This is a genomic window from Clostridium paraputrificum AGR2156 (assembly GCF_000424025.1).
In the GTDB taxonomy this organism is placed as follows: domain Bacteria; phylum Bacillota; class Clostridia; order Clostridiales; family Clostridiaceae; genus Clostridium; species Clostridium paraputrificum.
Genome location: NZ_AUJC01000007.1, coordinates 1 through 57671 on the forward strand (window position 1 = coordinate 1; position 57671 = coordinate 57671).

At 29.2% G+C, this 57671-nt stretch carries 60 protein-coding genes, 1 tRNA gene, 1 riboswitch and 1 other annotated feature (1 of these 63 running past the window's edge); of the genes, 14 read left to right on the plus strand and 47 right to left on the minus strand.

Annotated elements, in window-relative coordinates; translation table 11 throughout:
* Positions 1–497: 497 nt before the first annotated feature.
* The 10 genes from G594_RS0107910 to G594_RS0107955 all read right to left on the minus strand — a co-directional run bounded on the left by G594_RS0107910 (position 498) and on the right by G594_RS0107955 (position 7780).
* Positions 498–572: transfer RNA gene (locus G594_RS0107910), tRNA-Glu, on the minus strand.
* 126 nt (positions 573–698) lie between these two features.
* Entirely contained in the window at positions 699–1622 is a 924-nt protein-coding gene (locus G594_RS0107915; RefSeq protein ID WP_027098088.1) for an alpha/beta hydrolase, read from the minus strand.
* Positions 1623–1740: 118 nt separating this feature from the next.
* Complete coding sequence (locus G594_RS20100; protein WP_153246633.1) at positions 1741–1893, minus strand: hypothetical protein; 153 nt, start codon at positions 1891–1893, stop codon at positions 1741–1743.
* A gap of 164 nt (positions 1894–2057) precedes the next feature.
* Positions 2058–2912 (minus strand): NAD(P)/FAD-dependent oxidoreductase, encoded by an 855-nt coding sequence (locus tag G594_RS0107925; RefSeq protein WP_027098089.1) that lies wholly within the window; start codon positions 2910–2912, stop codon positions 2058–2060.
* 6 nt (positions 2913–2918) lie between these two features.
* Positions 2919–3233 carry a thioredoxin gene (gene trxA, locus G594_RS0107930; RefSeq protein WP_027098090.1) on the minus strand — a complete coding sequence of 105 codons (315 nt, stop codon included), beginning with the start codon at positions 3231–3233 and terminating at the stop codon, positions 2919–2921.
* Positions 3234–3321: 88 nt separating this feature from the next.
* A complete protein-coding gene (locus tag G594_RS0107935) occupies positions 3322–3540 on the minus strand; it encodes a hypothetical protein (RefSeq protein WP_027098091.1) in 219 nt (72 codons plus the stop codon).
* A 123-nt stretch (positions 3541–3663) separates the two neighbouring features.
* Entirely contained in the window at positions 3664–5370 is a 1707-nt protein-coding gene (locus G594_RS0107940) for an ABC transporter ATP-binding protein (protein ID WP_027098092.1), read from the minus strand.
* A gap of 25 nt (positions 5371–5395) precedes the next feature.
* Positions 5396–6067 (minus strand): ATP-binding cassette domain-containing protein, encoded by a 672-nt coding sequence (locus tag G594_RS0107945; RefSeq protein ID WP_034866196.1) that lies wholly within the window; start codon positions 6065–6067, stop codon positions 5396–5398.
* Positions 6068–6078: 11 nt separating this feature from the next.
* Positions 6079–6831: an ABC transporter permease gene (locus G594_RS0107950; RefSeq protein WP_027098094.1), complete on the minus strand. Its 753-nt coding sequence runs from the start codon at positions 6829–6831 to the stop codon at positions 6079–6081.
* Positions 6806–7780, minus strand: a complete 975-nt coding sequence (locus G594_RS0107955; RefSeq protein WP_027098095.1) for an ABC transporter substrate-binding protein — start codon at positions 7778–7780, stop codon at positions 6806–6808. The genes G594_RS0107950 and G594_RS0107955 overlap by 26 nt, the downstream gene beginning before the upstream one ends.
* Positions 7781–8101: 321 nt before the next feature.
* Here G594_RS0107955 and G594_RS0107960 point away from each other — a divergent pair, with 321 nt between their 5' ends.
* Entirely contained in the window at positions 8102–8401 is a 300-nt protein-coding gene (locus tag G594_RS0107960) for a hypothetical protein (RefSeq protein ID WP_027098096.1), read from the plus strand.
* A gap of 72 nt (positions 8402–8473) precedes the next feature.
* Here G594_RS0107960 and G594_RS0107965 read toward each other — a convergent pair whose 3' ends face one another.
* Positions 8474–8896 carry a YaaR family protein gene (locus tag G594_RS0107965; RefSeq protein ID WP_027098097.1) on the minus strand — a complete coding sequence of 141 codons (423 nt, stop codon included), beginning with the start codon at positions 8894–8896 and terminating at the stop codon, positions 8474–8476.
* Between the two features lie 143 nt (positions 8897–9039).
* On the opposite strand from G594_RS0107965, the gene G594_RS0107970 reads away from it, so the two are divergent.
* Positions 9040–10173 (plus strand): DEAD/DEAH box helicase, encoded by a 1134-nt coding sequence (locus G594_RS0107970; protein WP_034866199.1) that lies wholly within the window; start codon positions 9040–9042, stop codon positions 10171–10173.
* 335 nt (positions 10174–10508) lie between these two features.
* Entirely contained in the window at positions 10509–13127 is a 2619-nt protein-coding gene (locus G594_RS0107975) for a calcium-translocating P-type ATPase, PMCA-type (protein WP_027098099.1), read from the plus strand.
* A gap of 41 nt (positions 13128–13168) precedes the next feature.
* Here the strand turns inward: G594_RS0107975 and G594_RS0107980 are convergent, their stop codons facing one another.
* Positions 13169–13702, minus strand: coding sequence for a GNAT family N-acetyltransferase (locus tag G594_RS0107980; protein WP_027098100.1), 534 nt, complete (start codon positions 13700–13702; stop codon positions 13169–13171).
* A 118-nt stretch (positions 13703–13820) separates the two neighbouring features.
* Between G594_RS0107980 and msrA the strand changes: the two genes are divergently transcribed.
* The gene (msrA, locus tag G594_RS0107985; protein WP_027098101.1) at positions 13821–14294 is read left to right on the plus strand and encodes a peptide-methionine (S)-S-oxide reductase MsrA; all 474 of its coding nucleotides are present in this window, start codon (positions 13821–13823) and stop codon (positions 14292–14294) included.
* A 127-nt stretch (positions 14295–14421) separates the two neighbouring features.
* Here the strand turns inward: msrA and G594_RS0107990 are convergent, their stop codons facing one another.
* The 7 genes from G594_RS0107990 to G594_RS0108020 form a co-directional block, all read right to left on the minus strand.
* Positions 14422–14928, minus strand: coding sequence for a hypothetical protein (locus G594_RS0107990; protein ID WP_027098102.1), 507 nt, complete (start codon positions 14926–14928; stop codon positions 14422–14424).
* A 51-nt stretch (positions 14929–14979) separates the two neighbouring features.
* Positions 14980–16872: an FUSC family protein gene (locus tag G594_RS0107995; protein WP_034866204.1), complete on the minus strand. Its 1893-nt coding sequence runs from the start codon at positions 16870–16872 to the stop codon at positions 14980–14982.
* Positions 16873–17046: 174 nt separating this feature from the next.
* The gene (locus tag G594_RS0108000; RefSeq protein ID WP_373207770.1) at positions 17047–18030 is read right to left on the minus strand and encodes a M42 family metallopeptidase; all 984 of its coding nucleotides are present in this window, start codon (positions 18028–18030) and stop codon (positions 17047–17049) included.
* A gap of 128 nt (positions 18031–18158) precedes the next feature.
* On the minus strand, positions 18159–20036 hold the full coding sequence (gene htpG / locus G594_RS0108005) for a molecular chaperone HtpG (protein ID WP_027098105.1): 1878 nt from the start codon (positions 20034–20036) through the stop codon (positions 18159–18161).
* Positions 20037–20134: 98 nt separating this feature from the next.
* Entirely contained in the window at positions 20135–20746 is a 612-nt protein-coding gene (locus G594_RS0108010) for a hypothetical protein (RefSeq protein ID WP_051195940.1), read from the minus strand.
* A 42-nt stretch (positions 20747–20788) separates the two neighbouring features.
* Entirely contained in the window at positions 20789–21289 is a 501-nt protein-coding gene (locus G594_RS18600; RefSeq protein WP_051195941.1) for a hypothetical protein, read from the minus strand.
* 9 nt (positions 21290–21298) lie between these two features.
* Positions 21299–21847 (minus strand): ImmA/IrrE family metallo-endopeptidase, encoded by a 549-nt coding sequence (locus G594_RS0108020; RefSeq protein ID WP_051195942.1) that lies wholly within the window; start codon positions 21845–21847, stop codon positions 21299–21301.
* 237 nt (positions 21848–22084) lie between these two features.
* Between G594_RS0108020 and G594_RS0108025 the strand changes: the two genes are divergently transcribed.
* Positions 22085–22420 carry a PadR family transcriptional regulator gene (locus tag G594_RS0108025; RefSeq protein ID WP_034866211.1) on the plus strand — a complete coding sequence of 112 codons (336 nt, stop codon included), beginning with the start codon at positions 22085–22087 and terminating at the stop codon, positions 22418–22420.
* Positions 22408–23100 carry a permease prefix domain 1-containing protein gene (locus G594_RS0108030; protein ID WP_027098109.1) on the plus strand — a complete coding sequence of 231 codons (693 nt, stop codon included), beginning with the start codon at positions 22408–22410 and terminating at the stop codon, positions 23098–23100. Before G594_RS0108025 ends, G594_RS0108030 begins: the two co-directional genes overlap by 13 nt.
* Positions 23101–23186: 86 nt before the next feature.
* Here G594_RS0108030 and G594_RS0108035 read toward each other — a convergent pair whose 3' ends face one another.
* The 7 genes from G594_RS0108035 to G594_RS0108065 form a co-directional block, all read right to left on the minus strand.
* Positions 23187–24137, minus strand: coding sequence for a polysaccharide deacetylase family protein (locus tag G594_RS0108035; RefSeq protein WP_027098110.1), 951 nt, complete (start codon positions 24135–24137; stop codon positions 23187–23189).
* A gap of 103 nt (positions 24138–24240) precedes the next feature.
* The gene (locus tag G594_RS0108040; protein WP_027098111.1) at positions 24241–24546 is read right to left on the minus strand and encodes a hypothetical protein; all 306 of its coding nucleotides are present in this window, start codon (positions 24544–24546) and stop codon (positions 24241–24243) included.
* 10 nt (positions 24547–24556) lie between these two features.
* Positions 24557–25759 (minus strand): alanyl-tRNA editing protein, encoded by a 1203-nt coding sequence (locus G594_RS0108045; protein ID WP_027098112.1) that lies wholly within the window; start codon positions 25757–25759, stop codon positions 24557–24559.
* On the minus strand, positions 25752–27230 hold the full coding sequence (locus G594_RS0108050; RefSeq protein ID WP_027098113.1) for an aminotransferase-like domain-containing protein: 1479 nt from the start codon (positions 27228–27230) through the stop codon (positions 25752–25754). The genes G594_RS0108045 and G594_RS0108050 overlap by 8 nt, the downstream gene beginning before the upstream one ends.
* A 368-nt stretch (positions 27231–27598) precedes the next feature.
* A complete protein-coding gene (locus tag G594_RS0108055) occupies positions 27599–28006 on the minus strand; it encodes a DUF1284 domain-containing protein (RefSeq protein WP_027098114.1) in 408 nt (135 codons plus the stop codon).
* The gene (locus G594_RS0108060; RefSeq protein WP_027098115.1) at positions 27999–28535 is read right to left on the minus strand and encodes a biotin transporter BioY; all 537 of its coding nucleotides are present in this window, start codon (positions 28533–28535) and stop codon (positions 27999–28001) included. Before G594_RS0108060 ends, G594_RS0108055 begins: the two co-directional genes overlap by 8 nt.
* Before the next feature lie 131 nt (positions 28536–28666).
* Positions 28667–29830, minus strand: coding sequence for an iron-containing alcohol dehydrogenase (locus G594_RS0108065; protein WP_027098116.1), 1164 nt, complete (start codon positions 29828–29830; stop codon positions 28667–28669).
* 259 nt (positions 29831–30089) lie between these two features.
* On the opposite strand from G594_RS0108065, the gene G594_RS0108070 reads away from it, so the two are divergent.
* A complete protein-coding gene (locus tag G594_RS0108070; RefSeq protein ID WP_027098117.1) occupies positions 30090–30650 on the plus strand; it encodes a hypothetical protein in 561 nt (186 codons plus the stop codon).
* Between the two features lie 55 nt (positions 30651–30705).
* Here G594_RS0108070 and G594_RS0108075 read toward each other — a convergent pair whose 3' ends face one another.
* The 16 genes from G594_RS0108075 to G594_RS0108150 all read right to left on the minus strand — a co-directional run bounded on the left by G594_RS0108075 (position 30706) and on the right by G594_RS0108150 (position 47234).
* Positions 30706–32898, minus strand: coding sequence for a transglutaminase-like domain-containing protein (locus tag G594_RS0108075; protein WP_027098118.1), 2193 nt, complete (start codon positions 32896–32898; stop codon positions 30706–30708).
* 1 nt (position 32899) lies between these two features.
* A complete protein-coding gene (locus tag G594_RS0108080; protein ID WP_167539556.1) occupies positions 32900–33940 on the minus strand; it encodes a DUF58 domain-containing protein in 1041 nt (346 codons plus the stop codon).
* A gap of 85 nt (positions 33941–34025) precedes the next feature.
* Positions 34026–34967: an AAA family ATPase gene (locus tag G594_RS0108085; RefSeq protein ID WP_027098120.1), complete on the minus strand. Its 942-nt coding sequence runs from the start codon at positions 34965–34967 to the stop codon at positions 34026–34028.
* Positions 34968–35062: 95 nt separating this feature from the next.
* A complete protein-coding gene (locus G594_RS0108090) occupies positions 35063–35368 on the minus strand; it encodes a hypothetical protein (RefSeq protein ID WP_027098121.1) in 306 nt (101 codons plus the stop codon).
* A 213-nt stretch (positions 35369–35581) separates the two neighbouring features.
* Positions 35582–37042: a glycoside hydrolase family 32 protein gene (locus tag G594_RS0108095; protein WP_027098122.1), complete on the minus strand. Its 1461-nt coding sequence runs from the start codon at positions 37040–37042 to the stop codon at positions 35582–35584.
* A gap of 199 nt (positions 37043–37241) precedes the next feature.
* Positions 37242–37640 (minus strand): VOC family protein, encoded by a 399-nt coding sequence (locus G594_RS0108100; protein ID WP_027098123.1) that lies wholly within the window; start codon positions 37638–37640, stop codon positions 37242–37244.
* Positions 37641–37698: 58 nt separating this feature from the next.
* Positions 37699–38154, minus strand: a complete 456-nt coding sequence (locus G594_RS0108105; RefSeq protein WP_027098124.1) for a methylated-DNA--[protein]-cysteine S-methyltransferase — start codon at positions 38152–38154, stop codon at positions 37699–37701.
* 41 nt (positions 38155–38195) lie between these two features.
* Positions 38196–38972 carry a tryptophan synthase subunit alpha gene (trpA, locus tag G594_RS0108110; protein WP_027098125.1) on the minus strand — a complete coding sequence of 259 codons (777 nt, stop codon included), beginning with the start codon at positions 38970–38972 and terminating at the stop codon, positions 38196–38198.
* The gene (trpB, locus tag G594_RS0108115; protein ID WP_027098126.1) at positions 38965–40143 is read right to left on the minus strand and encodes a tryptophan synthase subunit beta; all 1179 of its coding nucleotides are present in this window, start codon (positions 40141–40143) and stop codon (positions 38965–38967) included. Before trpB ends, trpA begins: the two co-directional genes overlap by 8 nt.
* Positions 40127–40756 (minus strand): phosphoribosylanthranilate isomerase, encoded by a 630-nt coding sequence (locus G594_RS0108120; protein WP_034866265.1) that lies wholly within the window; start codon positions 40754–40756, stop codon positions 40127–40129. The genes trpB and G594_RS0108120 overlap by 17 nt, the downstream gene beginning before the upstream one ends.
* The gene (trpC, locus tag G594_RS0108125) at positions 40746–41540 is read right to left on the minus strand and encodes an indole-3-glycerol phosphate synthase TrpC (RefSeq protein WP_027098128.1); all 795 of its coding nucleotides are present in this window, start codon (positions 41538–41540) and stop codon (positions 40746–40748) included. The genes G594_RS0108120 and trpC overlap by 11 nt, the downstream gene beginning before the upstream one ends.
* Before the next feature lie 15 nt (positions 41541–41555).
* Complete coding sequence (trpD, locus tag G594_RS0108130; protein WP_027098129.1) at positions 41556–42563, minus strand: anthranilate phosphoribosyltransferase; 1008 nt, start codon at positions 42561–42563, stop codon at positions 41556–41558.
* Complete coding sequence (locus G594_RS0108135; RefSeq protein ID WP_027098130.1) at positions 42553–43128, minus strand: anthranilate synthase component II; 576 nt, start codon at positions 43126–43128, stop codon at positions 42553–42555. The genes trpD and G594_RS0108135 overlap by 11 nt, the downstream gene beginning before the upstream one ends.
* Positions 43125–44516, minus strand: a complete 1392-nt coding sequence (gene trpE / locus G594_RS0108140; RefSeq protein ID WP_027098131.1) for an anthranilate synthase component I — start codon at positions 44514–44516, stop codon at positions 43125–43127. Before trpE ends, G594_RS0108135 begins: the two co-directional genes overlap by 4 nt.
* Positions 44517–44689: 173 nt before the next feature.
* Positions 44690–45005, minus strand: a binding site (T-box leader).
* Positions 45006–45110: 105 nt separating this feature from the next.
* Positions 45111–45980 carry a 4-hydroxy-tetrahydrodipicolinate synthase gene (gene dapA, locus G594_RS0108145; RefSeq protein ID WP_027098132.1) on the minus strand — a complete coding sequence of 290 codons (870 nt, stop codon included), beginning with the start codon at positions 45978–45980 and terminating at the stop codon, positions 45111–45113.
* Between the two features lie 114 nt (positions 45981–46094).
* Positions 46095–46258: riboswitch (Lysine riboswitch) on the minus strand.
* A gap of 142 nt (positions 46259–46400) precedes the next feature.
* Complete coding sequence (locus G594_RS0108150) at positions 46401–47234, minus strand: CvfB family protein (protein ID WP_027098133.1); 834 nt, start codon at positions 47232–47234, stop codon at positions 46401–46403.
* 126 nt (positions 47235–47360) lie between these two features.
* Here G594_RS0108150 and G594_RS0108155 point away from each other — a divergent pair, with 126 nt between their 5' ends.
* Entirely contained in the window at positions 47361–48353 is a 993-nt protein-coding gene (locus G594_RS0108155; RefSeq protein WP_027098134.1) for a CehA/McbA family metallohydrolase, read from the plus strand.
* An 83-nt stretch (positions 48354–48436) separates the two neighbouring features.
* Here the strand turns inward: G594_RS0108155 and G594_RS0108160 are convergent, their stop codons facing one another.
* Positions 48437–48769, minus strand: coding sequence for a hypothetical protein (locus G594_RS0108160; RefSeq protein WP_034866218.1), 333 nt, complete (start codon positions 48767–48769; stop codon positions 48437–48439).
* 248 nt (positions 48770–49017) lie between these two features.
* Between G594_RS0108160 and G594_RS0108165 the strand changes: the two genes are divergently transcribed.
* From G594_RS0108165 to G594_RS18605, 3 genes are all read left to right on the plus strand, one after another.
* Entirely contained in the window at positions 49018–49485 is a 468-nt protein-coding gene (locus G594_RS0108165; protein ID WP_027098136.1) for an Lrp/AsnC ligand binding domain-containing protein, read from the plus strand.
* A gap of 110 nt (positions 49486–49595) precedes the next feature.
* Positions 49596–49802, plus strand: a complete 207-nt coding sequence (locus G594_RS0108170) for a DUF378 domain-containing protein (protein ID WP_027098137.1) — start codon at positions 49596–49598, stop codon at positions 49800–49802.
* 317 nt (positions 49803–50119) lie between these two features.
* Complete coding sequence (locus G594_RS18605; RefSeq protein WP_051195944.1) at positions 50120–50710, plus strand: putative ABC transporter permease; 591 nt, start codon at positions 50120–50122, stop codon at positions 50708–50710.
* A gap of 48 nt (positions 50711–50758) precedes the next feature.
* Here G594_RS18605 and G594_RS0108180 read toward each other — a convergent pair whose 3' ends face one another.
* Both G594_RS0108180 and G594_RS0108185 read right to left on the minus strand, forming a co-directional pair.
* Entirely contained in the window at positions 50759–52510 is a 1752-nt protein-coding gene (locus tag G594_RS0108180; protein WP_027098138.1) for a phosphoenolpyruvate carboxykinase (ATP), read from the minus strand.
* Between the two features lie 151 nt (positions 52511–52661).
* Entirely contained in the window at positions 52662–53372 is a 711-nt protein-coding gene (locus G594_RS0108185; protein WP_027098139.1) for a lysophospholipid acyltransferase family protein, read from the minus strand.
* A 134-nt stretch (positions 53373–53506) separates the two neighbouring features.
* Between G594_RS0108185 and G594_RS0108190 the strand changes: the two genes are divergently transcribed.
* Positions 53507–54376, plus strand: coding sequence for a ComEC/Rec2 family competence protein (locus tag G594_RS0108190; RefSeq protein WP_027098140.1), 870 nt, complete (start codon positions 53507–53509; stop codon positions 54374–54376).
* Between the two features lie 9 nt (positions 54377–54385).
* Here G594_RS0108190 and G594_RS0108195 read toward each other — a convergent pair whose 3' ends face one another.
* Positions 54386–55183 carry a ribonuclease H-like domain-containing protein gene (locus G594_RS0108195; RefSeq protein ID WP_027098141.1) on the minus strand — a complete coding sequence of 266 codons (798 nt, stop codon included), beginning with the start codon at positions 55181–55183 and terminating at the stop codon, positions 54386–54388.
* A gap of 14 nt (positions 55184–55197) precedes the next feature.
* Entirely contained in the window at positions 55198–55926 is a 729-nt protein-coding gene (locus tag G594_RS0108200) for an HAD-IB family hydrolase (protein WP_027098142.1), read from the minus strand.
* Between the two features lie 173 nt (positions 55927–56099).
* Here G594_RS0108200 and G594_RS0108205 point away from each other — a divergent pair, with 173 nt between their 5' ends.
* Together G594_RS0108205 and feoB are read left to right on the plus strand one after the other, a co-directional pair.
* Positions 56100–56321, plus strand: coding sequence for a FeoA family protein (locus G594_RS0108205; RefSeq protein WP_027098143.1), 222 nt, complete (start codon positions 56100–56102; stop codon positions 56319–56321).
* Between the two features lie 11 nt (positions 56322–56332).
* Positions 56333–57671, plus strand: partial view of a ferrous iron transport protein B gene (gene feoB, locus G594_RS0108210; RefSeq protein WP_027098144.1) — the 5' portion only. 425 nt of this gene lie beyond the right edge of the window; only the first 1339 of its 1764 coding nucleotides appear in the window; its start codon is at positions 56333–56335; its stop codon lies off the right edge, out of view.

Genomic DNA, 57671 nt, shown 5'->3' on the forward strand with positions numbered 1-57671 from the left:
GTCCTGAGCCAGGATCAAACTCTCAATAAAAAGTTTAATCTTGCTACTTGATTTCTCAAGTTTACTCGTAAAAAAGAATTGCTGGTTTTTAACTTTATATTCTGTTCAATTTTCAAAGACCAATTTGTGTGTCGCACTCAAGCGACTTGCTTATCTTAACACCCTCATCGAAACTTGTCAACAACTTTTTTATCTTTTGTTGCGACCTCTTGTGCTGAGGAACGAGACTTATAATATCATCTATATTCTTATCATTAGTATATTAAAATGTAAATATAACAATTTTATCTTTAAATCTCTTTATATATTGCAATAATACTCTATATTTCTTATGTAGACACACTAGGGTTAGTTTCTAATATATTATAAAAAAACTAATTCTACAAAAACCCAATAAAACCCTACACATCTAAAAATTAGTCTTACTAAAATTTTATGATTTCCTAGACATTAAAAAAAGCCATACCAAAACTTTTAAAGCATTGGTATAGCTTGAATGGTAGTCCCTAGGGGAATCGAACCCCTGATTCCACCGTGAGAGGGTGGCGTCTTAACCTCTTGACCAAGGGACCAAAGACATTTGTTATTATATCACACTTTTCCCAAAATTATAATTTACTTTCCAAACAAATCCATTCATTTTTTTAGTTTTTTATGTAATTTACTCCTTTTTCCTTTATTTCTCTTTATCTTATGATTTAATTTTCACCATTTACCTTGCTAATGAATTTTCTCACTACCTCTTCATACTTTTCTCTATTTGCTCCATAGCATTCCATATGATCTGCATCTTCAACCAAATATAATATATCTTCCTTATTAGCTCTTTTATTATACATATCTTCTGCCATAGTATATGGAACTAACTTATCCTCTTTTCCATGGATAAATAAAATTGGCTTATTAGAATTCTGTATTTCTTTTAATGGATTAACTTCATCCATATCAAAATTACATCTACATTTAATCTTTTTTCTTAGTAACCAATATACAGGTTTAAAAGGAATGTATCTTTGTTTATCAAACTCGTGCTTTATTTCTTCTTTTCCATTAGAAAAACCACAGTCATCAATGATGAATTTTACTTTATTATTATTAACTCCACACATTAATACAGTTGCTCCTCCTAATGACTGACCATGAAGACCTATATATATATCTTCTCCATTCTTCCCTTCTAAATACTTAATCCACCCATCTATATCATTCTTTTCATAATATCCATAGGTAGTATACTTTCCTTCACTTCCGCCATGTGCTCTTTGATCTACTAAAAGAACATTAAACCCTTCATTTAAAAACAATCTAGCAAAAGGCATATGAATATGATAATTAGCACTATACCCATGAACAAGTATCATATATTTATTATTCTTATATTTTTCAATAAGGTACCCCCTTAAGGTATATCCCTCTGAAGATTTAATTTTTACATTAAAAATATCTTCCTCATTATAAATTTCCTCATCTAAAATTCCTTTATCTTTTAAATATAGAAATGCCTCTTCTTTATTCTTCTTATGTTTTAAAAATATCCTTTTAAAGGCTAATTCTGAAGAATAGTGTAAAAATATAACTCCAAAGATAAGTATCAAAATAATTAAGCTAACAATTGCCAACATACTTTTACCTCCCTATCCTTTACTTTTATAAATTATACTAAAAATAAAAAAGAGTAGCTATAACTTTTCTTGCTACTCTCTCTTATTTAATAGATGAACACATTTTTTCCCCTTCCAATTAACCTTGTAATTTTTCTGCTAAAAGCTTTAATTCTTCAAGTGTTAATTTCGCTAAGTAAGGTCTAGATATTTCATTCCCCTCTTGAATCTCACCTCTTCCAAGTTTAAGAATTGTACTTATATACATTTCTCTATAATCCCTCACTGCCATAAAGATTCACCCCCTTTTATCAACTGTTTCTCATTATATTTTATATACTATGCTATACCCCAATAATGATTACAGCTTTTGGATGTATAATATTTTTATATTATATCACAATAATGTAAATTTTCAAAATATTAGGTCAAAAAAATAAGAGAGGTATCCCTCTCTTATTTTCCATCTAAATATGAAACTGCACTTAATGAAGCAATATTTCCTTCACCAGCAGCTTTTATATACTGATAGGGCTTACCAACACAATCTCCAGCTGCAAAGCATCCTTTAAGATTTGTTTTCATAAGTCTATCAACCTTTATATGACCTTCCTCTTCTTGAAGTCCTGGTACTAATTGCGATGGAGATATGGCATCCTTTAATAAGAATACCCCATCTGCTTCTATCTCTCTTGATTTAAATAAAAGCTTAGAAACCTTACTTTCTCCAACAATCTCAGTTGGTTTATCTTCAACTAACTCTATTGAGTCATTTAATTTATAGTTACCTTTATATAATGGAATATAATAAACTTTACTTGCAAGTTCACTTACATAGTTAGCTTCATGTTCCCCTTCTTCATTAGAAGATATTATACATACGGTTTTTCCTTTATATAAAGGAGCGTCACAAGTTGCACAATACCCCACACCTTTACCTAGGAATTCTAACTCTCCTTTTAAAGGCTTCGAGAACTCTACTCCTGTTGCTAAAATTATTGATTTAGCTTCGTACATTTTATCATTTGCCATTAAAGTGAAGTATTCACCCATAGAATAAACATTATTTATTCTTTCTTCAGTAATTTCTATTCCCATAGAGCTTATATGCTCTCTAAAAGCTTCTCCAAGCTTACTTCCTGTAGAATTAGGGAATCCTAAATAGTTATTTATTTTTGGTGCTCTTTGTACCTTTGAACTAAGATTTCTCGTACCAAATAATATAAATGATTTATTTCTTATCTTAGCATTAAGGGCCGCTGATAATCCAGCAGGCCCACTACCTATAATAGCTATATCATATCTATCCATTAGAAATTAAAGAACCTCTTCTATAGCTTCCTTTAATATATCCTTTGGCATAAATCCTACTTTTGTTTCTACTTCAGCACCATCTTTGAATATCTTTATTGTAGGTATACTTTGAACGCCATACTTTGTAGCTGTTTCTGGACTTTCATCCACATCAATCTTTAACACCTTAACTTCTCCCATTTCTGAAGCAACCTCTTCTAAAACAGGTGCTAACATCTTACAAGGTGCACACCAAGTTGCAAAGAAATCAACAACTACTACTCCTTTCGCATTAAGTACTTCTTCATTAAAATTACTATCATTAATATGGTTTACCATTTTATTACCTCCTTATACCCCTTAGGGGTATGTTTCATTTTCTTTATTGTATCTCAATTTATGTCCTATGTCAACCATAAGCCTATATTTATTCTGCTGTATTTACATTATTTTTATTCTTTCTATCTAATTTATTTAATTCTCTACATTCAAAACAAATACACCATTCCTCTCCTGTACTATCATTCCTTTGAAAAAAGAAATCTTTCCCTTCCTCATCTTTTCTCATGCGAAATCCCATGCCGCAGAAACTACATGAAAGGGGTAAAAAATTATTTAACTCTCCTGATGAAATATCACTAATCAAAACTTCCACCTTCTCCAATATAAATTTCTTTATATTAAATTCTATTTTACTGTGCCTTTATTATTACAAAAATTAAAGAGGATATATAAAGTAATAATCACTTAATATATCCTCTTAATGAACTTAATTATGCACAAACTTATTTAATTTTTTATATATACCTTCTATATTCATTAACTCTTCATGAGTTCCTCTCTCTTCGATACCTTTATCTGTAAGAACTATAATTTCATCTGCATTTCTAATTGTAGAAAGCCTATGAGCAACTACTATAGTTGTCCTTCCTTTAGCTAATTCATCAAGAGACTTCTTAATATAATACTCTGTAGTATTATCTAGTGCAGATGTTGCTTCATCTAAAATAAGTATTGGAGGATTTTTCAAGAATACTCTTGCAATAGATATTCTTTGTTTTTGTCCCCCTGAAAGCTTAACTCCTCTTTCTCCAATATAAGTATCATAGCCATCTTCTAAACTCATAATGAAATCATGCATATTAGCTTTTCTTGCAGCTTCATATACCTCTTCATCACTAGCTTCCATATTACCATATCTTATATTATCCTTTATTGTACCAGTAAATAAGAATACTTCTTGTTGAACTATACCAATATTTTCTCTTAAAGAACTTAAAGTAACATCATAAATACTCTTATCATCTATTAGGATATCACCTTTATCTATATCATAAAACCTTGGAATAAGATTACAGAAGGTTGTCTTACCTCCACCTGAAGGACCAACAAGAGCTAGAGTTTTTCCAGCTTCTATCTCTATTGATAATCCATTTAAAATTTGATTATCTTCATAACTAAAGTATGTGTCCTTAAAGGTTATCTTACCTTTTACATCCTTTAATTCAATTGCATCTTTCTTTTCCTTTTCTCTATCCTCTGCAAGTATCTCAACATATCTTTGGAATCCTGTCATACCACTTTGGAATTGCTCCATAAAGTTAATAAGCTTCTTAATTGGGTCCATAAACACCTTAATATATAAAAGATACGCTGTAAAATCTCCTACAGTAATACTGCCGTTAAAAGTATATATTCCCCCGGCAATTAAAACTACATAATTAAGAATATCTAATGAAAAGTTAGCTCCTGAGAAGTATTGAGCCATTATTTTATATGCACCTTCTCTTGCATTCATAAAGCTCTTATTTCCCTCTTCAAACTTTTCTTCCTCATAATCATGTGTTACAAAGGCTTTTGATACCCTTATACCACTAATGCTATTTTCAAGTCCTGCATTTACCTTACCAGTTTCTACTCTAGTTTTTAAGAAAGCTTTATTCATTCTCTTTCTTTGATACATTGTAAATATAACTATTATAGGAATAAAGGCAAATATAATTAAGGTTAAAGTTAAATTTATACTGCTTAAAACTATAAATGAACCAATTAACATTACTATTGATATAAACAAATCTTCAGGACCATGGTGTGCAAGCTCTGAAATATCTTGTAGGTCATTTATAATTCTTGACATAATGTCACCAGTTTTTGTGTTATCAAAGTAGGTATTAGGTAATTTTTGAAGATGATTAAATACCTTTCTTCTCATATCTCCTTGCATTCTTACACCTACAACATGTCCTTGATACTGCATAAAGTATCCACATCCTGCTTTAATTAAAAATAAAATAATTAAAGTCACTGCAAATACTCCAATTACTCTTAGTTCTCCATGATTTGTAGCATTGTCCACTATTTCTCTTGTCATCATTGGATAAACTAAATCTATTGCAGCCGCTAATGATGCTGCCAATAAATCTAATATAAACAGCTTTTTATATGGCTTATAAAATCTAATAAACTTTTTAAACATTTTTCCTCCTTAGTTTCAACAATTACTATATTAATTTTATTATTTCCTGCTTACTCTCTAATAAATTCTTTTTAAATATTCCCTTTATATTAAATGGCTTTCCACCTAACACATAAATTACACCATTCATAAAAATAGCTTCGTCCACATCATGTGTAACAAATATAACTAATCTGTTTTCTTTATTGAATATTTCTTTAAGTTCGCTCATTATTGAATATTTAGTTTTATAATCAAGGGACTTAAAAGGCTCATCCATTAAAATTACTTTTGAAGGCTTTAAAAGAGCCCTTGCTATATTAACTCTTTGCTTCATACCGCCACTTATTTTTTCAGGATAATCATCTTCAATACCTGAAATATGTAATAAGCTAAATATTTCCTTTAATCTCTTTTCTCCCTCTTCCTTAGTAAAATAGTTATAAAGAAACAACTCCATATTTTTCTTTATAGTAAGCCAAGATATAAGTCTATCCTCTTGAAATATATAACTTATATCTTCATTATTTACTCCAATTATTTCTCCACTATCTTTAGAAGACAAACCTGCGATAATATTTAAAAGTGTACTTTTACCTCCACCGGAAGCTCCAATAATACAATTTATCTTATCTTTACTAAATTCAATATTAAAGTTTTCATATATCTCATTTTCATCAAAGCTTTTGCACAAGTTTTTAATAATTAAATCGCTCATATTTTTTCCTCTCACTTCCACTTATTAACCTTAGATATGAGTACCTTATTAGCCCATTCAAAAATCACTGAAATTATTGCTATTAGAACAATCCAAGCAAAAATTGATGTTGTATCAAAATTCATTTTTGACAATTGAATAGCTGAACCTATACCATATTTAGGTTGTCCGTGTACTTCTCCTGCAACCACAACCTTAAATGCTAAAGAAAAAGATGATATTAAGATATTCATTATATAAAACACTATTATTGGAATATATATTTTTTTAATTTTTTCTATAGTAGAAACTCTATATATTTTGCACATATCCACTATTTTATTGTCTATTCCATTTAATGAATTAATTATGCCTTCATATAAGATAGGAAATACTATAGCAAACCCTACTACAAATGGTGCTTTATCCTTGTTAAACCAAATCAAAGCTAATACTACTAAAACCATTGTTGGAATAGTCTTACCTATTGCATTTAAAGGACTTAAAAAATTTCTAAAGAAGGGGTACTGTTTTGAAAGCACCCCTAAGATAATAGCTAATACTAAAGCTATTGAAAAACTAATTAAAGTTCTATATAAACTACTTATTACATTCTGGAAAAAATCAGCACTCCATATTATATCCCCCATAGAAACTAATACTTCCTCAATTCTTGGAAGATATATGTTATTATTAATTTTTACAGCTATTATTTCCCATAGAATTAATAGCACAAAACAAGCCAATAACCTTTGCCTTCTATTTTTCCATGAATACTCCTTCATCTGGAACCTTTCCTCCTATTGTCTTAGGATCAAATTCGTTTAGTTTATTAAAATAATTTATATACTCTTCAGATGTACCTTTTATTTTTGCAAATTTTATATTCCCCTTTTCTACAGCCTTAGGGATAATTGCTTTATTTGCTGAAACTCCAATTTCTTCGCAATATGCTGCCAAAGTTTCACCATCTTCATTTGCAAAATTACAACTATTTTCAACTTCCTTTAAGAACTTTTCCACAAATTTATTATCATTATCTATAAGTTCTTTTTTAACTATAATTGTAGCTTGCGGAAAACCATATTCTGAATTATTAAGAGTTTTCCATTCTTTATTAAAATCCATTATTACATTAATATCAGACTTCTTTGATAAGACTTGGGAAAGTGCTGGTTCTGGAATCACTGCATATTTTGTCTTTCCAGCCAGTATAGTTGGTGCCAATTCTGTAACTCCATTTACATATGAAAAATTAAAATCTTTATCCGGATCGTATCCCTTATCCTTCAAAACTGTTCTTGTAACAATATCAGGTGTTAAACCCTTTCCTATATTGTAAATTTCTTGTCCCTTAAGTTGGTCTAAAGTTTTCTCTCCATCTGCTGATATTAAATAGAATGATCCCCATCCTGTAGTACCCACAATTTGGTATCCTGCATTTTTATTATATTGAGTGGCTGCTACATTTGAAGGTACAACAGCTATATCAGCTTCCCCCTTAAGAACAGATGTAACTATATTTTCAGAAGTTTTTTCAATTGTGTAATTAATATTATACCCTTTCATAACTTCTGGTTTTTCTTTAATCATTTTAGCTAAGGCCATACTTGGTAAGCCATCAGGAATAACAACTTTAACTTCCTTAGTTCCCTTAGGCTCTGACCCTAAGCATCCAGCAAACAATCCTAAAGAAAATAATGCTACTATAATTACTGCTAATTTCTTTTTCATTCTTTATTCCCCCTTTTTTATTTCTCTCATTTTATATTACTACAATATGCAAAAAATTCCTACCTACTTTCCATATTTATTAATAATGATTATCCATTAAATTTAAATTGTTAACTTTACTAAACTTATACTTTTATCTCTTTTTTTCAATAGAAATTTCATTTCACATTAAAGTTATTTACCATAATTGTACAGTGAAATCATTTAAAGTATCACTTTGATTATTGAGTCCAGTCTCCTTAGATTATAGCTATGTACTTTAGAGTAAATAAAGAAATATAATATAAGTGTAAAGAATTTCATTGTAGGAGGAGAAGTCTAATGATATTTTTATTAAAAGTACTTGCTTTTTCTTTTATTATTACAGGATTTATTGCAATGTTTTCTAATCTTTATTTAGGAAGATCTGAACTAGTTAGTCTATATAAATCACTACAAGATAATGTAAATATAAAAAGATTATCACAATATGAAGGAAGTTTTGGCATTATATTCGGTACATTATTATTATTACTATTATATAGCTCATATAATATGAGAATTTTATTCTTTATTCCTTTATGTTTGCTAACATTAATCTATATTCCACTTAGAACTAAACTTATGGCAGATAATAGATAAAAAAATGAGATAGATATTTATTCCCTTAGTACTAAAGGTAAGAAAAAAAGGAATCAATTTTGATTCCTTTTTTCATCTATAAATATCTACAATTAATCCTTGAATTTCATCTATTGTAGCAGCTATACTCATATTTTCCTTTTCTTCACCTAATACAGCTTGAGTTAACTCCTCTAATTTTTCATCTACAGTATCTACTGTAATAAAATATTGAGTTTGCCAAAAGCTAATATCCTTTTGGGTATCATACATAAATTGAAGAACAGATTCTAGGTATTCTTTAATCATTTTTTTATAAAGTCTAACATCGGCATAAGTTTTAGTAATAACCAACCTATTACCCTTTTTCTTTATATCATCTACCATCTTCTTTAATTGCTCTTCTGATTTTCTTTCCTTAGCTTGATTAAAGCTTTGAGAAAAATCCTTTCTATTTGAAACAGTCTTTCTTTCTTCTCTATTAATTGTGCCTCGTGTAACTCTTCCTATTTCCATGTTATCATCCTTCCTGTGACTAATTATATCAAAAAAATACATAAGCTACCACCATTCATGTTATAATATAACTCGCACTTTTTGATTAAAATGTATATAATAAAACTTATGCTAAATAAAACTATTATTAAAAGGAGATTATAATGAAATCATTTAAAGAATTAGGACTAAATGAAAATATAATAAATGGATTAAATAAACAAGGAATTGAAACCCCAACTGAAATTCAATCCCTATCCATTTCAGATATATTAGATGGAATGGACGTTATAGGTGAAGCTCATACAGGAAGTGGTAAAACACTAGCCTTTCTTGCTCCAATTTTTCAAAAAATTGATGAAACTAAAAGAGAAATGCAAGTACTTATTCTAGCTCCAACTCATGAACTAGTAATGCAAATTAATAATCAAATAAAATTACTTAGTACAAATTCAGAAAAAGCTGTTACTTCTCTAAATATTATTGGTGATGTTAATATAGATAAACAAATCAAGAAACTAAAAGAAGTAAAACCACATATAATAGTAGGTACTCCTGGTAGAGTATTGGACTTAATGAATAAAAAGAAAATTGCATCTCATCAAATTAAAACCATTGTTATTGATGAAGGAGATAACCTTTTAGATAACACTAGCTCAAACTTTGTTAAAGACATAGTTAAGAAAACAATGAGAGATAGACAACTTCTTATTTTTTCAGCTACTATTAGCAATAAGACCTTAAGTACTGCAAAGGAACTTATGAAGGATCCTATTATCTATAAAAACAAACAACAAGTTTCCTTAAATCCAAATATAGAACATTACTATATAGAAGTTGATCAAAGAGAAAAGGTTGAAGTACTAAGAAAGTTATTATCTGCAGTAAACCCTGAGAAGGCATTAGTCTTTGTTAATAAGTCTTTTGATATTAACATAGTTAAGGATAAATTAAATTATCATAATAAATCAGCTTTTGCTATGCATAACAGATTAACAAAAGAAGAAAGGCAAAATGCTTTAGAAAGTTTTAGAAATGGTAAGATAAATATTTTAATTTCTTCTGATATGACTGCAAGAGGTTTAGATATTGATAATATAACTCATATTATCAACCTAGACTTTCCTAAAAATTCAGAAGAGTACTTACATAGAGCTGGTAGAACAGCTAGAGGAAATAATTCTGGAATAACTATTTCTTTAGTAACTCCAAAGGAAAAAGGTGCTATAAGAATATACGAAAGAGATTTCAAAATTAAAATTCAAAAGAGAAATCTATCTTATGGAAAACTAATTTAATTAATGATAAGAGGCTGTGATTTATTTGCAGCCTTTTATTTTTTTAATATATATTTATATAAATATATGTTCTTATATTTATGACTCCCTCTAAGAACTTTTATAATAAAAGAATTTTTAAAAGATATATTATTAATATTATTTTTCTTATTAATATAACTAATCATCCGACTTCATTCTAATTTTCTTCTTCTATTTTTTCCCTTTTATTTCTTTTACTGTTATAATAATCTTATTCGTCTTATCTATTAGTTTCCATCTATTATAAAGGATAAATTATTTATCTTAACTATATACTAATAGTATTGATAGAAAATATTATTGAGGTGATATATATGTGGTTTAATACAGATTCTACTGATGTAATTAAAGAATTAAATTCAGATTCTTTAAATGGACTAACCTCTGAAGAAGCAAAAATAAGATTACAAAAGAATGGTGAAAACAAATTAGCTAGCAAGAAAAAGAAAACTATGGTTCAATTATTCCTAGCGCAATTAAATGATGCTATGATTTATATTTTAATTGCTGCCGCAGTTATCTCTGGAATAATGGGTGAAATAAGTGATTCTATTATAATCCTTATAGTTATTTTTATTAATGCTACAATTGGAGTCGTACAAGAATCAAAGGCTGAGAAAGCTCTTGAAGCCCTGAAACAACTAAGTACACCTAAAGCATTGGTAAAAAGAAATGGTGAGTTAATAGAAATACCATCTGAAGAAGTTGTAACTGGTGATATTGTAATAATTGATGCTGGAAGATACATTCCTGCTGATTTAAGATTAATAGAAGCAGCCAATCTTCAAATTGAAGAATCAGCCTTTACAGGTGAATCTGTTCCAGCAGAAAAAGATGCAAAAATAGTACTTGAGGATGAAAAAGCCCCTGTAGGAGATAGGGTTAATATGGCATATATGTCCACCTTAGCTACCTATGGACGTGGTACTGGTATTGTAGTTGCAACAGGAATGGATACTGAAATAGGAAAAATTGCAAAAATGTTAGATGATGAAGAAGAATCTACTCCTCTTCAAAAGCGTTTAGCACAACTCGGTAAAATTCTAGGTTTTGCAGCCATTGGAATATGTGTAATCATCTTTATTTTATCTATGTTCCAAGGAAGAGATTGGTTTGAAATGCTATTAACTGCAATTTCATTAGCAGTAGCCGCAATTCCTGAAGGGCTTCCTGCAATAGTAGCTATAGTTTTAGCTCTTGGTGTACAAAGAATGATTAAACACAATGCTATAGTAAAAAAACTACCTGCTGTTGAAACTCTAGGATCAGTAAGTATTATATGCTCTGATAAAACAGGAACTCTTACAATAAATCAAATGACTGTTAAAAAGATATATATAAATGATTCTCTTGTACCTATAAATAACATAGATATTAAAGATAATTCAACAGAACTTTTAGTTGAAGCGATGGTTTTATGTAATGATGCTACTTCTAACGAAACTTCTAAAACTGGAGATCCTACTGAAATAGCATTACTTGATGTAGGTAATAAAGTTAATCTATTTAAAGACTCATTAAACGAGGAGCATAAAAGAGTTGATGAGATACCTTTTGATTCTGATAGAAAGTTAATGACCACTGTAAATGCTTATGAAAATAAGTTTAAAGTATATACAAAAGGCGCTATAGACTCCCTATTTAAAATATGTAATAAAGTTCTTATAAATGGTGAAATAGTACCTCTTACAGAAGAAAAGAAAAAAGAGCTTTTAGATGCATCAAACTCTATGAGTGATACAGCATTAAGAGTTTTAGGTGCTTCTTATAAAGAAATTGATAATAAAAATGTACCTATAGACAGCCTAGAAAAAGACCAAATCTTTATAGGTCTTATGGGTATGATAGACCCACCAAGAGAAGAAGTAAAAGCTTCTATAGTTGAATGTAAAAAAGCAGGTATAATCCCAATTATGATTACAGGAGACCATAAAAACACAGCTTTTGCAATTGGTAACGAATTAGGAATGGCAGATAATATAAATCAATGTATGTCTGGTAGCGAAATTGATAATTATAGCCAAGAGGAATTTAATAAAATAGTAAATAACTATAGAATTTTTGCTAGGGTTTCTCCAGAGCATAAAGTAAAAATCGTAAAAGCCTTTAAGTCTCACGGAAATATAGTTTCAATGACTGGAGATGGGGTAAATGATGCTCCTTCACTAAAAGCGGCAGATATAGGTGTGGCTATGGGAATTACAGGTACAGATGTTGCTAAAGGTGCTGCAGATATGATACTAACTGATGATAACTTCTCTACTATTGTAAACGCAGTGGAAGAAGGCAGAAACATCTACAACAATATCAAAAAAGCTATTATATTCTTACTTTCTTGTAACTTAGGTGAAATAGTTGCCTTGTTTGTTGCTATATTACTTAATTGGAATACTCCACTTTTACCTATTCATATTCTATGGGTAAACTTAATTACAGATAGTTTTCCCGCTCTATCATTAGGAGTAGACCCTAAAGACTCTTCTGTTATGGAAGAACAGCCAAGAAGTCCTAAAGAAAGTCTATTTGCTGGCCATATGGGAATATACCTAGCAGTCAATGGGCTATTAATTGGTATTCTAACACTTTTTGCATTTAAACTTGGAGAAAGAATTTATCCAAATTCATTAATGCATGCTCAAACAATGGCTTTTGTAGTGCTTAGTGTATCTCAATTATTTTTCTCTTTAAATATGAGAAGTACTAAAAAATCAATTTTTTCAGTAGGTTTATTTACTAATAAGTATTTAATTGCATCTATAGTCTTTGGTATATTAGTACAATTTGCTGTAATAACAATACCTTTCTTAGCAAGTGTATTTAAAGTTTATGCATTAACATTAAATGATTGGATTCTAGTAATATTAATTTCACTAGTTCCATTAGTAATTAATGAAATATTAAAGATATTCCTAAGAATGAAAAAGGATAAATAATAAAAAATGCTGTATCAAACTAATGTTGATACAGCATTTTTTTAAAAATCTTTAAAAGCTTCAGCATATTCTACTGTTCCTTTTACATTATCAAAATATCCTTTTTTAATGTCCTTAACCATGTAGTTATCCTCCGGTACATCAAAGGGTGCTTTTACATCATAAATCCAAGCTGGTTTAAATCCATACTTTTCAAAAATACTTTTATATCCTAGAACAACTATTCCTTTATAACCAAGCTTACTAGCCTTAGTAAATGCCCTTTTTATCATTTTACTTCCTATTTTTTTATTTCTGTACTCTGGTAATACTGCAAATGGTGCTATTGCTAAGGCTTTATTAGTATCTTCCCCATTTATTATATTAACTTCTGTACATAAAATATATCCAACAATCTTATTATCTACTTTTGCTACTATAGATAGTTCTGGAATATAATTTTCTGATTCTCTTAAAGCCTCTACTAACTCATGCTCTTTTTTATCACTATATTCGATATCTTCAAAAGCTTTAATTAACATTTCTATAATCTCTGTTCCATCCCCTATTTTTTCTTTGCCAATACTTAAAGTCATTATTTCCTCTCCCTAATTAACATTTCCTTTACTTTTCGACTTTTTTATTTAATACTAAACATGTTTTTAAAATTTTTACAAACAATAAATATAATTTATTAAGAAAGGAGTATTGTTTATGAAAGAAATTGTATTTGCAGGGGGATGTTTTTGGGGCGTTGAAGAGTTCTTTTCTAGAATAAATGGAGTAACAAAAACAGAAGTTGGTTATGCAAATGGTAATATAAAAAATCCTACCTATGAACTTGTTTGTAGAACAGATACAGGATTTGCTGAAGCAGTATATATTCTATATGATGAATCTAAGGTTAAATTAGATTATCTAATTGATAAATACTTTTCTATAATTGACCCTACTTCCTTAAATAAACAAGGTAATGATAAAGGAAAACAATATAGGACTGGAATATATTATTTAGATAAAGATGATTTAAACTTAATAGATAGTAAAATTTTAGAAGAAGCAAAAAAATATGATAAAAAAATAGTAGTGGAAGTAGAACCTTTAAAAAACTACTATCCTGCTGAGGAATATCACCAAAAGTATTTAAAGAAAAATCCCTTTGGTTATTGCCACATAAAACTGGATTAAAAACGGAGAAATAGATATTTATTAATATAAAATTGTATTTCTCACTTTGATTTATAACAAATTAATTTTTATAACTGGTCTAGATATTAAAAAATCACCATACTACTCTGTATGGTGACTTTTTAATTTATTTCTGTTTTAATTTTTGTTTAAACTCTATTACATCCTCTTCACTCTTAAACGCATTAATAGGAACTATTAAACTAATCTCATCCTTATTCTTAAACTCAATAAATAAGCATTCCGATATTTCTGTAACATCTGCTACATCCTTAATACTTATTGTTCTACTCTTTTCTTCTATATCTACAATAATATTTTCTCCATTTAAAACGAGTTTAACATCTCCATTAGGTAGCAAATCTCTTTTATTAGCCATTCTCTTAAAAGCTCTCCTAGTCATTTTTTCAAGTAATGCTGGATAGAAGAAATAAAATACTATCCCTAATAATCCAAATATAATTGAAACTGGTATTTGACCTGATAATATTGTAAATACAAAAATAACTGCACAAGCTGAAGTTAAAAATATTCTTGGTCTATCTAACTTCTTCTCATCCCTTGATTTTTTAGATGCAAAACTAGCACATTCAATCCATTGTTCTACTGTATTTCTATAAATAATTTCTATCATACACCTTTTCCCCCATGTTTTATCTATAAAATACATTATACATTATTTTTACTATATTTTTATATCAATATTTCTTATTTTTGAAAAACCATCTAAAACTTCTATGGTGCTAATAAATAAAAGTTTATCTTTATTAAAACTAGAATTTCCTATTTCATTTTGAATTGATAACATTTTTTCTTCAGTAAATATTTCCTTGTTGTTTTTAATATATTCTATAGATTTCAATACTTTATCTTTACTTATTTCATCTTTTCTAATCCATCTATATAAGTCATATATATTCATAACTAATAAATGTTGCTCTGTAAGATATCTTGATAATTTATCATAATTATCACTTGAATTAATACTAGTCAACCTCTCTTCTATTAATCCTGAATATAATATAAGGTTCTTCATCTCTTCATCCATAGTTACCTCATTAATATAATCAGATACATTTTTAATCATTTTTTCTACTATATGATTATATGTATTAATTAAATTTATTGTTGAATCTTTAATGCTAAATGGAAATATAAATTTATTTATTAACATTGCAATTATTACTCCAATAATTACATATAAAATTCTAACTCCACCAAGCTCTCCTACATTTCCTATTAAAGATGCAGCTCCTACTGCAGATACAGTTGTACAAATCATTTTATATTTATATTGAACAAGATAGCTTGATACATATCCAGTTGCCATAATTATTATCCCTCTAATGCTAGTATCTTTAAATACTGAAAAGAGTATTGTAATTATAATCACTCCAATAAATGTTCCTAAAATTCTATCCAAACTCTTCTTCTTAGACATCTCATACTGTGGTTGATTTATGGAATTTACAGTGAAATATATCCACCTTCCATCTACAAGCCCCAAAAATTCCACTATAAATGCACTAAATGCTATTCCAATCCCTAATCTAAACCCATATGTAAATCTTAATGAGTCTCTTGATATTTCACGTCTGCATCTCCATGCCCTTTTATAGCTTTCTGGAATTTCGCCCCTTCTTTTAACCAAATTATAGTCTTTCTTTTCTAATTTAATTAAACTATATAAATCATCTTCTATTAATTCAATAATATTTATTATCTTTAATGATATATAGTCTGTTATTTCCTCTTCTATAATTATCTCATTAAAAAGAGAATCTAAGTTTTCTAAATTTTTCTTGTCTTCTAAGCAAACTTTAATATTTTCAATAAGAGGAATAACCTTCTTTTCTAGTATATCTATCTTTTCACTATTTTTCACCTCATTTAATATAAGGTTTATTCTTGATAGTGCAACTAATATATCTAGTTTAATTCTACTTTCCTCAGGTAAGTAGAACTCTCTTTCTCTTTTATCATATATAACCTTTCTAAACTTACTAATTTCATCTTTTATTCTACTGTCTATCACTTCTGTATTCTCTTTTCTTTCAAGTAACCTTATTTTTTCATTTAAATTAACGCATATACTTGTTAGCAACTTATCTCCAGCTTTTGAAACCTTATCCCTATTTATTATAAGTTGAGCTCCCATAATTACTAAGGCTCCAAATATAAGTGAACCAATTCTATTTGGTAACTTCTCTAAAGATATAGGTGATGATAACATAAAAATATATTGAAGCGAAAAGGGAAGATAAGTAGGAGATTTTAAGTTATGACATAAAGTAAACCCAATGATAAACATTACTGCAAAGTTAATTAAAACTCCTAAATACATATTGCTAGTAGCTAAATATGACATTATTCCTAAAAATACATTAAATCCAATAAGAACTAATGCATTTCTTGCAGCATTTAAAGTTAAATCATTCTCTAAAAACATTAAGGCCCCTGTTACCGTTGTTACTGCTATTAGTGTATTTTCCTCCCCAAATATTTTTATAAATGTTGTTATAAATAGTATTATAAATATAAATAGAACTGTTTTTGATAATATAGTTTTTTTATTCATAATTAAGTCCTCCCTAAAAAACGTACAAAAGCAATCTTATAATAGTATTTTCATTATTTCAACAACGTATTAAATTTAAATTTTCTGTAAAGAATGATCATATATTTATTTTACTCATACTATTTTTAAATAAACAAAAAATACTCCAGCACAAATATACTGGAGTATTCTTTATTACTTTGTTATATATAAACAAACTAATTTAACAGTATTTTCCAAAGCACTATAATGTGTTCTTTCCATACCATGTGAAGCATGAACCCCTGGCCCAATTAAAGCTCCTCTTATGTTATTTCCACCTCTAAGAGCTGCTCCTACATCTGATCCATATTGAGGGTATATATCTACCACATAATCTAAATTATTTTCCTTTGCAAGGTTAACAAGGTCAGTTACCATATTATAATCATATGGTCCACCAGAATCCTTAGCACAGATAGATACATCATATTCTGTACAGCTTAAATCATCCCCAATACATCCCATATCAACAGCTAACATTTCTGTTATATCGTGTGGAATATAAGATGCTCCATGACCAACCTCCTCATATACAGTAATCATTATCTTTGTTTTATATTTAGGCCTTTTTCCCTCTCTATGTAATAATTCTAAAAGAGCTAATAAGGCAGCTACACTTCCCTTGTCATCAATAAACCTTGATTTTAAGAAGCCACTTTCTGTAACTGTAGTTTTAGGATCTATAAAAATATAATCTCCTGGAAATATTCCTAAAGCATTAACATCTTCTTTAGACTTAACTACCTCGTCAATCCTTATTTCCATATTTTCTGCATCTCTAGATTTTGAAGATGCATCCTTATAAACATGAGTTGAAGGACTAGTGCTTAAAAAGGTTCCTGTATATATTTTTCCTTCTCTTGTTCTTATTTTGCAATACTCACTATCTAAAGTAGGTACAGTTGGTCCTCCAACTACAGTAAACTTTAATGCACCAGAACTAGTTACAGATCTAACCATAGCTCCTAAAGTATCTACATGGGCTGATAACCCTATAGTTTTCTCATCACTTTCTCCTTCTATAGTTATAACTCCACAACCCTTATTAGTATATTCAAATTTATATCCAAATCCTTCTGCAATATTTTTTACTTTTTCCATAACTTCATAGCAAAAACCACTTGGACTATCGCACATTAATATTTCTTTTGCTGTATCTAATAAAAATTTCTTATTTACTTTTATATCCACTTCATTCATCTCCTTCTATATTTTTATAACTTTATTATAAAGAAATAGGAGCTGCTATACCAGCTCCTACTTAATTAAATATCCATAACTTGAAGCATTAAATCGTTACTTCTATTAATAAATTCATCAAGTTCATCTGAATTTAATGACTTATTAGATATTAACGCTAAATCAACAATTTGCTTACAAATCATATTAACCTTATCTTTTTTACTTTCATCATCAGAAATAGATACAAGTTTCTTTATAATTGGATTATTTCCATTTATAACAAGACTCTTTTCTTCTGGAATGTTCATTCCCATTCCTCCAAATTGAGCTTGCATTTCTGCCATTCTTCTAGAGTATTCAGAAAGAAGTACCATAGCTGGAGTCTTTTCATTTTTTAATGACTCTACCTTATATTCCTTCATCTTATCTCCAATTACTGATTTAAATAATTCAATAATCTTTTCATTATTTTCTTTATTTTCTTCAGCATCCTTATCCTTTAATACATCTGAAAGATCAGAGTCTACTCTTGTAAACTTAACATTACCATCCTTATATTCAAGGAATGATATAAAGTTATTATCTATTGGACTACTTAATATAACTGCATCTAATCCATATTCCTTAAATAGTTTTATATATTGAGATTGCTCTTCCTCATTACTTACATAGAACACCTTATTCTCATGCTTTTCTTTAGCATTGTCTAAGTAATCTTTTAAAGTGATATGCTTACCTTCTATGTTCTTAAATACTATTATATCTTTTATCTTTTCATAGAAGCTTTCATCCTTTAAGCATCCAAACTTAATAAATAGATGAATATCATCCCAGAACTCATCAAACTTATCTCTATCATTATTAAATATTGAATTTAACTTATCCGCTACCTTTTTAACAATATGTTTAGAAATTCTACTTACATCCCTATCGTTTTGTAGGAAACTTCTTGAAACATTTAAAGGTAAATCTGGACAATCTATTGCTCCCTTAAGTAATAATAAGAATTCAGGGATAACTTCCTTTATGTTATCTGCTACGAATACTTGATTATTATATAACTTAACCTTACCTTCTATAAGCTCAAACTCATTCTTAAGCTTAGGGAAATATAAAATTCCTTTAAGGTTAAATGGATAATCAACATTTAAATGAATCCAGAATAATGGATCTTCATATTCATTAAATACTTGTTTGTAAAATTCTTTGTACTCTTCATCTGTACATTCACTTGGCTTCTTAAGCCATAAAGGATTTGTATCATTTAGAGGAGTTGGTTCTCCATCCTTATCCTTATCTTCTTCTGACTTTTTCTTTTCTTCATCTACATTGATTAAGAATATTTCTGTTGGTAAGAATGAACAATACTTTTCAATAATTCCTCTTACCTTATAATATTCTAAGAATTCTTTGCTTTCATCATCAAGGAATAGAGTTATTGTTGTCCCCCTAGTTTCTCTAGAATCAGAATCTCCCATTTCATATTCTGTTCCACCTTCACATATCCACCTTACAGGGGTAGCCTCTTTCTTATATGATAAAGTATCTATTTGTACCTTTTTAGCTACCATGAAAGCTGAATAAAAACCTAATCCAAAATGACCAATTATGTCATTTCCTTCACCCATTTTATCTTTATACTTTTGTATAAAATCCTCTGCACCTGAAAATGCAACTTGTGTAATATATTTTTTTACCTCTTCATCTGTCATCCCTATACCGTTATCGCTGAAAGTTAATGTACCTTCTTCTTTGTTTACAGAAACAACAACCTTAAACTTTTCGTCATCGATTCCCTCTGCTTCTCCTAGGGATACAAGCCTCTTATATTTGCTAACAGCATCACATCCGTTACTAATAAGCTCTCTAATGAAGATATCTTTGTCTGAATATAACCACTTCTTAATTATTGGAAATATATTTTCTGTGTGAATTGAAATATTACCTTTTTCTATACTCATTTTTATCCCTCCCTAAAAGATAATTTTAGTCACATTAAATAGTATTGTCAATTATGTCCATGTAAAAAAATAGTGAATTATATAATTCACCATACTAGCTATTTAAGATAAACTAATGCTCCATAGCTGCTATGTTTATATACCTTTTCTAAATCTAAAGTTCTTTTCTCTCCCCAAGTTGATACATTTATAGATATCTTGTTCCCTGCTCTAAAATACTTTGTTATTGTCATCCAATGCCAATCAAATTCCTTTAAAGCTGTATTCCTTAACATTAATATTGCAACAGGCTTATTGTCACTTAAAGCTTTTTTTATAAAAGAACAAAATTCATAATAACTAGTGTTAAAATACTTCACTTCAAAATCAAGTTTTATTCCCTTACTTTCTCCAAAGTTATATAATCCTTTTATAAAATCTCTTGGCTTTAATATACCAATCTTTTCTATAGGCCTTGTCCACTTTATAACTTCATTCATATACTTTAAGAAGTTCTCTTTAGAAAAATCCTCATATTGATATAATTCTTTTATGCCTTCATTAATACTTTTGTAAGCTAATAAATTAGCTGCTGCTACTGCAGCACATCCATATTTTCTATTAATCTCATCTTTAAACCACTCTTGGTTTCCACCATAACAAAAGTTTTTCCCATCATTAATATTTAAGAAATTAATATAGCTCTTTATCTCTACACATTTAAAAGGCATAATCATCCCCACTTTCACATTAAATTAATACATAATGTATATTTAGTCGCCTTTATCTTCATGTATAACATTCTTATTTTCTTCAGTACTATTATTATTTCTCTTATTAAAATAGAAAGTATTAATAAAATCCATAAAATCCTTATTACCACTCTTAGGAAAAAGATTATTTATTACTATTTTAACAAGTGCAACTATTTCTGCAAATATCCCTGTAATAAATAATCTTATAGTCCATTCATCAAAATCCATTTCTCCCTTTCCAATTTTCCATACTATAACATTTATAAATATAACTTGTATAACAAGAATTATACTAATACCTAAAGATAATCCTTGTTTCATCCTTTGTTCTGTTTTCTTTTCATCCTTCCAAATAGTAAGAACCTGAATTCTATCATCTGTTTCTTTATATTCTTGCTTTTCCTTTTCAGATATTGTTCTTGTAATTGGAGTCTCATAATCAAAATTTATTAAATCATCTAGCCCTAATTCTTCTGGATCATTATAATCAAAACCATCATTATACTTCTCTTCACCCATCCCATTCACCTACTTCAAATTTAATCTTTTAAGTCTTACATTCATAGCTGATTGAGAAACTTTAAATATTCTTGATAATTCCATTTCAATCATGCCTGTCCCAAAATTAAGTTTTCTTAATTGATCAAATTTTTCTACCAGTTTCTTTTCTGGCATAAGTAAACATCCTGCAAACTCATTTGCCTCTTGTTCTTCTTTTGACTTAACAGCTAGTACATCTCTATGAAGATCTACAAATTCTCCTTTATTATTAATATGATTTAAAAAATAATGTCCTAACTCATGTGCAATTGTAAATCGCTTTCTTGCCATACTGTCATTTGCATTAATATATATGCTTATATTTTCCTTATTCTTTTTAATCCCACCTAAAACAACTGACCCTTTTACAGATTTAAAATTAACTTGTGATATAGGTATTCCAACCTTTTTAGCAATAACTACAGGGTCTATAGGCAAACTTCCATCTGTATATTCTTCTATGATGCTATCAACTTGAAATTTAATATTATCCATGTTAATCTCCACCCTTTCATTGATAAATATAACTTTCCCCATAACTACTCCTCCATCACTTGTAATTACAGAAGATTATACATATCCTTATATACATATAAATCTTCCTTTTTATTTATTCCTAGTTGTTAATATTTTTATCCTTAATACTTATGATATGTATATATATGCAATCCGCCCCTTACTTCCTAATAATTAATTAATTTAACATATTACGGTTGACATACATAGAATCTCGATGTATTATATACCTAGAAGTTCTAAGTAGGAGGAATTAAAATGATATCTAAAGACTTAATAGCTGCTTCATCAAAACCTTTAATACTTTCTTTTTTATCTAAACGAGAAAGTTATGGCTATGAAATTATAAAAAACATACAAGAACTTTCTAACAACAATATTGTTTGGAAGGAAGGTACTCTCTACCCCGTACTAAAAAAACTTACTGAAAATGGATTAATAGAATCTGAGTGGAAAACTATAGACGGAAGAAAAAGAAAATATTATAGAATCACAAATGCTGGTTTAGCCTCTCTTGAAAAAGAAAAGGCTCAATGGAAAATCGTAAATAATACACTAAATGGTATTTGGGATGAAAGAATATGTTTAACTTAGATGAATCTATTAAAACCTGGAGAAATGATCTTAACAAAAATGATGTTTTATCCCTAGATGATTTAGATGAACTAGAATCTCACTTAATGGATGAAATTACTGTGCTTAAAGAAAAAGACTTATCAGAAGAAGAAGCTTTTTTAATTGCCAAAAGCAGAATTGGTCAAAATGATATTATTGAAGAAGAATATAAGAAAGTAAATAGAAATGAAATATGGTTCCATAAACTATTCACCTTATTTATTGGCTTTATTTCCTTTCAATTTATATTAATCTTAATTCGTTTTATTGGACTAATAGTAACAGTTTCAGTTTTCTCAAAATACCCATTACCTAATTCTCCAATATCAAGTTTTTCTTTTGGTATTCAGTTAAGTATATTACTTGCTATATTTACTTTCATATTTTCACCACTATTTCCTAAAGTTTTATCTAATTTTTCTGCACTAAATATTAATGTAAAATCAATTATTATGCTGCTTATACTATTTTTCAACTTCTACGCTATGCCAATATTATCTTCTAATGTAATTACAGACCTGGACAACGAATATCTCTTAAATTATCTAAACACTTATAATTTCGCATCAAATCGTATAGAAACTCTTTTTATTCCTATATTCTTAATGCTTTTCTTAATAGTTAAGAAAGTTAAAAAATACACATTCGCTAAAGCCTAAAATAAAAAAACTCAAGCCCAGCTTGAGTTTTTTCCTTCTCTCTCTTACCCTAATTCTCCTGATTATCTCTATTATCTCTATTAACTTTATTTCATTGTTCTAAATTCAAATCCCTTACCTTGTAAATATTCAATTATTTGTGGTAATGCTTTTACTGTCTCTTCTTTACCGTAAGTATCATGCATTAATATTACAACACTATCTGCATTAGGTCCTAATTCCTCCACGCTACTCTTTAATTTTCCAAATAATCCTGTAGCATCCTTTTTCTTTCCTTCTGCATCACCATTTAAAGCATTCCAATCAATATTACAATAACCTTTTTCAATCATTTTATCTTTCATTGGTTGTCTGCCATTCCAAGACCAGTAACCACCTGGGAACCTAATTGTTTTAGTATCAAAATCTTTACCTAATATCTCTTTAAGTAAAGCATTATTCTTTTCTATATCATTAGTTATATTTTCAACGTTCATTACTCTATTAGGATATAAATATTTATAATCATGACTGTATGTGTGGTTTGCTATAGCATGTCCACTTCCAGCTATTGTTTTTAATATCTCTTGTGCTTGTGTATTATCCTTAAGAGAAGTTCCTAACACAAAGAAGGTTCCTTTTATATTATACTTGTCCAGTACCTTTAATACTTCTGGTGTATTAGTTGTTGATGGACCATCATCAAAAGTTAAATATGCAACTTTTTTGCCATCTGTTCTAACTGGATAAGTTTTAGTTCCTGTTAATAAGCCATTAGTATTTTCTGAAACCATTTGAGCACTATCTGCATTTTCATCTTCTTCTAAATTTAAGTACCCACTATTATCTAGTTTTGGTTTTTCAGGCTCTTTTTGAATATTTTCCTCTTCTTGCTCTGGTTGTGCTGAAACTATCTGATTTTCACCCTTTACTCTATAATCAATATATATAAAAGTAGGTATCATTAATAATACTAGTGTAAAGCACACTACTAATACCACTTTCATTTTTTTTGAATTTCTTTTTTTACTTAATCTAGCTCTTCTATACTTGTCCATTTTTACTACCTCCACTACTTCCTTCACTAATATTATAGTTCTTAAAGGTATGAATAGTAGTTACAAATTAATTACTATTTATTAAAATATAAACTACAAAAAACTACAAAATTATATCATTAATTGTAGTAATTAATTTTTCATCACCACACTTATCAATATATATGTTAATTAGCAATTGTATATTCATTGATTTATAACCTCTAATTCCCTCTGAATATATAGCATAAATTAAATCCTTATATCCCTCTTTATTTTCTTTAATTAAATTTATTATTCTATTCTCCTCTACCTCTACCAAATCATCTATAATTTTATCCTTTAATTTTTCTGAAAAGACATTTACATACTGCTTCTCCTCTTCACTCATACCTTCTAAATCATTGTTTAATATTTTCATAATATCCATATGTATCACCTTAAATATTTTCTTTTAATCTTCTAATAGCATAATCTATAGCACATTCTAAATTTAAAATATTTTTCCCTCCACCTTGTGCTAATAAAGGGCTTCCTCCACCTTTACCATCCACAAGAGTTATAGAATCTTTTAAAAGTGCTCCCATATTTAATCCCTTCATATTCTTTGAACATGCAAATAACAAGTTACATTTTTCTTTATCTCTAGTTCCAAATAAAACTATTCTATTTTCATCTTCACATATAGCAGTTGCTAATTTATTAAGATTTTTCATTTCTTCATTGTCAAAAATATTATTTATTAAAACAACATTCTTTATAGATTCTCCATTAGAAACTAATTCTTTTATTTCGTATTCCCCTAGCTTTGCCCTTACTTTGCTATAATCACCTTTTAATGAATTATAGTTATCTACAAGTTTACTTAAACTACTAACTACATCATCTGTTCCAGAGCTTAAACTTAAACATATATTATCTAAAACAAAATCTCTATGTAAATAATCTTTTATAGCCCTACTACCTGTAAGATATGTTATTCTTGTATTTCCTTTATGCTTTTCGAAGCCTTTTATCTTAATTAATTGAAGGTCTAAAGTATTATTTGGATGAATTCCACAACATGCATTAATATCAATATCATCAATTTTAACTATTCTAATCTCATCATCTTTAGTAGCTAAATCTCTTCTAAGTCCCATCTTTTTTGCTTCTTTTCTATTAGTCATTAAAAACTCAACTTTATGATTTTCACAAATAACTCTATTTGCCATCTTTTCAGCTTCTCTTATCTTTTCTTCTTCTATTGTTCCTACAATATCCACAGTACTTATTTCATTACCAATATGTATTCCACATGTATTTGCATTAAATAATGTATAAAAACATCCTGATAATAAATGTTGTCCTAAATGTTGTTGCATTCCATCAAATCTTCTACTCCAATCAATGGTACACTTTATATTTTCTGTCCTTTTAGGCTCACTCTCTAAAATATGATAAATCTTATTTTTATCTTCTATTACATTTAAAACTCTTATTTCATCAATGTATCCTAAGTCGCACCATTGCCCTCCTCCACCTGGGAAAAATGCAGTTCTATCCAATACCACAGAATGTTTATTATCCTCTTTTTTATATTCTATTATATTTGCTGTAAATTCCTTCAAATATCTATCTTTATAATATAACTTTTCAGTCACCTAATTCACCTTCATAACCTTTCTGCTTCATTAATCTCTCTATATTCTTACCTATTATTTCTATTCCAATTCTTATATCATCATCACTTACTCTTCCAAAACCTAACCTCAAAGAAGACTCCCCTTTAGCATTATTATAGAATAAATCTCCTGGCATAAATAATACTCCATCTTCATAACAAAGATTCAGTAACTCTCTAGAGCTAATATTGTTTTTAAGCTTAATAAATACGTATAATCCACCTTCTCCTGTAACATATTCATATAGAATATGTTTATTAACCATCTCCATTATTAAATTGTATTTACTTCTATAATATTTTCTAATATTCTTTATATATCTAGTAAAAGCTCCACTCTTCAAATAGTAGTAGAAGGCACTTTGATCTAGAAATGATGAATGTATAGTTCTTCCTCTTTTCACACTTTCTAAGATATCAATAAGCTTCTTATCTCCCATTATCCAACCAATTCTTAACCCAGGAAATAAAACCTTTGATAAACTTCCTATATAAACCACACCATTTCCCCTTCCACTTAAAGCTGCTAAAGGCTCTAAAGGAGAACTTGAATACAATAATTCCTCGTTAAACCCATTTTCTATTATTGGAACGGAATGTTCCCTAAAAATCTTATATATTTCTTTCCTTCTTTCAGAATTCATTACTATCCCTGTTGGATTATTATATGAAGGAATTAAATATGCTAATTTAGGTGTATATAACTGTAATGTCTTCTTTAAATCTTCTATTACCATTCCATCCTTATCCATTGAAACTCCAACAACTTTCAATCCATAAGCTTCCATAACTTTAAGTGCTGTATTATTAGTTGGTTCTTCGCATAAAATAACATCCCCTGGAGAAGTTAATGATGCTAATATAATATCAAATCCTTCTGTAAAACCATTGGTTATTAATATATCCTTATTCTCTTTACTAACACCCTTTTCTCTCATATATTCAAACAAATAATCAATTAAAGGTTGATACCCTTTCGCATATCCATAATTTAATAAGTGCACCTCTTCATAAGTCCACGAATCCATTAAAGCTCTTTTAAAATCTTCTAAATTGAAAAGTTCACCTTCCGGTGCAATAGATTTAAATGATATCATGCCTCTTCTAAATTTAGGTTCACTTTTAATAATATCTTTATCTCTTAATACTTTTCCATATTTATTTACCAGGTTATCCCACTCAACATTATATTCATATACCTGTTTTTCTCCTTCAACAGCTATAAAGGTTCCCTTTCCTCTCTTAGTTAGAATATACCCTTTACTTTCTAGATTTTCATATGCAGATATTACTGAATTTCTACTTATTTTTAGATACTTACTTACTTCTCTTGTTGATGGTAACTTACTATCCTTTTTTAAGTCACCTTTTTTTATTCCACCTATTATATGTCTTTCTAATTGAATATATATTGGATCACTATCATTAATTTTAAGTGTAGAAAAAATCACTAATATCACCTCTTTCTCCATTCTAACCAACAAATTCATTATAGCAACTCTTTCATCTACTTTACAAATAATTCACTAAAAAAGATTGGGTGGATATTTATTTCCTTCGTACTTAATGTAAGGAAAAAAGAAGAGTACATTTAAAAAATAATTTTTTCAAAAGTACTCTTCCTTTTTAGAATAAAAATAATTCTTTGTGGAATTATAATTATATAAGTAATTTAAAAGTTTTAAATTTGACTACTCATTTAGAAGGTAATCAACATAACTTTTATGCAATACCGGCCAAGATAGTAGTTTTTCCATAACGAAGAAGTAGCCGGGTTAAAATTACTTATATGGGGCATACATTATTTAATGTATGCCTTTTATTTTATCCAATATCTTTTATGCTCTTCTATAATTTCCTTCTTGCATATTCCCTTTTTAAACCATTCACATTCACTACATATGGTATATAAATTACTTTCAGTATATATACTATAAATATTTTCTATGAAATCTGAAAAGTTATATTCTTTCAATTCCAATCCAAACTCCTTAAGGGTTTTATTATCTAACCCTATTACTTTATTCTCCGTAACACATTTCCCCTCATCTCTATTAGGACAGGATACACAGATATCATCACACCCATTTACTATTAAAACTCTACATCTTGGATCTAACTTTATTTTTTTATGAATTTCACTCATCTTATCTACAAATTCTTTGCTATATCCATTTCCTCTATAAAAGAATAAACAATTAATATGATGAGGCCTAAGCTTAAGCATTTAACTTTATCACTCCAACAACTCTAATTCTTATAGATATTGCTACCATTATTCCTAAAGCTGTTAAAATTAAATCCTTAATTATAAATGGATATAATCCAGCTACTAATGCCCCTTCTAAAGTGAGTCCCATTAACAGCTTAAGCTGAATCACTCCAAATATATAATCAACAGCTAATCCAAGATATGCACCTATAAATGCTAAAGCCTTTTTATCTTTTTCTATAAAATATCCAATAATAAAAGCCATAAATACAAATCCTATTATATATCCTCCTGTAGCTCCAGTTATTATGTTTAATCCACCAGTAAAACCAGCAAATACAGGTAGCCCTATAGCACCTAACAACATAAATACAATAATAGACAAGGTCCCTAATTTCTTTCCTAATATAACAGATATAATTACAACTCCAAAGACCTGTAAAGTTAGTGGTACTGATGGTAATGGTATTGATAATTGAGAAAATACAGCCATTAATGCTGCTCCAACTCCAACCATTATCATTTCTCTAACAGATAACCTCATTTTTCTCCCCCTAAAACTTTTTTGTTAAGTATAATATTAAAATATAGCATTGTCAACTTATTTTATTTTATAAGTTGACAATTTAATTATAATTTTATGGGAGAAACTGCAAAACAATTTCTCCCATAAAATTATAAGGCTCTTTTATAAATATAATAAACATCTTCCCAATCTAAAGGCATAAATCCTTTATCTAGGTTAAACCTAACTGCCTGTTTAGCCATTATTTCTAGCTTTTCTTCACCAATTCCTAACTCACTTAGAGATGATGGTATTCCTAATTCATTAAAGAAATCTCTTGTTTTTTCTATTGCCATATGAGCAATATCATTTTTATCAAGACTTGAATTTATTCCCCAAACATTAACGCCATAATCAACAAACTTATCTAATGTTTTATCATTAATTACATATTCCATCCAATGTGGAGTAAGTATAGCTAATCCAACTCCATGAGTTATATCATAGAAAGCACTTAATTCATGCTCCATAGGATGAACACTCCATTCTCCACCTCTACCATATGTTAATAACCCATTTATAGCCCAGCTTGATGTCCACATAAGGTTAGCTCTAGCCTCATAATTTTTAGGATCCTCAATTGCTATTTTCCCATACTTAATACAGGTCTTTAATAATCCTTCACATAATCTATCTTGCATGAATGTACCTTCAGTTGTATTAAAATACACCTCAAATATGTGACTCATTATATCTGCTGTACCTGCTGCTGTTTGGTTCTTTGGAACAGAGTATGTGTATTCTGGATCAAGTATTGATACTCTTGGCTTCATTTTTTCATGTCCAAGTCCTATTTTATTATTACTTTGGGTATCTGAAATTACGGCAAAGGCATCCATTTCTGAACCTGTTGCTGACAATGTAAGAATACTTAATATAGGTAATACTTCCCCTATTTTACTTGGATCCATAACAATATCCCATGGATCACCATCATAATTTACTCCTGCTGCAATAACTTTTGTACAATCTATTGTACTTCCTCCTCCAACAGCTAAAACCATATCTATGTTATTTTCTCTACAAATTTTAATTCCTTCTCTAACACTTGTAATTCTTGGATTAGGCTCTACCCCTGACAATTCAAAACATTCAATTTTATTTTCACTGCAAATTCTTTTAACATCATCATATAATCCTATTTTCTTAATACTTCCTCCCCCGTAAACCATAAGCACTTTTTTACCATACTTACTTAATTCTTTTCCTAAATTTTTAATTTGACCTTTTCCAAAATAAACTTCTGTTGGTATTGAATAATGAAAGTTTTCCATATCTTTTATGGCCTCCTAAAAATTAGTTTAGATAATAATTTTATAATTTCCTTACCTTTACGAGTGTTATGGATATTTGTTTCTATGTTACTTGGAACGCAACTACGGAACAAGCAAGATAAATGTCCACCACACCTTTTTATATATTATACATCTTTAATAGTATATATTTAAAGTAACAAAATCATTCTTTGTGTATCAAAACCCCTAGTTTTTAAATAGTATATAGAAACAGTAATAACTGTATTGAGGTGAAAAAATGAATCCTTTATTAAATATGCTATTTGGCAACATGATGGGTGGAATGGGCCCTGGTGGTGGAATGATGGGAGGTAATCCACTAATGAGTATGCTTATGGGCAATAGAGGTGGAGGTAATCCTATGATGGGTGGTAATAACCCTATGATGGGTGGCGGAAACCCACTTCTAAGTATGTTAATGGGCGGTATGAATGGTGGAAGAAATAATAATAACAACAATATGAATCCTCTCATGAGTATGATGCAAAACATGAACAGAGGTAATGGAAATCCCATGACTAATATGAATAATCCTATGGGAAACAATGGTGGAAATATGAATAATAATAACCCACTAATGGATATGCTCAACAACATGATGTCTCAACAAGGACAACCCCCTAATATGAATGGCATGAGCAACATGAACGGTATGAACAATGGTATGAACAATGGTATGAGTAATCCTTTAATGGATATGTTCATGGGAAATCAAGGTGGAATGAACAGCATGAATAATCCTATGAATAATGGTGATTCTGGTATTAACAGACATAGTCGTCATAGACATAGGCATTAATTTTTCATGATAATGAGGAAAGAAAACAGGAGGTGGAAATCACCTCCTGTTTTCCTTATCTTTTTATATAATTATAAATTTCCTTATTAACCCTATATGCTTCTTGTAAATCTTTCTTAGACACCTCTTTAAATGCATACTTATATTCATAATAACTCTTCATCAAGTTTAAAAAGCCAACATCTATATTTGATTCTACCCTTTGAGCAAATATAAGTTCAGTTTCCCCCAAATAGGGTTCTATATCTACTTTTTCAAGTAACTCAATACACTCCTTTATTAAAGCTTCAAAGGTTTCTTCCTTAGTATATTTCTTGATTCTATATAAAAATCTATTTCGTTTAGTTAAATATAAAATTAAGTATATTAACCAAACAATAAATATTATAAATAAAACACCTAACATAAATAATGTAAAACTAACCCTTAAGCCTGAAAGGCTTCCACCACTTTTTTCATTATTTTCTTCAATAATATCTACTTCTCCGCCCTCTGAAGATGGTGTTGGATCAAATATTTTCCAACCATACCCTGGTATAAAAACTTGTACAAACGCATGTCCATTCGACTCTCTTACTACATAATTTCCATTTTCATCTTTTTCTGTAACAAGATATCCTTCTACATATCTAGCAGGAATTCCACTTGATCTACAAAGTAAAGTCATGGCTGTTGCATATTGAACGCAATATCCCTCTTTTCCTGCAAATATAAAGTAGTCAATATAACTTCCTTTTTCTCTATTTACAGGTAGTTCTAAGCTATATACATACTCCCCCGACAAAAAGAAATCTCTAATACTAGCTGCCTTATCATAATTAGATTCCTTATCCTTAGTTAATTCATTAGCTAGATTTTTCATTCTATCAGTAACATCATCCTCTATATTAAGATATACTTCATCTATTAAATCATTATATTTACACCTATTATTTTCTCCACCGGCCCTAAGTAATTCATTAAATCTATCTAAATTCATATATTTCATTAATGCTTCTTCAATTGTGTTTTCTGATGGCTCATCATTTATATATTCAATATTATAAACTTCACCATTTCTAAAAACCTTTTTATCATCAAAGAATAATTGTTCAAATGAATTTAAATATAAGTGTATTACTTTTTCATCTAAGCTTGAAATATTTACTGACGAAGTATTAGAAGGGTGAGATAAAAAATAACTATCACTATCATTTATTTGAATCCATAACTTTCTATATAATTTATTATCTCTTTCTTTAATTAAGTTTTCATAATCTTTATTTTCTTTGCCTGCTCTTTCTAAAAAATAAATTCCAGAATCAATTTCATATTTCTTATATTTGTAAGTAATTAGTTCACCTTCTTTAAAATCTTCTGTTTCATATTTCCACATTCCATTTTCAAATTTATCAAATGAATGATCTATTAAATATCTTACATCTTCTCCTTGAACTGTATAAACAATATTATTTGAATTTATTCCTGTAGATTGGTTTACCTCTCTAATAGAATTACCTTTTATATTAAATCCAGAAATATTTGATGTACCCATGTATAAATTTGTAATTCTTCTTACATTATCAAGAAAATCATTTTGAGGCAATCTAGCTGGAAGTGGTAAAAAATATGCTATTAAAAAAATTAATCCGCAAAAAGCTACCATAACCTTAAAATAATCTTTTTTCTTTATATTTATTATCTTATCTATTGATAGTCCATCTTTTTTTGTTCCTTCAATAAATAGAGAAATTATTAAAATTATAAATAGAAATACTATAATATTAGTGAATAAAGTTCTTTGAATATACACACCTTTTATATAAGAAACTAATACTATAAGAGACATTAGAAATACCATAGGCCTTCTAAAAATATTTACTGTAAAATAGTATCCTAAAGATGAAAATGCAAAAGATATGAAAATAATCGCACCATATATATATCCTAAGTAATCTCCAATTACTCCTCCACCACCAAATGCCCATTGATAAAAGGTTTCTTCTACCATTAAATCACTAACACTAACTAAAAAATAAGTAATTCCTATAGATAATATACCAGCTACTAAGTATAAGAATATCCCCCTTCTTTTCCAATCAACAACCAACTTATATAAGCAGAAATAGCCTAGAACTAAGACTCCAATAATAATTGAATAAAGTATATTAAACCTTCTATAGATCGAATAAAATAAAATTTCACTCCCAATAAGTATAAAGAAAAAGGATAGTATATTATCTAATAAGTGATTTTTAAATACCTTCATATCATATCCCTTCCAAGCTATAGTCCATTTTTAAATATAGCTCTTCCTCAAAGGCTTTTCTTTTATCATTGCTAACAACTATAACTTTATCATTTCGAACTTCCAAAGATCTTACAAGCTCTCCAAGTTCATTATCTTTATTACTTGTAAAAATTATGTAATCAGATTTTTTATCTTCATTTAATGCTAATTTTCTAAATCTATTATTTTTAGAATATATAAACTCATAGTAACTGAAATAATTTTGCAACCAAACTATACTTTCAATTTCACTCGATGAAAATATTCTCCATCCAGTCTTTTCCCCTATAACAATATCTACTTCTAAGTCATTGTTAATAAATAAGTCTATAATACTTATAAATCCTTCTATAATTAAATCTTCAACTAATTCCACATCCTTAGATTTTAAAATAAGAGGATCTAAAATAACTACCTTTTTATTAATATCATTACTTATACTTTTTCTAATCATTAATAAATTCTTCTTTGAGGACAACTTCCAGTTAACTCTATTTAAAGGATCTCCCTCTGAATACTCTTTGAACTCATATCCTGGTTCACCAACTATTATATTAGTTTCCCCATCATCAACCTGTGATTCCTCAAATTTATTATCGACTAAATAATCACTACCATCTAACTCTATTAATGATGGCAAAATGGCTATTTTATTTATACACTCTTCACTCTCAATATTCTTTTTAAATAACCCCAGTAAGCTTCTTATACAAATTGATGAAAGTTCGATTCCACCAACACCTCTATGAATAGCCCTAAACCTTAGTTCTAATTCTTCTTTTTCTCTTCCTCCTATTGATACTCTTGTTATATTATTTTCATCTGAAATGACATTGTTATTGTATTTAATTTCATAATCTACGAAAGGTATTGGTACCCACCCATGATTCTCTATCTCTACATTGCATAAGAAGCAAGTATTCTTTTCAATACTATCAACTTCACATGTAACTTTAGCATCTAAAACTTTTCCAAAGTAAATAAATAATAATCCATCAATAATAGGTGCAATTATAATCATGTATAACAATACATAATTCTCTTTTAATTCAAAGATATAGGTAAAAATATAAGATAAAATTAAAATTATTATATATGAAATCCAATTACCCATTTAACACCTTGCTAGTATTTTTTATAGCATTATTTACACACTCTAAAACTATATCTGAAGAATTTTGCCCCTTTACTCTTGCACCAGAAGATAAAATTATTCTATGAGATAATACATCAACGCTAACTTCCTTTACATCCTCTGGAATTACATAATCCCTTCCTTGTAAATAAGCTACTGCCTTTGATGCCTTTAGTAATTGTAAACTTCCTCTCGGGCTAGCTCCTAAAGTTATTTTAGGATTATTTCTTGTTGAAGTAACTATATTAATAATTAAATCCTTGATATTATCACTTACTCTAACTTCTTCAATTTCCTTCTGCATAGTAATTATATCTTCACTTGTAGCTACAGCTCCAAGATTATTTAATGGATTTTCACCTGCAAATCTATCAAGTATTTCTTTCTCTGCTGATTTAGTTGGATATCCTATAGAAAGCTTAAATAGAAATCTATCCATTTGAGCTTCAGGTAACTTATTAGTCCCCTTACTTTCAATAGGATTTTGTGTAGCCAAAACCATAAATGGTTCTGGTACTTTTCTTGTAATTCCATCTATTGTAACTTGTCTTTCTTCCATTACTTCTAAAAGACTAGATTGTGTCTTTGCTGATGCTCTATTAATTTCATCCCCCAGTAAAAAGTTACAACTTGCTGCTCCTGATTTATAAATAAACTTTCCTATAGAAGGATTATACATTGTAAACCCGGTAATATCTGATTCCATTACATCTGGGGTAAATTGAACCCTATTAAAAGTTCCTGATACAGATTTTGCTAAAGCACCAACGCATTGTGTCTTCCCCACTCCAGGAACATCTTCTATAAGAACATGTCCATTTGTAAGTAAAGCAATTACTATTCTCTCTATTACTTTCCTCTTTCCAACCATAATTTTTTCCATATTATTTATTATTTCGTCCACTTTACTCATAAATATTCCCCTTTCCCTTTATCCTTTCTAATAATATAATACCATATTTTTCTAAAAACAAACAAAATGAACTACCCATAATGAGTAGTTCATCTCTATTTTATCTTTTTCTTTATACCTTCATATAAATAATCCAAATAATCTGTATCAACATTATTATCCCTTAGAATTTTCATTCTATCTTCAACTTTTTTTATAGATTCCTTTGCTTCTCTAAAATCCTTCTGTTTTATACATGTACTTGTATATTCTAAAAGATAATCTATTTTTGTTATTATCTCTGCTAAATCTTGTCTTCCTTCATTAACCAAATCAACAAGTAATGGATAAATCTTATGAGAAGTATTCTTCTTTACTTGAAAAAGGAAATCATTAGTACTACTTGTAGTTTTCTTTGCCATTTTATCTACCTTCTAAATCTTTTTTTGTAGGCATAGAATCTATAGCTTCATAACTAGTACAAGTTATAGCTTAACTCATCTACACCATTTTCTAAACCTTCTATAGTCCCATTTCAGAACTAAAATGAATTATATCACCCTTCCTAATTTTATTCAAATCTATATTCTCCGTGACTTCCTCTATTAAATATTAATATCACCATACATAATACTTTACTCATTAAATTTAAACCCGCCTAAACTCCAGATATCTAATTTATCAATTTTAAGTTTTCCTTCATAAGATATTATTTCTAGTCCATTGCTACCTTCCTTCGGGTAAATTCTACTTGAAACAACAGTTTCTCCATCATTTAAGAATATCTCAACAGCAGATTTATCCATAAACATATGAACCTTAATTTTATCCTTAAGGTTATTTAGTTTAAACTTTCTAAAACTTTTTAATCCTTTTGCCATTGCACTATTATCAAATACTCCATAATTCTTAGTAAAATCTATTTTTAAGGATGCATATTCTATTTCTCCAAGGGCTAGCTTTATTTCAAATAGCGATGACTCATATTTTTCCACGTCTAAAACAAGCTCATAAGAATTTTCCATAACATTATCACTTTTCCAAGATACTATTTCTACTTTTTCTAAGCTTTCTATCTTATCTTTTCTTAGTTCCTTCATCTCTATTAAAGGTTTTTGAATTAGTTTACCATTTATAAGTTTTAGCTCTCTTGGCATAGTTAAGCAATGTACCCATCCTTTATTTACTGTTGGATGATATTGCTCCTCTTCAGGTAACCCCATCCATCCAAACATTATTACTCTACCTTTTTCATCTTTAAAACTTTGCGGAGCGTAAAAATCAGTACCAAAATCTAACTCCTTAAACTCTCCATGCTTAAATTCTAATGTATCAAAATTTAGCTCACCAACTATATATCCTGCTTGGTATATATTTTGATATCTAAATTCTTCTCTTTCTAAACCTTGAGGTGAGAATATTAATACATCCTTTCCTTCTATATTAAGAAAGGCTGGACATTCCCATATGTATCCAAAGTTATCATATGAAGTCTTTATTTCACCTTCATAATTCCACTTTTCAAAATTCTCTGAACTGTATAAAAGGGCTCTACCTTTTAAATCTTTTGTTTGAGCACCAATCATAAAGTAATATTTACCATTTCTCTCAAATATATTAGGATCTCTAAAATATGCTGTATATCCTTTAGGTATTTTACCTACAACTATTCCCTTTTTCTCTACATTACCATACTCATCACATATTGCTCTACATTGATAAGCTTCTCTTTTTCCATACTTATTTTTAACATTCCCTGTATATAACAGCTCTAGCCTATCTTCCATAGCATATCCGCTACCTGAATACACTCCATTTTTATCATACCTATTAGTAGGAGCTAACACCGCTTTAGGGTATGAATAATTAATAAAATCCTCTGTAGTAAATAGTCCCCAATGTTTAAATTTATGTTCACATCTAAAGGGATTCCATTGAAAGAATATATAATATTTCCCTTTATATTGAGCTAATCCATTAGGATCATTTACAAGACCAAATGGTGCTTCTAAGTGATAATTTAATCTCCAATTATTTCTTCTTTTTCTTTTATAGAATTTTGCTGCATTTAAAGTTATATCTTCTAGTCCTTTCATTCTAAACCTCACTTAATGTTTTAGCAGTTCTTTTAATAACCTACTTTCATAATCATACCCTTAACCAACCACCTATTATACCACCTATATATAGTAATATAAATAAATTTATATATTAATTAAATGCTGAAGTAATCTTCATCTTGTCTCCTTATATACAAAAAAGAGAAACCAAATAGATTTCTCTTTTTAAGACTTACTAGTGAAGCATAACTCCCTTATTATCTTCCCTAACTATATAACTATTTCCATCAGGATCCTTAAAGGTAAACATTCTTCCAGTTGGCAATTCTAAAAATTCGCCTACCTTAATTCCTCTTTCTTTAAACTTTTTATATGTTTCTTCTATTTTTACTGCCTTAAATAATAAAGAAGGATGACTAACATCTATAATCTTATTCTTTATAGACATCTTATTAATATCATACAGTACTATATTGGTAGACTCATCATTTGCAGGACCTACCTCAACCCATTTCATATTAGGTCCCAAAGGATGCTCTTCCTTTACTATAAAACCTATCTTCTTTGTCCAAAATTCTTTTGATACATCTTGATCTTTCACATATAAGGTTATCTCTTCAATTCTCTCAATCATGGAAATTCTCCTTACAAACATAATTTCTATATTATAAGTATAACCCTATAAAAAAATACTATTTATATTTACTTTCTAATTCTAATAAATATTGCTTTTTATCTAATCCACCAGCATATCCAACTAACTTACTATTTGATCCTATCACTCTATGACAAGGAACTATAATTCCCAGTGGGTTTTTATTATTAGCCCCACCAACTGCTCTTGATGCCTTTTCATTCCCTATTTCCTTAGCTATATGCTTATATGAAACTGTTTCCCCATAACTAATCTCTTTTAGCTTATCCCAAACTTTCCTTTGAAATTCAGTTCCTACAGAATACTTTATATTTATATCAAAGTCCTTTCTCTCCCCCTGAAAATACTCTTCAAGCTGTATCTTACATCTTGAAATCTCCTCACTTATATCCTCAGGTTTCATAGCTTCCACAAAGTCTGTAGCTATAATATAGCCATCTTCCTCAATTATTTCAATTATTCCAATTGGAGATTTATAATATCCATATTTCATTAGTTAACACCTCTATATTTAATCTTTTTTTATAATAGTATCTAATCTTCTAATTCTGATTTAATATCTTTAGCAAGATTGATTGCATCTTCCTTACTAGAATTTATTCTTCTTACAATGGCACTACCAACTATAACTCCATCACAAAATTTTCTTATTTCCCTTACTACATCTACTGACGAAATTCCAAATCCTAAACATATAGGAGCATTAGTATTTCCTCTTACTCTATGTAGGTAATCTACTATATCATCCCTTAGCCTACTTCTTTCACCAGTTGTTCCATTAGAGGAAACACAATAAACAAATCCTTTAGCTCCATTTACTATCTTAGCTATTCTTTCATTTGAGGTTGGTGCTACTAATGGAATTAAATATATCCCACTTTTTTCACAAAGCTCCTTAAGTCCCCCTCTTTCCTCTAAGGGGATATCAGGAATTATTAATCCATCAAATCCTGATTCACTTGCTTCTTTTAAAAACTTCTCTACGCCTATTGTATATACTAAATTATAATAAATCATTATTACTAAAGGTATACTACTACTTTTTCTTATTTCTCTACCACATTTAAATATATCTTTTACTTTAAATCCATTTTTTAATGCTCTACAATATGAATCTTGTATTATAGGCCCATCAGCTAAAGGATCACTAAATGGAACCCCTAACTCTATTATATCAGCCCCAGACTTTTCTAGCTCCAACACTATATTTTTTGTTTCTTCTATGCTAGGATCTCCACAAGTTATAAATGGAATAAATGCTTTTTTTCCTTTTAACCTTAGTTCTAAAAACCTTTCATCTATTCTATTCATATCTATCCTCCAAATACTTTACTACTGTATCCATATCCTTGTCCCCTCTGCCTGATATATTAATTATTATAATTTTATCCTTTGACATTTTCCCTGCTACTTTTTTAGCATAAGCTATAGCGTGAGAAGATTCTAAGGCTGGTACAATCCCCTCTATTTTAGTTAAATATAAGAAAGCATCTATTGCTTCCTCATCCTTAACACTATCATATTTAGCTCTTTCTATTGAATCTAAATATGCATGCTCTGGCCCTACAGCTGGATAGTCAAGACCAGCTGAAATAGAATAAGCTTCCTTTATTTGACCATCATCATCCTTTAATACATATGTCATCATACCATGAATGACCCCTGTATTTTTATCATGAATAGCAGCTGCATGTTTACCAGTTTCAATTCCTCTTCCTGCTCCTTCTATACCTATAAGTTCAACTTCTTCATCATCTATAAAAGGATAAAATATTCCTATAGAATTACTTCCTCCCCCTACTGGAGCTATTATACAGTCTGGAAGCCTCCCCTCTTTTTCAAGTATTTGTTTCTTTGCTTCATCTCCTATTATTCTTTGAAAAACTCTTACCATTATTGGATATGGATGAGGCCCTGCAACAGTCCCCATTACATAATAGGTATCTTCAACATTTGATACCCAGTATCTTATAGCCTCATTTACAGAATCTTTTAGTGTCCCATTTCCACTACTTACTGAAATCACAGTAGCTCCCAATAATTCCATCTTTTTAACATTAAGAGCTTGTCTTCTTATATCCTCTTCTCCCATAAAAATTTTGCATTCCATTTTAAACTTTGCTGCTACAGTAGCCGTTGCTACTCCATGTTGTCCTGCACCTGTTTCAGCTATTATTTTTTTCTTTCCCATTCTTTTTGCTAACAATATTTGTCCTATTACATTGTTTATTTTATGAGCTCCAGTATGGTTTAAATCTTCTCTTTTTAAATAGATTTTAGATCCTTTTAAATCTTTAGTCATATTCTCTGCATAATACAGAGGACTTGGTCTTCCCGTATAATCTTTCAAGTAATACATATACTCTTCCATAAATGCTTCATCGTTAATGGCTTTATAAAACTCATCTTCTAGTTCCTTTAATGCATTCATTAATGTTTCTGGAACATATTGTCCTCCAAAATTATTAAACTTCCCTTTCATACCTATCCCTCACTTTTCTTATAAATAGTTCTACTTTATCTCTATCCTTCTTTCTAATCCCATCCTTATCAACTTTCTCTACTCCTGATGATATATCAATTCCATAAGGGTTAACTTTACTTATTCCTTCAAGAACATTATCTTCATTTAATCCTCCTGCCAATATTATCTTATTGCTTATATTAATATCTTGAAGTAAATTCCAATCAAATAGTTCTCCGCTACCTGGCATACTGCTATCTAAAACTAATGCATCCACTCTATAATTCATTGCTTTCAACATATCATCTTTAATTCTTATATTAATACCTTTCCAGACCTCCTTGCCAACTATCTTTATTGACTCTATAAAGTCATTCCCCTCTTCTCCATGAAGCTGAATAACATCTAATGGAACTTCTTTTATCACTTCTTTTATAAAGTCTTCTGAATTATTTCTAAATACACCTACAACCTTAATTCTTTTATCTAGCTTTTTATATAGCAAACAAGCCTCTTCTATACTTACTTTTCTTGCGCTTTCAGCAAATACAAATCCTATATAATCAGGACGTAAAAAATTTAGAAACTCAACTTCGTTCATTTTTGTTATTCCACATATTTTAATCTTCATATTTTGATCCCTTAAATGCTTTATACTCTTTAATAAATGAATCATTATTTAAATTTCTCATAAACATTTCACCTACAAGTACTCCATCTACTCCCATATCTTTAATAATCCTCAAATCATCACATCCTCTTATTCCACTTTCAGATATTACAATCCTATTCTTTGGAATATACTTAATTAATTCTTCCGTTGTTTTTAAAGTTGTTTCAAATGTTTTTAGATTTCTATTATTCACTCCTATAATTTCACAGCCACACTCTAAAGCTAACTCAAGCTCTCTTCTATCATGAATCTCCACTAATGGCTCTAATCCTATTTTTTTACTCTCATCATAAAATACTCTCAGTTTCTCTTTTAAAACACTAACTATCAGTAATATTCCAGAAGCTCCCAAAACCTTTGTTTCATATATTTGATAAGGATCCAATATAAAGTCTTTTCTTAGTATTGGCACAGTACTATTAAATTGAAGCTGTTTTATATAATTATCCTCTCCTAAAAATAAATCCCTCTCAGTTAGAACTGAATATGCATCTATTTTTAACTCCTTATAAAACTCATGAACTTTCTCTATATTAAAGTCTCTAAGGATTACTCCTTTTGAAGGTGATGCTTTTTTAAACTCCCCTATTACCGATAAGTCCTTCCCTTTCAATACATCTTTAAAATTTCTTTCCTTAGCTTTTATAGTAAATGCTTTATTATACACTTCTTCAAAGGGTACAACTGCTTTACTTTCTAATACTCTTATTTTTTTCATAGATATTAAATCATCTAGTATCATTAGCCTTCCCCTTTCCTAAGCAGACCTTAACTCTAAATATTTATCATAAGCCTTTCCTGAATATATTAGATCCCTAGCTAATTTAATCCCATCTTTTAGAGAATCTACTACCTTAGCTACATACAAAGCAGCTCCTGTATTTAATACAACAATGTCTCTCTTTGGACCACCTTTTCCCTTTAATATATCCACTATTATCTTTGCGTTATCATTTGGTGTCCCACCAACTAAAGCTTCAGGCTTACAAAGCTCTATTCCATAATCACTTGGATTTAATATATATTTATAAAGCTTCCCATTTTTCACTTCACAAACAGTGGTAGTAGTAGTTGTTGTTATCTCATCTAATCCATCATCTCCATGAACTACCATTGCCCTTTCTAGCCCTAAGTTTAATAATACATCTCCAACTGTTTCTATTAAATTCCCATCATATACTCCCATAAGCTGTCCAGTTAATGGAGCTGGATTCAAAAGTGGGCCAACCATATTAAACAATGTCCTAGTGCCCAGCTCCAATCTTTCCTTTGCAACATTCTTCATTCCTTTGTTATAAGAAGGAGCAAGTAGAAATGCCATTCCTTTATCTTCTATTACCCTTTTACTTTCTTCTTTTGTATAATCGACTTTAATACCCAACTCTTTTAAAACATCAAAACTACCACTTTTACTTGATACAGCCCTATTTCCATGTTTAGCCACCTTTACTCCTCCACTAGCTGCAATAATTGCTACAGCTGTTGATATATTAAAAGTATTGGCTCCATCTCCACCTGTCCCACAACAATCAATTAAGTTCTCCTTTTCCTCTACATCAACCTTCACAGTTTCCTTTCTTAATGCTTTAACTGCTCCTAACAATTCTTCTGAAGTTTCTCCCTTAACCTTTAAACCTATCAGGAATCCACCCTTCTGACTGGATGTAGCTTCCCCCCTCATAATCTCTTCCATTACTTCTCTAACTTCATCTTCTGACAAATCTATCTGCATAACTAACTTCTTCATTGCATCATTAATTTTCATAACATATCCCCTCCACAAAATTCTTTAAAATTCTTTTTCCCTTTGCTGTAAATATAGATTCAGGATGAAACTGCACTCCAAATATTTTCTTTTCTTTATGCTTAATTCCCATAATTACTCCATCTTCTGTTTCAGCTATTATTGATAATTCTTTAGGTAAGCTCTCCCTTTCTATTACTAAAGAATGATATCTCATAACATCTATCCTCCTAGAAATTCCTTCAAAGATATCATTTCCTCTAACGTTTATTTTTGAGCTTTTTCCATGACATATCTTATCTGCCCTAATAATATTGGCTCCAAAGGCTTTTCCTATAGCCTGATGCCCTAAACAAATCCCAAAAATAGGAATATAATCTCCAAGTTCTTTAATTAGTTGAACTGATATCCCAGCATCTTCTGGCCTTCCAGGTCCTGGTGATATAACTAATCCTTTTGGATTTAAATTTTTAATTTCTTTTAATGTTATTTCATCATTTCTATAGACTTTAACCTGTTCAAATTCACTTAAATATTGATATAAATTAAAAGTAAAGGAATCATAATTATCTATTAATACAATCATCTTAACGCCTCCTTTAGTGCCATTAATTTATTTTGAGTCTCTTCAAACTCTTTTTCTGAATCTGAATCATACACAACACCACCACCTGATTGAAGATATGCAATTTTATCTCTTAACACTAAAGTTCTAATTGCTATACACATGTCCATATCTCCACCATAAGAAAAATATCCTACTGCTCCTCCATAAATTCCTCTTTTCTTATCCTCTAGCTCCTCTATTATCTCAATTGCTCTTATCTTAGGCGCTCCAGATAATGTTCCTGCTGGCAAACATGAAGCTAGAGCATCAAATGCGTCCTTATTCTTTCTAAGAACCCCTACAACTTGGCTTGTAATATGCATTACATGAGAAAATCTTTCTATCTTCATAAAATCCTTCACTTCCACAGTCCCCACTTCACTTACCCTACCAATATCATTTCTTCCTAAATCAACTAGCATTACATGCTCCGCTCTTTCCTTTTCATCATTTATTAATTCTTCTTCTAACTTTAAATCTTCATGTTTACTTCTTCCTCTTTTTCTTGTACCTGCAATAGGATTAGTCATGACCTTTCTTCCTTTTACAGCAACCAACCTTTCTGGAGAAGATCCAATTACTTGATAGCTATAATAATCTAGAAAAAACATGTACGGAGATGGATTTCCTTCTCTTAGACTTCTATATATCTCAAGAGGTGGTTTTTCCGTTTTGCAATACATTCTTTGAGATGGAACAACCTGAAAAATATCACCTTTTTTTATATAATCTTTTGCCCTATCTACCTTTTTCATATATTCTTCTTTTGTTGTACCAAGTTTTATTTTTATAACTTTCTTTTCTAACTCCTTATCATATTTAATCGGTTTATTTATTAATTTATTAAAATACTCCCTTTGACCACCTATAACTTCCTCATACTGGCACTTATTATTTGGAAATACATTATCAACTACATATACCTTGTGAGTAAAATGATCATAACAAATATATCTTTTATAAAAATTAAACCTTATTGTAGGTATATCCAATTCATCATAGTTATTAAGTTTTAATTTTTTCTCATATAACGCTATAGTGTCATATCCCATATACCCTATAGCTCCACCTTTAAACGAAAACTTATTGCTTTTATTATCAAAATCAATTTGTGTTTCCTTTTTTATTGTTAATATATCTTGTAAAGTTTCTCCAATGACCTCTTTATAAGGGCTATCGCCTAAATAAGAATATCTTCCAAACCTATTTTCTTTACATCCACTTTCTAAAATAAACTTTCTTTCTCCATCTAAAGCTTTAAATAGTGTTATTGGAGTAATTTCATCCCCTCTAAATTCACTTATAATAGAAAATACTTTTTTAGATTTAATATTTTCCTCAAATTGTTCTTTTGAAATATTAATCATGTTTACTCCCCCTTTTTATAAATAAATTTACATATCACTTAAATACTTAAGTTATGAACAGATTGTCTAATTATATAGTTTTTTTCAGTGCACTCTGGATTTCGGAAACTCATATTAACAACAGACTAGGCACATATAATTTCCTAAAGAATAAAAAAAGTCACTTCATCCTATAATGGGACGAAGTGACTCGTGGTGCCACCCATTTTTTGTATAACAAAAGTGTTTATAAAAACAAAAGATACTTCATCCCTTAGGACGAAATACCTTATTTCGCTATGCCACCTACGTTACACACAATCTTTACCAGGTACGGAACTTAATCGATACCCTGTCCTTTTAACGGCGGACTTCCCGTACACCTGTACTATAAATTCCAAGTGTCATCTCAAAGACCCATTCAATAAAGGCTACAGCACTTGGATCACACCACCCCAAGCTCTCTGAAACTAATTTCCTATACCTACTCTCTCTTTTCACTGACTTTAATTTTTATTTATTCACATTATATTCAAGTATTCCTTAAAATTCCAATAGTGTTTTTCTGGATTTTTCTTTATTTAAACAACTCTACTAATATATCCTTTAAAATCCTTACTGTAACACAATATTGCTATCCAATTCATTTTTTAGCTCTTCCGATATTGGTACCAATGGTAGTCTAACTTCATCAGAATTAATTAATCCTATTTTCTTTAACATATATTTTATAGGTGTTGGATTAGGCTCTTTAAACAGTAAAGGAATCATAGGAGAAATCTCCTTCCATATTTCTAGAGCTGCTTTCGCATCATTATTTTGTATATAATCATATACTTTTATAAACTCTTTAGTTTTCAAATGTGCTGATGCTGTTACTCCACCATCTCCACCTAGTAATAATGAACTATAAAATAAATTATCTTCTCCTGATAATACGCTAAATTCATCTGGCTTATTTAACAAAAGCTCTATAGTTTTATTAAAATCTCCAGATGCATCTTTTACCCCAACTATATTTTTCTCTTCTGATAATCTTAGGATCGTTTCATTTTCCATATTTCTTCCAGTCCTATATGGAATATTATATAATACAATATCTAAATCTGTACTTTCAGATATTTTTTTGAAGTGTTCATATATTCCTCTTTGATCTGGTCTATTATAATATGGACTTACAGATAGTATTCCTTGTACTTTATGCTTTTCAACCACCTTCAATTTATCAACTACACTTCTTGTACAATTTCCACCTAGTCCAATTATTACAGGTACTCTTCCATTTACCACTTCCATTGTTTTAGATACTATCTCTTCATATTCCTTTTCTGAAAGAGTTGGTGTTTCACCAGTTGTACCTAATGGCATTAAGCCATGTACCCCTTCATTGATATAATGATTTACCAACTTTTCATAAGATACCATATCTAATTCATCATTTTCAAATGGTGTCACAACTGGCACCCAAAGTCCTTTTACTTTCATATTTCTTACCCCCTATTTATTAAGGTAAGGGCAAATCTATTAAAAAAATAATACCCATCATTAAAAATGATGGGTAGAGTATTTATACTAATAGATTATACATATAGATATTTAAATCTGTGTAGCCCTCCACTTACGTGACAGTTATACAAATATTATTTGCATACCCAGAAAATAGCTTTGCCTCTATCTCCTTCGGCTAGTATTCCTTTCATCTATTATCATAGTGTGCCCACTCCTATAGATTACTCTTAATAACTAGCGCCTCTACCTCTATTACTTATTCAATTTCTTAAATAATAACTCTAATAGTATATTTTGTCAACAGCTACAAATTTACATTTCCAAATTAATCATGTCTCCATGACATAATTAAAACAAAAAAGAGAAATCTAATTAAGATTTCTCTAATAATTGAATCTATTTAATTAATTTTGTCCCTTCGCTATTTTGCTCTATTCTTCCTTCTTTCATTAAACCGCCAAGTGCCATCTTAAAATAGTTTTTAGATGTATGGAAGGTTTCTTTTATTAATTCAGGAGCGCTCTTATCATTAAAAGGCATATATCCATCATTTTCAAGTAAATAGCTTACTATAGATTCCTTTAACATTTCCCTTTCATCAAGTCTCTTCTTTCTATTAGTTATACCAATTATACCATCTTCATATATTCTTTTAATTCTACCTTTAAACTTATCCCCTGGATATATATCTGTAAAATGTTCATTTCCTAAGATTATAGCTTCATATTTACCATCAATAGCTACCCTTATTGTCTTTTCTCCACCTTTTCCATATGCTATAACTTCTACTTCATCGCCAACTTTAAAGCCTTCACCTTTTTCTATGTAAGGATCAACATATGTAGTTGCTGCTAATCTATTAGTTTTATCTAGATATGCATATAACAAGTACTTCTTGCCTGTTACCAATTTAAACTTTTGTTCTTTAATTGGTATAAATATATCTCTATCTAAGCCCATATTTGCAAAAGCTCCAAATGAACTTTGACCAACTATTTCTAAATATGCAACTTCTCCTACCTTTATCAATGGCTTTTTCATAGTTGCAATTGGCCTATCCTTAGAATCTCTATATACAAATACTTCTACTTCTTCTCCTACTTCTATTTCTTCATTTAATATCAAATTATTTGGCAATAGAATATCATTCCCGTTACCATCAGTTAAATAAAAACCAAATTCAACTTTTCTATCTACTTTTAAAGTATTATCTTCTCCAATATAAATCATAGATAAATCTCCTACCTTTTCCTTTTGTATTCTACTTATTTTATCATTACTATTGATTATTGTCATCATTTCATACCTTTAAGCACTATATATATTATAGTAAACATTTTTTAAGAGGGAACGGGTTTGGGAAAAAGTAAAAAAAAGAATAAAATATTAAAATGCTTTTATGGAATTCCACATTGTCATACGGCTTTTTCTACTGGTCGTGGCACCCCTAATGATGCCTATGAATACGGTAAAAACACCCAAATAGATTTCATGATAATAACTGATCACAACTCCTATTTAGGCAAAGATTTATATTGGAATAATAAAGAAATATCAAAATGGAATGTAACTAATGCAATGGCAGAAAGATTTGCAAAAAAAAATGATTCATTCTTACCAATGGTTGGTTTTGAGACAAAAACTTCTCTATATGGTGATTTTAATATAATTAATTCTAACACATACTTTAAGGGGATAATTAAGGACATAAACTTACTAATTCTATGGATGCTAAATAACCCCGAAGCTATTGTTACTATTAATCATCCACATAGAAACATTACTTCCTTAGCTTATAATGAGGTTTTAAATAAAATTATAACCTCTATGGAAGTTGGAAATGGATCTTACCCTAATAAGTATATTCGTCACGATAAATATTACTATTCTCTTCTTGATAAAGGTTGGAAGCTTGGGGCTATAAATAGCCAGGATAACCATAGACTTAATTTTGGTGATAGTGATAACCTTACAGGAATATTAGCTTATGAACTAAAAAAAGATGAACTTATAGATGCATTTAGGGAAAGAAGAACTTTTTCTACAGAATCAAGAACTCTTGAAATGTATTTCACTATAAACGATTCTATGATGGGAACTGAAATTATTCTTAAGGATGACACATTACGATTTATGATATTTGCTGAAGATAAAAATAACAAAATAAAATCTATTGAAATAGTTACAAATAAAAGTACTATAGTTAAAAAAATTGAAAATATTAACCTTAATTCTATAAAATATTTGTATGATCATAAATATATTGAAGGGGAAAGTTGGTATTTAATTAGAATTTGGCAACAAGACAATAGGCTTGCCATAAGTTCCCCAATCTTTATTGAAAAATAAACAAGTTAAGTGAATATTTGTTTCACTTGATTTTATAACTTCCTTAAAAACAAAAAAATCCCTAATTTTAGGGATTTTATATTTTAATCATTTTTTTGATTTTTTAACCTATTTGGTTTAGACTTTGGTTTTATTACTATTTTCTTCTCATTAGACTTCTTTGGTCCTCCAGTTTGCTGAATATCCATAAACCAGAAAAAAGAAATAACTGTTACAGCCATAACTATCATTTGTATTACCATTCCTTCTGGTCTAACAAATAACTGTATAGCAAAACCTATAATTGCTACAGCAAGTGGTATAAATTTATTTATTCTAATCTTTGTAAATACCCATTTCTTACATAGCATTATAATCCCTAATAGTACAGCAAACATGATAACTAAATATAATGCTGATATTAAAAAGTTTACCATCCGTCACATCCTCCTTAACTTTAACTATACTAATAATATTAGAGTAAAATGAACAGTTTTTCAAGTAGAATTATTATATATAATAATTCTTATATCTCCTTACTAAAATATTTATTTTTTGATAATATCTTGATAAAATTTTAATTTTAATTAGCATTTTTTGCTTTTTTATAATTTTTCCTTTGAAATTCATACATTTTTTGATAAAATAGAAATTAGTAATATATGAATTAAAATGAGGTGGCAATATGGCATTAAATCCTAATCTCCAATTAGATGAATTAGATCTTCAAATATTAGAATTACTTATAAAAGATTGTAGAACACCATACCTGGAAATAGCAAGAATATGTCATGTTAGTGGAGGAACTATACATGTCAGAATGAAAAAGATGGAGGACATGGGAATTATCAAAGGTTCAAGAATTCTACTAGACCTTGCAAAACTAGGATATGATGTATGTTGTTTTGTTGGTATATATGTAGATAAAACTTCTTCTTTTTCTTACGTTTTTGAAGAAATGAAGAAAATAAACGAAGTTGTAGAATTGCATTTAACAACAGGTGATTATTCAATGTTTGCAAAAGTTATTTCAAAAAATATAGCAGATTTACAAAATACCTTGCTAGAAAAAATAAATAATATTGATGGTATTCAAAGAACTGATACATTTATATCTCTTTCTCAACCAATTGATAGAAATATAACTCTTTAAAGAAGAAAACTCGCTTGTTAGCGAGTTTTCTTCTTTAAATCCATTCTTAGAATAAAACTTTTTTTTATGGTTACACTATATATCGTAAACCATAAAAGGAGTGTGTTTTTATGAAAATATTAGATACAATAGCACTAACACTAGTAATAATAGGAGCTGTAAACTGGGGACTTATTGGTTTCTTTGAATTTGATTTAGTTGCAGCTCTATTTGGAGAAATGACCGCATTTAGTAGAATAATATACGGCCTAGTTGGTATTGCAGGATTATATGCAATCTCTTTCTTTGCAAAGAGTCAGTATAAAAGCGTAGAATAGTTACCCTAATAGTTCAGCATAGAGTTTGCTGAACTATTTTTAATGTCTAGGAAAATATATAAATTTTTGAGTAGCAAAATCTTATGGATACAGAACTTGAGTGGTGAAAATATGCTAAGACGTTAAAAATAAAAATTATAATGCCACCACAGAACACCAAAAGCAAGTTTTGGAACCTGTGGTATGACTAAAAAAGTGACTTCTTCGCTAAAGGGTGACAAAGCCACTTTTTTAATGTTTAAGATAATTTTAAGCTTATCTTTAATATTTTATTAATATTGTTATTATATAATTTATTTAAAAGAAAGGAGGGTAATATGAATATTCAAAATTTGCTATCATATAATTTCTATAATCTATTTTTTTATTTTATTATTTACTCTTTCTTAGGTTGGTGTGTTGAAGTTTTATACGCATATAAGAATCAAAAAAAGTTCGTTAACAGAGGCTTTTTGCATGGTCCTCTTTGTCCTATTTACGGACTATGTATTTCTTCCATGGTAATTGTATTAGATAACATAAATGTTACTCTTCCATTTTTATTAGTAGTAGCTACAATTGTTATCTCCATTATAGAATACCTGACTGGATACATATTAGAAAAGTTATTCAAGACAAAATACTGGGATTATACTGATGATCCATTTAATATACATGGTAGAATTTGCTTACACTTTTCTATTATGTGGGGTATAACCTCTGTAAGTGTAGTAAAGATAATTCATCCACTAGTTAAATATATAGTAACATCTATTACTCCACTTCTTAGCACTATATTATTTTGCTTACTATTTATTTTACTTATATTTGATTTTTCACTTACGATTTCAAAACTTGTAAACTTTAAAAAATTTGATTTAAACATACAACTTGGAACATTATCATTATTTAATAGGTTAAAAAAGTAATTTATTTAAAAGAGCCGGCGCTAATTAATTAGCACCGGCTCTTTTATACTATCTTTCAAACTTTTTTATTTCTTCAAATAATTCTATAGCAGCATTTCTTGGTCCGTTCTTTTCTAGTCCTTTTACTCCAAGACACGTTTTTATTTGTCCTACTTTTACACCAATGTTGAACATAGCTTCAAAGTATTCCTTAATCAAGGCATCTGTTTCTTCAACCTTTTGTGCTGGACCAAATGGATTCGCAAAGAATGATTCTACTAAACCTGTTTCTGTTGTAGTTCCCTTAGCCATTCTTGCTCCTGCTCTAAATACTTTAATTGCATCCTCTGGAGTATTAAAATATTCTAATGAATGTTGTCCCTCTTCAACCTTTGTATAATTATTTGCATAGAAGAAGAAGTCTACATTGTATCCTCTAACAACTTCCTTATATGGAGTTATTGGCATTACTAATCTAGCATTAGTCTTATCTGGATTCATGAATATACTTCTATCCATTTCTTTAAATGCATATCCTTGATCTAAATCATCAAGTCTTACAAATGCACCTATTTCTGTACCATAACCAACAATCTTATTATCTTCAAGCTTAAATGTACCCATATCGTCAAATAATATAGTCATATTAGAAATATAATCTTCACTTAATGATCTAAATGCTTCTATACTTTCTGACTTACCAGCACCACTGTCTCCCATTATAACAACATTTGCTGTGTTACCATCCTTAAGTTGAATATTAACCATTGCCCCATGGATTGGTAAATATCCTTTTCTTATCATTCTTAAGTTGTGTAATGTTAAACACATCTTTTTCATATATCCAAAGTAATCTATTTTATCTGAGTGATTAACATATCCAAGCATTATATCATTCTTCTTGTCTTCATAGAATACTGTCTTTAACTCTTCATTATCATCAGTTGCCCCAAATACATAAACTATATCAGGCTTTCTACCTCTACATTCTTCTTTTCTAGCCATTTCAAATAAGTTACATAGAGTTATTCCATGTTCCATGTAATCTCTATGGAAATATACATATGCTAGAGATTCCCCAATTTTTGCTGGATAACAGAACCAATGGTCACTATTAATATTTGCATCTTGTAGTGGATTCTCAAATACTTCAGTAAACATTCCATCTCTTGTAGATCTCTTTGGATAAGTAATGAATGGTGTTTCTAAAAGTATTGAATCAATAAAAGGAACATATTCTATAGCTTCATACCCTCTAGGTATTGGCCACATCATCATACCAATCTTAATACAAGAGTTACCACCAGCTGGAATTTGTCTAAATACTTGTGGTTCTCCTCCTATAACATTCTTCTCTACTTTTCTATATAACTTTAACACTAGCTTAGAAAACTCTGCATTTGCTTCTGTAAAACTAACTGCTGCTAGTCCATGTTCTATTGAACCTGTATGAATTAATGTATATCTTTCTAATCTTCTCCAGAAAAGATACAAGTCTTCTACTAAAGCTACAAATTCATCCTTATCTGCTAAAAGCTCTACGTACCTAGGATTACTTTCACTTATTTCTCTTGCACTCATTACAGTTAAGCACTTAAAAACTTTAATTATATCTTTTCTTAACTCTGCTATGTCATCTGTTCCTAATGTCTTCTTTACGTATCTAAAGGCAAGAGTATTTTTCTTTTCCGATTTCTTTAGATATACATCAATTACTCTTCTAAACCCTTCACTTTCAAGTAACATCTCAAATGTTTTACAGTACTTTGCTGTAAAGTTGATTATTACTTTATCATTGCTCATTGAAAATTCTTTTCTCATTTCTATGCCCCCTAATGAATTTTTTATATTTGTAAAATTGCATTTTTTGCTTTATAAACCAATATTAATATGATTATAACACAAGAAATGCAATTTTGAAACATTCAAATTTGCATTTCTTATGAATGTAATTGTTTAACACGAACTTTTTTTATATTTTTTCATATAAACTACGCACACTTTCTTCTACTCTTAACATTAGTTCTCTTTCTACTTCCTTAGAAATATTTTCAGTTTCTATAGCTTCCCCAAAAATAACTTTAACTTTTCCAGGTACAAATTCTTTACTATCTTCAAAACAAGCAGATGTACCTTTTATTGCAACAGGAATTATTGGTGCCTTAGATTTGCTTGCTATTTTAATACTCCCCCTTTTAAACTCATGTATTTTACCATCTTTGCTTCTTGTCCCCTCTGGAAAAATAGTAAAATTATATCCATCCTTTATATTATTCACAGCTTGATTAATTGCCTTCATTCCTTCTCTTATATTATCTCTATCTATCGTTACACTCTTTACATGAGTAATCCAATATCCAATAAGAGGTGCTTTGGCTAATTCTTTCTTAGCCACAAAATCTAAAGTTCTTTGAGTTGAATATCTCATAACTGGTATGTCTAATATACTTTGATGATTTCCCATAAATACACATGTTTTATCTGGAATATTTTCAAATCCTTCTACTTCAATTTCCATTCCTATTATATTTATAGTAAAATAAGTCCATTTTCTAAAAACTTCTTGAGCATATTTCCAGGCTTCCTCTTCCCCCTTGAACTTTTCTATATAATCCCTCTTAATTCCTTTTAGTCTCATAATAAGCATATAAACTACATAACGTACATACTTTATATATTTCATTTTTCCACCTTCTCTCTTAGATTAAAATAATTATATCCTTAAAAATTTTATTATGCAATGTAATCATTTTTCTTTATTATAATAACTTTTGATGTTACACTAAAATATATTATACAAAGGAGGAGGTTATTTATATGAAGAAAAAACTTTCTATTATAGCTATTATTTTAAGCTTTTTTTCACTTTTCTTATTAGGCTGTGAAAAACAAAATGAATCTATAGGGCAAACTGCAGGAGAAATGACCGTACACTATATAAACGTAGGTCAAGGAGATTCCATTTTGATACAAGTAAATAATAAAAATATGCTTATAGACGCTGGTCCTGGAAAAAGTAAAGATATGTTGCTTAAGTACTTAGATTCGTTAAATCTAAAAAAAATTGATTATGTAATTGCAACCCACCCTCATGAAGACCATATTGGTAATCTTGATGATGTAATTAACAAATATGAGATTGGTGCATTCTATTCACCTAAAGTTACTCATACAACTAAAGCTTATGAAAATATGATTAAAGCTTTAAAAAAGAAAAATTTAAAGATTAATGTAATAAAAGAAGGAACTAATTCTATTGACTTAGGAGAAGGAACTAAGGTTTCTGTTTTCTCACCTATTAAGGCTGAATATAAGAAAGGTTCCCAGCAAGACTTTAATAACTATTCTCCAGTAATGAAAATTGAGTTTGGAAAAACATCATTCTTATTTACTGGTGATGCAGAGGCAGAAGTAGAAAAAGAAATACTTAATAAAGGATATGATGTTAGTGCTGATGTATTAAAATTTGGCCATCATGGCTCTTCAACCTCAACATCTGAAGCCTTCCTAAAAGCTGTTAATCCTTCTATAGGTGTTATTCAACTTGCTGAAGATAACACATATGGTCATCCTCATAAAGAAACATTAGACCTTATAAAGAAATACAAGCTTCGCGTATACAGAAACGATAAAGATGGAGATATAGTTTTATCCTCAGATGGTACAAATATTATAAAGAAGAAATAAAGGAGATTGCTACTTAGCAATCTCCTCTTTTTCTATAATTATATCTTCAAGTTGCTCTTCATCTTCTTCTGACTCTTTAGCAACCTCATCTAATATTTCTTCATCAATAATTTCAATATCTTCAATTGATTTTATTTGTGAAACTTCATCCTCTTCCTTATCTTCAAATATTATACTCTTCCAATTTACAAAAATGTGATAAAGATTTACAACATCTTGTTCATTATATAATAATATTTTCTCAATCTTCTCCCTAGGCATCCTCTTAATATAGTCTTTATCCTTCATTACCTTATGAAATGTTTTAGCTAAATTTGAACCACTTATTACTTCACTTTCTCTTATTATCCCAAATTGCTTTTCAAGATTTTTTAACCCTATAGAAGTTTTTCTTTCTCTTTCATACTCTTTCTGAATATCAACTGATGCAAATTCTTCATTGAAGTTGTAAATAACTCCATACTTTTGGAACAAATAATTTATTACAGTAAAATCATTATTTCCAGAGAAAGTTACTATAGCTTTTTTGCCTTTATTTTTCATAGATATAAAATAGTTTTTAGCTAAATAAAGAATATCAAGTCCTTCATATCTATTTTCTATCATATATTGAGTAACTTCTAGAGATTTTGTTCTGCTATTATAAACACAAGCACCAAACACTCCTATACATTTTGGTTTTTTATACACATAATGTTCCAAATCAAAAAAAATCATATCCTCAGGTAAAAACTCCATACCTTCGTGATTAATCATAAGGTCATTAGACACATCATCAACTCTCAAGATGTTTTCTCTAATTATCACAGTACCACTCTTTTCTACGCAAATTGTAGGTTATTAACATCTAAATTATAAGTTACATCCTTTCTTTCTACTATGACATTAACTTTTTTCTTTAGACTTTCATCATTAATAACCTTTCCTAATAACTCTTTTGTCGGGTTCATACAATAGGGATTTCCAACCATATTTAGCATAGTATAATCCCCAGCTGTATCACCATAAGCATAACTCTTATCTAACTCTATATCATATAGCTTTACTAATTCATTAATTGCTTTTTGTTTACTCTCACTATCCCACATAGGAATTACATCCCCTGTATACATATTATGTTCATCTTGAACATAAATTGACCCTCTAAAATCATCAAATTCATATTTTTTAGCCATCTCTCTTACAAGTTCATATGGAGAACCTGATACTGTTATTATAATATGCCCTTGTTCTTTATGCCACTTAATTCTATCTCTAGTAAAAGTGTACACTCTATCACCTTTTTGTTCAACTACCCTCTTTGCTATAAAATCTATTTGATCTTTTTTAAGACCTTTTATAGCATCCATATATATATCTACCATTTTTAACAGATAATTATCATAATCACCTTGACGTTTATCCCACCTAACAAACTCAGGCCTTACTTCATTATACCACTTTTCACCCTGTATTATCTCATATTTAACTAACTTCTTAAAAACTTCAGTTATTAACCCTTCCCTATATACAGTTCCATCAATATCAAAAAATGCTGCGACTTTTTTCACAATCTATACCTCCTTTAATAATATATATTGTTTCTATTATACTTAGTTTTTATTTTTTCGCAAATTTAATTAATTATTAATGAAATTGAGATTTACTTTCATTGACATTTTTATCTTTAAATGATAGTATAATATTGATAATGATTTTCATTCAATTTTTAGAGGTGATTAGAATGTGTTTATGCGAATTAGAATTAGGGGAAATTGGAACAATTAATGAAATAAAGGGAGATTCAAAGTTAACAAAAAGACTTTGGGCTCTTGGTTGTATAGAAGGAACAAAAATACAGCTAAAAAGGGTTGCACCATTAGGTGATCCGATAATAGTAAACTTAAGAGGATTTGATTTGGCTATAAGAAAAAAGGACGCTAAAAATATTTTTATTCAAAAGTAAGGGGGATTTATATGACAACTATTGCTCTTCTTGGTAATCCCAATGTAGGTAAAACAACATTATTTAACGCTTTGACTGGTTCAAAACAATATGTTGGAAATTGGCCAGGAGTAACTGTAGATAAAAAAGAAGGTTTTTTTAATGATATTAAAATTGTAGACCTTCCTGGAATATATGCAATGGATACTTTTTCAAATGAAGAAAAGGTAGCTAAAAACTTTTTAGAACAAGATGATGTTGATTTAATATTAAACATTGTTGATGCTTCAAACTTAGACAGAAACTTATATCTAACTACTCAATTAAAACAATTTAATAAGCCAATTATTTTAGCTGTAAATATGGTAGATATAGCAGAAAATAAAGGAATTATTATTGATTATAAAAAATTAGAATCTTTATTTAATATAAAAGTTATGCCTATATCAGCTGCTAAAGGAACAGGAATAGATAAGCTTAAAGAATTCATTTCAACAACTACTATTAGCAAACCTAATGATATTGACAAGTTTAACTTTAAGGACGAAAAAGCTGCTTATAAGTACATAGAAAGTGTTTTAATAGAGTGTAGTAAAGTACCCGATAATAAAAAGGTTTCTTTTACAGATAAATTAGATAAAATATTACTTAATCCATTTTTAGCTTATCCAATTTTTATTCTAATGATGGTATTAATGTTTCAAATTACATTTTCATGGGTTGGACAACCTTTATCAGATATGCTAGATGGATTACTAAATGATTCCTTTATGCCATGGTTAAGTGAATTATTATCAAATTCGTCACCTTGGTTCCAATCACTTATTGTAGATGGAATAGTTGGAGGAGTTGGAGGAATACTTGTTTTACTTCCTGTAATACTTTCACTTTTCGTTTGTATTACAATATTAGAAGATAGCGGGTATATGGCAAGAGTTGCTTTTATAATGGACAAGCTTATGAGAAAAATGGGTCTATCGGGAAAAGCATTTATTCCTATGATTGTTGGATTTGGATGTTCAGTTCCTGCTATTATGAGTGCTAGAACCCTTGAAAGCGAAAAGGATAGAAAACTTACTGCTTTACTTGTTCCGTTAATGTCATGTAATGCAAGATTACCTGTTTATACAGTTTTTGCAGCAGTATTCTTTGCTGATCACCAAGGACTAGTAGTTGGTTCACTTTACTTCTTAGGAATATTACTTGCATTCTTAATAGGTATATTATTTAAGAATACAATTTTCAAGAAGGACGAAGAACCTTTTATAATAGAACTACCTGAATATAAAAAGCCTGAATTCAAATCAGTTCTAACTCAAACTTTAGATAAGGGTAAAAGCTTCTTAAAGAAAGCTGGTACAATAATATTTG

Bases quoted from the DNA above. Each gene is read 5' to 3' on its own strand.
- G594_RS0107915 (WP_027098088.1), bottom strand. From the start codon at position 1,622: ATGTTGGCAATTGTTAGCTTAATTATTTTGATACTTATCTTTGGAGTT.
- G594_RS20100 (WP_153246633.1), bottom strand. From the start codon at position 1,893: ATGGCAGTGAGGGATTATAGAGAAATGTATATAAGTACAATTCTTAAA.
- G594_RS0107925 (WP_027098089.1), bottom strand. From the start codon at position 2,912: ATGGATAGATATGATATAGCTATTATAGGTAGTGGGCCTGCTGGATTA.
- trxA (WP_027098090.1), bottom strand. From the start codon at position 3,233: ATGGTAAACCATATTAATGATAGTAATTTTAATGAAGAAGTACTTAAT.
- G594_RS0107940 (WP_027098092.1), bottom strand. From the start codon at position 5,370: ATGTTTAAAAAGTTTATTAGATTTTATAAGCCATATAAAAAGCTGTTT.
- G594_RS0107945 (WP_034866196.1), bottom strand. From the start codon at position 6,067: ATGAGCGATTTAATTATTAAAAACTTGTGCAAAAGCTTTGATGAAAAT.
- G594_RS0107950 (WP_027098094.1), bottom strand. From the start codon at position 6,831: ATGAAGGAGTATTCATGGAAAAATAGAAGGCAAAGGTTATTGGCTTGT.
- G594_RS0107955 (WP_027098095.1), bottom strand. From the start codon at position 7,780: ATGAAAAAGAAATTAGCAGTAATTATAGTAGCATTATTTTCTTTAGGA.
- G594_RS0107960 (WP_027098096.1), top strand. From the start codon at position 8,102: ATGATATTTTTATTAAAAGTACTTGCTTTTTCTTTTATTATTACAGGA.
- G594_RS0107965 (WP_027098097.1), bottom strand. From the start codon at position 8,896: ATGGAAATAGGAAGAGTTACACGAGGCACAATTAATAGAGAAGAAAGA.
- G594_RS0107970 (WP_034866199.1), top strand. From the start codon at position 9,040: ATGAAATCATTTAAAGAATTAGGACTAAATGAAAATATAATAAATGGA.
- G594_RS0107975 (WP_027098099.1), top strand. From the start codon at position 10,509: ATGTGGTTTAATACAGATTCTACTGATGTAATTAAAGAATTAAATTCA.
- G594_RS0107980 (WP_027098100.1), bottom strand. From the start codon at position 13,702: ATGACTTTAAGTATTGGCAAAGAAAAAATAGGGGATGGAACAGAGATT.
- msrA (WP_027098101.1), top strand. From the start codon at position 13,821: ATGAAAGAAATTGTATTTGCAGGGGGATGTTTTTGGGGCGTTGAAGAG.
- G594_RS0107990 (WP_027098102.1), bottom strand. From the start codon at position 14,928: ATGATAGAAATTATTTATAGAAATACAGTAGAACAATGGATTGAATGT.
- G594_RS0107995 (WP_034866204.1), bottom strand. From the start codon at position 16,872: ATGAATAAAAAAACTATATTATCAAAAACAGTTCTATTTATATTTATA.
- G594_RS0108000 (WP_373207770.1), bottom strand. From the start codon at position 18,030: ATGTGCGATAGTCCAAGTGGTTTTTGCTATGAAGTTATGGAAAAAGTA.
- htpG (WP_027098105.1), bottom strand. From the start codon at position 20,036: ATGAGTATAGAAAAAGGTAATATTTCAATTCACACAGAAAATATATTT.
- G594_RS0108010 (WP_051195940.1), bottom strand. From the start codon at position 20,746: ATGCCTTTTAAATGTGTAGAGATAAAGAGCTATATTAATTTCTTAAAT.
- G594_RS18600 (WP_051195941.1), bottom strand. From the start codon at position 21,289: ATGGGTGAAGAGAAGTATAATGATGGTTTTGATTATAATGATCCAGAA.
- G594_RS0108020 (WP_051195942.1), bottom strand. From the start codon at position 21,847: ATGGGGAAAGTTATATTTATCAATGAAAGGGTGGAGATTAACATGGAT.
- G594_RS0108025 (WP_034866211.1), top strand. From the start codon at position 22,085: ATGATATCTAAAGACTTAATAGCTGCTTCATCAAAACCTTTAATACTT.
- G594_RS0108030 (WP_027098109.1), top strand. From the start codon at position 22,408: ATGTTTAACTTAGATGAATCTATTAAAACCTGGAGAAATGATCTTAAC.
- G594_RS0108035 (WP_027098110.1), bottom strand. From the start codon at position 24,137: ATGGACAAGTATAGAAGAGCTAGATTAAGTAAAAAAAGAAATTCAAAA.
- G594_RS0108040 (WP_027098111.1), bottom strand. From the start codon at position 24,546: ATGGATATTATGAAAATATTAAACAATGATTTAGAAGGTATGAGTGAA.
- G594_RS0108055 (WP_027098114.1), bottom strand. From the start codon at position 28,006: ATGCTTAAGCTTAGGCCTCATCATATTAATTGTTTATTCTTTTATAGA.
- G594_RS0108060 (WP_027098115.1), bottom strand. From the start codon at position 28,535: ATGAGGTTATCTGTTAGAGAAATGATAATGGTTGGAGTTGGAGCAGCA.
- G594_RS0108065 (WP_027098116.1), bottom strand. From the start codon at position 29,830: ATGGAAAACTTTCATTATTCAATACCAACAGAAGTTTATTTTGGAAAA.
- G594_RS0108070 (WP_027098117.1), top strand. From the start codon at position 30,090: ATGAATCCTTTATTAAATATGCTATTTGGCAACATGATGGGTGGAATG.
- G594_RS0108075 (WP_027098118.1), bottom strand. From the start codon at position 32,898: ATGAAGGTATTTAAAAATCACTTATTAGATAATATACTATCCTTTTTC.
- G594_RS0108080 (WP_167539556.1), bottom strand. From the start codon at position 33,940: ATGATTATAATTGCACCTATTATTGATGGATTATTATTTATTTACTTT.
- G594_RS0108085 (WP_027098120.1), bottom strand. From the start codon at position 34,967: ATGAGTAAAGTGGACGAAATAATAAATAATATGGAAAAAATTATGGTT.
- G594_RS0108090 (WP_027098121.1), bottom strand. From the start codon at position 35,368: ATGGCAAAGAAAACTACAAGTAGTACTAATGATTTCCTTTTTCAAGTA.
- G594_RS0108095 (WP_027098122.1), bottom strand. From the start codon at position 37,042: ATGAAAGGACTAGAAGATATAACTTTAAATGCAGCAAAATTCTATAAA.
- G594_RS0108100 (WP_027098123.1), bottom strand. From the start codon at position 37,640: ATGATTGAGAGAATTGAAGAGATAACCTTATATGTGAAAGATCAAGAT.
- G594_RS0108105 (WP_027098124.1), bottom strand. From the start codon at position 38,154: ATGAAATATGGATATTATAAATCTCCAATTGGAATAATTGAAATAATT.
- trpA (WP_027098125.1), bottom strand. From the start codon at position 38,972: ATGAATAGAATAGATGAAAGGTTTTTAGAACTAAGGTTAAAAGGAAAA.
- trpB (WP_027098126.1), bottom strand. From the start codon at position 40,143: ATGAAAGGGAAGTTTAATAATTTTGGAGGACAATATGTTCCAGAAACA.
- G594_RS0108120 (WP_034866265.1), bottom strand. From the start codon at position 40,756: ATGAAGATTAAAATATGTGGAATAACAAAAATGAACGAAGTTGAGTTT.
- trpC (WP_027098128.1), bottom strand. From the start codon at position 41,540: ATGATACTAGATGATTTAATATCTATGAAAAAAATAAGAGTATTAGAA.
- trpD (WP_027098129.1), bottom strand. From the start codon at position 42,563: ATGAAAATTAATGATGCAATGAAGAAGTTAGTTATGCAGATAGATTTG.
- G594_RS0108135 (WP_027098130.1), bottom strand. From the start codon at position 43,128: ATGATTGTATTAATAGATAATTATGATTCCTTTACTTTTAATTTATAT.
- trpE (WP_027098131.1), bottom strand. From the start codon at position 44,516: ATGATTAATATTTCAAAAGAACAATTTGAGGAAAATATTAAATCTAAA.
- dapA (WP_027098132.1), bottom strand. From the start codon at position 45,980: ATGAAAGTAAAAGGACTTTGGGTGCCAGTTGTGACACCATTTGAAAAT.
- G594_RS0108150 (WP_027098133.1), bottom strand. From the start codon at position 47,234: ATGATTTATATTGGAGAAGATAATACTTTAAAAGTAGATAGAAAAGTT.
- G594_RS0108160 (WP_034866218.1), bottom strand. From the start codon at position 48,769: ATGGTAAACTTTTTAATATCAGCATTATATTTAGTTATCATGTTTGCT.
- G594_RS0108165 (WP_027098136.1), top strand. From the start codon at position 49,018: ATGGCATTAAATCCTAATCTCCAATTAGATGAATTAGATCTTCAAATA.
- G594_RS0108170 (WP_027098137.1), top strand. From the start codon at position 49,596: ATGAAAATATTAGATACAATAGCACTAACACTAGTAATAATAGGAGCT.
- G594_RS18605 (WP_051195944.1), top strand. From the start codon at position 50,120: ATGAATATTCAAAATTTGCTATCATATAATTTCTATAATCTATTTTTT.
- G594_RS0108180 (WP_027098138.1), bottom strand. From the start codon at position 52,510: ATGAGAAAAGAATTTTCAATGAGCAATGATAAAGTAATAATCAACTTT.
- G594_RS0108185 (WP_027098139.1), bottom strand. From the start codon at position 53,372: ATGAAATATATAAAGTATGTACGTTATGTAGTTTATATGCTTATTATG.
- G594_RS0108190 (WP_027098140.1), top strand. From the start codon at position 53,507: ATGAAGAAAAAACTTTCTATTATAGCTATTATTTTAAGCTTTTTTTCA.
- G594_RS0108205 (WP_027098143.1), top strand. From the start codon at position 56,100: ATGTGTTTATGCGAATTAGAATTAGGGGAAATTGGAACAATTAATGAA.